Below are 56,832 nucleotides of genomic sequence, written 5' to 3'. Positions count from 1 at the left end.
GAGGTGCCGTTGACGATCAGATCCACCGGGGCGTCGATCCAGTCGAAACCGGCAGCGACCAGTGGGCCAAGATCGGCGAATTCGCGTACCAGCTGCTCGGCCTTGGCCACCGTGCGGTTGGCGATTACCAGCACCGCCGGGCGCTGCGTCAGAAAGGGCTCGAGCACACCGCGCACCGCGCCACCCGCACCGAGGATAAGAATGCGTTTGCCGGCCAGGGCGAAGCCGGCGTTGTCCTGCAGATCACGAGTCAGCCCGGCGCCGTCGGTGTTGTCACCCAGCAGGCGACCGCCTTCGAGCTTCTTCAGGGTGTTCACCGCGCCGGCGCGGCGCGCGCGCTCGGTGAGTTCGTCGCAAAGGCGAAAAGCCTCTTCCTTGAACGGTACGGTGACGTTGCCGCCCAGACCTTCAGCGAAGAAAGCCCGAGCATTGGCGGTGAAATCGTCCAGCGGCGCCAGACGTGCCTGATAGTCAAGCACCTGGCCGGTCTGCTCGGCGAACAGACGATGAATCTGCGGCGATTTGCTATGACCGATGGGGTTGCCGAAGACGCAGTAGCGATCCATAGAATTCCTGGCGGTGGTAGCCGGATACGATCCGGGAACGGGCGAAGGGACTCCCGGATTTCATCCGGGCTACAGAACTCGTAGGGTGCGCCATGCGCACCGGATGGTGTTTGGTGCGCACGGCGCACCCTACCCAGATTATGCCTGCACGAGCCAGTCGCGATCGGTCAGGAAATACTCGGTCAGACGCGCTTCCTCGCTACCCGGCTCCGGCTTCCAGTCGTAACCCCAACGCACGTGCGGCGGCAGCGACATGAGGATCGACTCGGTGCGCCCGCCCGACTGCAGGCCGAACAGGGTGCCACGGTCGAACACCAGGTTGAACTCGACGTAGCGGCCGCGACGGAAGGCCTGGAACTCGCGCTCACGCTCGCCGAACGGCGTCAGCTTACGGCGCTGGACGATGGGCAGATAGGCCTGAATGTAGGCATCGCCGATGGCACGAATGAAGGCGAAGCAGGTGTCGAAACCCCACTCGTTGAGGTCATCGAAGAACAGTCCGCCAATACCGCGCGGCTCGCCGCGATGCTTGAGGTGGAAGTAGCGGTCGCACCAGGCCTTGAACTTCGGATAGACCTCGGCGCCGAAGGGCGCGCACGCATCGCGGGCGACCTGGTGCCAGTACACGCAATCTTCTTCGTTGGCGTAGTAAGGCGTCAGGTCGAAACCGCCGCCGAACCACCACACAGGTTCCTCGCCTTCCTTCTCCGCGCTGAAGAAGCGCACGTTGGCGTGCGAGGTAGGCACGTAGGGGTTCTCCGGGTGAATCACCAGCGACACACCCAGGGCCTGGAAGCCACGACCAGCCAGTTCCGGACGATGGGCGCTGGCCGAGGGCGGCAGGCTGTCGCCGAACACGTGGGAGAAATTCACCCCGCCTTTCTCGATCAGCGCGCCGTTCTCGATCACCCGCGTGCGACCGCCACCACCGGCCGGACGCTGCCAGGCGTCCTCGGCGAAGACGGCCTGGCCGTCTTCGGCTTGCAGGGCGGAGCAGATGCGATCTTGCAGGTCGAGCAGATAGGCCTTCACGGCCTCGGTACGGTCAGTCACGGCGGCACCTTGAACAGAGAGCGGGTCGAAATCGGCGGGCAGCATAGCATTCACCCAGGCACATCCGCAGTTGACGTCGGTCAATCAGGACGATTGGATAGCAGGCCGTTGAAAACGTAGACGAGGCAGGCAAGACAAGGCAAAACAGCCGAGAAGGTGGTGTTTACATGCTGTAAATGTGCATTTTGAGGTTGTTTTTAACGCAGTATTGCCAACGCACGACTGCATGGATGCAGGAGGTAGAGCGACGCAGGAAGCCAAAGCCGAGGTGGTTTTTCAACGGTCTGATAGAGCCTTTCGCCGCATGCAGCGGCTCCGACCAAATAAGGAATCCGAGATGGCCAAGCGTATTCAGTTCAGCCAGCACGGCGGCAGCGAAGTGCTGGAGTACCGTGACTACCAACCGGCAGCGCCGGGCCCACGCGAGGTACGGGTCGCCAACAAGGCCATCGGCCTGAACTTCATCGATACCTATTACCGCAATGGCCTCTACGTGCCTCCAGCCCTGCCGTCGAGCCTGGGCACCGAAGCCGCCGGCGTGGTCGAGGCGGTCGGCAGCGAAGTCACCCGTTTCGCTGTCGGTGACCGTGTGGCATACGCCACCGGCCCGCTTGGCTCCTACGGTGAGCTGCATGTGTTGCCGGCAGACAACCTGGTACACCTGCCGGACAGCATCAGTTTCGAGGAAGCTGCCGCTGTCATCCTCAAGGGCCTGACCGTGCAGTACCTGCTGCGCCAGACCTATGAGCTCAAGGGCGGTGAAACCATTCTTTTCCATGCGGCGGCCGGTGGCGTTGGCTCATTCGCCTGCCAGTGGGCCAAGGCACTGGGCGTGAAATTGATCGGTACCGTCAGCTCGGCGAAAAAGGCTGCCCTTGCCAAGGAGCTGGGTGCCTGGGCGACCATCGACTACAGCCATGAGAACGTCGTCCAGCGCGTGCTGGAGCTGACTGACGGTGCCAAGTGCCCGGTGGTCTATGACGGCGTCGGCAAGGACACCTGGGAAACCTCGCTGGACTGCGTGGCGCCGCGCGGCCTGCTGGTCAGCTTCGGCAATGCCTCTGGCGCGGTCACCGGGGTCAACCTGGGCATCCTTGCGCAGAAGGGCTCGCTGTACGTCACCCGGCCGACCCTGGCCAGTTACGCCAACACGCCGCAAAACCTGCAGGCCATGGCTGACGAGCTGTTCGCGATGATTGCCAGCGGCAAGCTGCAGGTGGAGATCAGCAACCGCTATGCGCTGAAGGATGCTGCCGCCGCCCAGGATGCGATGAGCGCACGCAAGACCACCGGCTCGACCATCCTCTTGCCGTAACTGTAGGGTGCGCCATGCGCACCGCCCCTGCCACGAGCGCAGTCTTGACGGTGCGCGCAGCGCAAGCACGGGGGCTATTCCCGGATTGCATACGGGCTACGAGGCTGCCCTAGAAATCGGTCAGACCTTCGCAGCTAAAGCCCCTCCCACAGGCGTACGGACTGTAGGAGGGGCTTGAGCCGCGAGCTTTTTCGACGCGAGCGTAATTCAGTCAGGAAGGACGGATCACATCGCCCGTGCGTAGGTCGCGGATCAGGCTGGGATTCTTGCGCCCCCCCAGGGCACCGACCAGTACTTTGTCCAGCTCACCCGGAAAGTACTGCTCCACGCGCAGACGTGAACGTGCCGAAGGGCGGCCGGCCGGGTTGGCCGAGGTGGAGATCAACGGCCCGGTGTAGCGGCACAGTGCACGTACCAGCGGATGATCACTGACACGCAGGGCAACGGTCTCGTGCTGACCGGTCACCCACTCGGGCAAACGATTCTGATGCGGCACCAGCCAGGTATTCGGCCCAGGCCAACTACCGGCGAGACGCTCCTGCCAGACCTCTGGCAGGTCATCGAGAAGAAAGTCGAACTGCTCGATGTTGTCGGCGACCAGAATCAGTCCCTTGTGCATCGGTCGTTCCTTGAGCGCCAGCAGACGATCCACCGCGGCTTCGTTCCACGGGTCACAACCCAGCCCCCAGACTGCCTCGGTCGGATAAGCGATCACGCCCCCCTCACGCACCACCCGCGCCGTTTGCTGTATCTGCCAATTGCTGGCCATCGACTGTCTCCCGCTGAACGAATGGGCGGCAGTCTATCCAAGTCGGCCATGCGACTGTAGCCCGGACGCGATGCGCGATGACCGGTATGAACGGCCGGGCTTTCTCCGGCTAGGGGTTTCGCGCCAGCCAGCGCCCAGCCTCGTTGCATACCAAACCATCCAGCTCCAGTTCGGTCAGTGCCGCCAGCACATCTGCCAGCGCCCAGCCACTACTCTGCACCAGGGCTTCGGTGCTGTGCGGTGCGGCATGTAGCAGCGCCAGAAGCGGATGCTCGACCCTGGTGGCTCGAACCGGAGCAAGGCTGATGCGCGGAGCCTGCCAGCCTTGTAGCGCTTCGAGAATATGGTCGATGCTCTCCACTAGCGTGGCGCCATCGCGAATCAGTTGATGGCAACCGCGTGCTCCCGGGTGGTGGATCGAACCGGGAATGGCATACACCTCGCGCCCTTGCTCGGCGGCCAGTCGTGCGGTGATCAGAGACCCGCTGGAAGGGCTGGCCTCGACCACCAGCACGCCGACCGAGAGACCGCTGATGATTCGATTACGCCGGGGAAAGTTGCTCGCCTGAGGCGGACAATCCAGCGGCAACTCGGAAACCAGAGCACTGCCCCGTTCGACGATCTGCGCCGCCAGCCGGGTATGTCGCCGGGGGTACAAGTATTGCAACCCCGTACCGAGAACCGCCACTGTCCTGCCGCCCCCGTCCAGGGCGCCTTGGTGCGCGGCGCCGTCGATTCCCAAGGCCAGGCCACTGGTGATCGCAAAACCACCGGCTGCCAGGCTGCGGGCAAAGGCGCGAGCATTATCCAGGCCAGGCTGCGAGGCACGCCGACTGCCGACCATCGCCAACTGCGGCAACTCCAGCACACCCGGATCACCCGCCACAAACAACAGCGGCGGTGCATCCGCCAGTTCGGCGAGCAGCGCCGGGTAGTGCGGGTCATCCCACATCAGCAGGTGTTGATCAGGTGCTTCCAGCCACAGCAGTGCAGCTGCCGCTCGTTCGCGAATTTCCGCACTGCGCCTGGGCTCGGCGCACGCAGCTGGCAACCCGAGAGCCCGCCAGGCACTGGCCGGCGCACTCAACGCGGCCGAGGCGCTGTCGAAAGCGCTGAGCAGTTTGCGAAAACGCCGCGGCCCCAGCTCCGGCAGCAAATGCAGGCGTAGACGGGCTTCGAGTTCGGCGGGAGACAGCGAGGCAGGAATAGGCATGATGATTCGTCCCTGATCGATGGTGTCGCCATCCTGGCGACCAGAAAGCATGAGCCCCGCGATTGCGGGGCTCATCGGGTGTTACGGATTGCGAACCTTGTCCATCACCGCCAGTTGGCGTGTAGCGCCAAGTACCAGGCCATAGCTGAGCTTGTCGTAAGTGCGGAACACCATCAGCAGACCAGAACGCTCATCCGGAATTTTTACGCTTTCACCCGTGACGCGATCACGTACGGTCTCGCCCGTTTTGTACACCGCCAGCACGTTGCCAATTTCCAGACCATCGCGCGCGCCCTTGTTCAGGGTGACCACGTCGAACTGACCGATCTGAGTCACACCACGCGGCACATCGAGAATCAGACCATTGATCTCACGGGTCGGCTCACTGGGCATGAAGGAGGAGTTGATCGCGCGCTCCTCGGTGGGGAACAAGCGGTCACCCAGGCGCACTTCCTGGGTCGAACGGCTCAACACCAGCGTACCGATATCACCTTCTTCTGCGACGATTTCACCGGTACCGATGTCATCAGCATTGATACCGAGGAATTCCTTGGTATCCGGATCCGTGTAGGTCTTGCCCTGACGGAAGATGCCGTAGATCGGATGATCTTCCTCGAATTGACCGCGAGCGTAAACACGATCCCCTGCACCGCTGACCACGCGCTCAGCGTTACCGGCGACCACGTAAGGCTTACCACTGAACTCTTCCGGAGTGTCGACGATGCGGTTGCTCAGCAGGAAACTGTTGATAGCCTCCAGAGGAATGGTCGGGATCGCCTCAGCCATCGGTGTGCTGCGCACCTGGGGTGACAGCTTGATGGTGCCGCGTGACTCGCCACGGTTGAGCATCAGGCGCGGCTGACCATCGATGTAGACAAGATTGAGGGTGTCACCGGGATAGATCAGGTGCGGATTGGAAACCTGCGGGTTGGCATGCCAGATTTCCGGCCACTTCCACGGTTGGCGCAGGAATTTTCCGGAGATGTCCCAGAGCGTATCGCCCTTGACCACGGTGTAACGGTCCGGATGACCGTCCTTGAGCTGCACTTCGGCCAGGGCCATTCCGGTCTGGGCCAATCCGCCGGCTGCAACGAGCAGCAGGGCGAGTAGTGATTTCCTCATGCGGTGAATCCCTTTATTATGTGCCTTCACGTGAAGCGCCCTAGCGCCGCGTTCAAACCCGCTGAATCCGCGGCGTGAAGCCGTTTTTCAATGCTGTTCATCATCTTAGCAGCGGATTTTGACTTTATTCCACAAGTGCATCACAAACGCATATGGCGATCCTGAATATCCTCGAATTTCCTGATCCACGCCTGCGTACCATCGCCAAACCGGTGGACGTCGTGGACGACTCCATCCGTCAACTGGTCGACGACATGTTCGAGACCATGTATGACGCACCCGGTATCGGCCTGGCCGCGACACAGGTCAACGTGCACAAGCGCGTAGTGGTCATGGATCTGTCCGAGGACAAGTCCGAGCCGCGGGTGTTCATCAACCCCGAGTTCGAGTCGTTGACCGACGAGATGGATCAGTACCAGGAAGGCTGCCTGTCGGTTCCCGGCTTCTACGAGAATGTCGACCGCCCGCAGAAGGTCAGGATCAAGGCACTGGATCGCGATGGCCAGCCCTATGAGCTGATCGCCGAAGGCCTGCTCGCCGTGTGCATCCAGCACGAATGCGACCACCTCAACGGCAAGCTGTTCGTCGACTACCTGTCCAGTCTCAAGCGCGATCGCATCAAGAAGAAGCTGGAAAAACAGCATCGCCAGCGCGCCTGATCCTCGTTCATCCAAAGGCTTGCGTAGCAGGTCGCATGGAAATGTCACGAGCGAAGGTTAGGCAAGGCGAAAACAGGCGAGGGCGCGGAGTTTACGAGCTGTAAATGAGCAGTCCGAGCCTGTTTTCAACGCAGCATAACCGAGCGCAGTAGTTTCCATGTGACCTGCCAGGCAAGCCTTTTTCTTTGGTGACTACCCCATGCGTATCGTCTTTGCCGGCACCCCGGAATTCGCCGCCGAGCACCTCAAGGCCCTGCTGGCCAGCCCGCACCAGATCATCGCCGTCTACACCCAGCCGGATCGCCCGGCCGGCCGTGGCCAGAAGCTGATGCCCAGCCCGGTCAAGCAACTCGCCGTCGAGCACGGTATCCCGGTTTACCAGCCGGCCAGCCTGCGCAATGAAGAGGCACAGGCCGAGCTGGCAGCCCTCAAGCCGGATCTGATGGTGGTGGTTGCCTACGGCCTGATCCTGCCGCAGGTGGTGCTCGACACCCCGCGCCTGGGCTGCATCAACAGTCATGCCTCCTTGCTGCCTCGTTGGCGTGGCGCCGCGCCGATCCAACGCGCGGTACAAGCCGGTGACGCCGAGAGCGGTGTCACCGTGATGCAGATGGAGGCCGGCCTCGACACCGGGCCGATGCTGCTCAAGGTCAGCACCCCGATCAGCGCCAGCGACACCGGCGGCAGCCTGCACGACCGCCTCGCCCAGCTCGGCCCGCAGGCGGTACTACAGGCCATCGACGGCCTGGCCGCCGGCACGCTGAAGGGCGAAGTGCAGGACGATGCCCTGGCCAACTACGCACACAAGCTGAACAAGGACGAGGCGCGCCTCGACTTCAGCCGGCCGGCCGTGGAACTGGAGCGCCTGGTGCGCGCCTTCCACCCCTGGCCGATCTGCCACACCACGCTGGGCAGTGATGCACTCAAGGTGCATGCGGCCGAGATTGGCGAGGGTGAGGGCGCCCCTGGCAGTATTCTCGCCGCCGACAAGAACGGCCTGACCGTGGCCTGCGGCGAGGGTGCACTGCGCCTGACTCGCCTGCAGTTGCCCGGCGGCAAGCCGCTGGCCTTCAGTGACCTGTACAACAGCCGCCGCGAGCAGTTCGCGCCCGGCCTGGTACTGGGTCAATGAATCCCCGCCTGGCCGCCGCACGCGCCCTGACCGCCGTACTCTCCGGCAAGGCCTCGCTGGGCAGCAGCCTGCCACCGCAGTTGGACAAGGTCGAACACCACGATCGCGCCCTGGCGCAGGATCTGGCCTTCGGCGCCGCGCGCTGGCAGCCGCGCCTGCAACTGCTGGCCGAGAAACTGCTGGAAAAGCCGTTCAAGACCGCCGACAAGGACGTGGAAGCGCTGCTGCTGATCGGCCTCTACCAGTTGCTGCACAGCCGCATCCCGGAGCATGCCGCCATAGGCGAAACGGTCGGCTGCGCCGGTGCGCTGAAGAAGCCCTGGGCCAAGGGCCTGCTCAACGCCGTGCTGCGCCGCGCTCAGCGCGAGCATGAAGCGATTTTCGCCGAACTCGATCGCGATCCGGTGCTGCACACCGCGCACCCGCGCTGGCTGCAAAAACAGCTCAAGACCTTCTGGCCCGAGCACTGGCAAGCCATCTGCGCTGCCAACAACGCGCATCCGCCGCTGATCCTGCGGGTCAATCGCCGTCACGGCAGCCGTGACGCGTACCTCACCGAACTGCGCGACGCCGGTATCGATGCCGAACCCTGCGCCTTCAGCCGTGACGGCGTACGCCTGCTGCAGCCCTGTGACGTGACCACGCTACCCGGCTTCAAGGAAGGCCGCGTCAGTGTGCAGGACGAGGCCGCGCAACTGGCCGCCGACCTGCTCGAACTGGCGCCGGGCCAACGCGTGCTGGACGCCTGCGCCGCTCCGGGCGGCAAGACCTGCCATTTGGTGGAGGTCGAGCCGGGCCTGAGCGAAGTGATCGCCGTCGATCTGGAGGCCAAGCGCCTGGCACGTGTGCGCGAGAACCTCGACCGCCTGCGCCTGGAGGCCACGCTGATCGCCGCCGATGGCCGCGATACCGGCGCCTGGTGGGACGGCCAGCCGTTCCAGCGCATCCTGCTCGACGCGCCCTGTTCGGCCACCGGCGTGATCCGCCGTCATCCGGACATCAAGCTGACCCGCCAACCCGAGGACATTCCCGCCCTGGCCCAGTTGCAGGGCGAGCTGCTCGATGCCCTGTGGCCGACCCTGACCCCCGGCGGCATCCTACTCTACGCCACCTGCTCGGTGCTGCCGACGGAAAACAGCGAGACCATCGCCGCGTTCCTCGCTCGCACCCCTGACGCGCAGGAAGTCGCCATCGCCGGCGAGTTCGGCCTGCAATCGGCACACGGTCGCCAACTGCTGCCACAGCTGGACGGCCACGACGGCTTCTACTATGCCAAGCTGCTTAAATCCGCTGCGCCAGAACGCAGCTAACGGAGCAACCAGTGAAGATCATCATTCTCGGTGCAGGCCAGGTAGGTGGAACCCTGGCAGAACACCTGGCCAGCGAAGCCAACGACATCACCGTGGTCGACACCGACGGTGATCGCCTGCGCGACCTCGGCGACCGCCTCGACATCCGCACCGTGCAGGGCAAGGGCTCGTTCCCCACCGTGCTGCGTCAGGCCGGTGCCGACGATGCCGATATGCTGGTGGCGGTGACCAACAGCGACGAAGTCAACATGATCGCCTGCCAGGTGGCCTACACCCTGTTCCATACGCCGACGCGCATCGCCCGTGTGCGCGAAGCAGCCTACCTGACCCGCGAAGCGCTGTTCGACAATGAAGCGATCCCGGTCGACGTGCTGATCAGCCCAGAGCAGGTGGTGACCAACTACATCAAGCGCCTGATCGAATACCCTGGCGCCCTGCAGGTGATCGACTTCGCCGAGGGCAAGGCGCAACTGGTCGCGGTCAAGGCCTACTACGGCGGCCCGCTGGTGGGTCAGCAGCTGCGCCAGATTCGCGCGCACATGCCCAACATCGACACCCGCGTCGCCGCCATCTTCCGCCGCAACCGGCCGATCCTGCCGCAGGGCGATACCGTCATCGAAGCCGATGACGAAGTGTTCTTCATCGCCGCCAAGGCGCACATCCGCGCAGTCATGAGCGAGATGCGCCGCCTCGAGGATGACTACAAGAAAGTGGTCATCGCCGGCGGCGGGCATATTGGCGAACGCCTGGCCGAGGCCATCGAGAGTCGCTACCAGGTAAAGATCATCGAGATGAACCCGGCACGCTGCCGCTACCTCTCGGAAAACCTGGAAAGCACCATCGTCCTGCAGGGCAGTGCCTCCGACCGCGACCTGCTGATGGAAGAGAACATCAACGATGCCGACATCTTCCTGGCCCTGACCAACGACGACGAAGCCAACATCATGTCCTCGCTGCTGGCCAAGCGCATGGGCGCGCGCAAGGTGATGACCATCATCAACAACCCGGCCTACGTCGACCTGGTGCAGGGCGGCGAGATCGACATCGCCATCAGCCCGCAGCTGGCCACCATCGGCACCCTGCTGACCCACGTGCGCCGCGGCGATATCGAGAGCGTGCACAGCCTGCGCCGCGGCGCGGCCGAAGCGCTGGAGGTGATTGCCCACGGCGACGCCAAGTCGAGCAAGGTGATCGGCCGCATGATCAAGGACATCGCCCTGCCACCGAGCACCACCATCGGCGCCATCATCCGCGACGAGGAGGTGTTGATCGCCCATGACAGCACCGTAATCGAGTCCGGCGACCACGTGATCCTGTTCCTGGTCGACAAGAAATACATTCGCGATGTCGAGCGTCTGTTCCAGGCCGGTCTGACCTTCTTCTGAGTCCCTCATTGCATCCGGCTACCAGCGCGTAGCCCGGATGAAATCCGGGGATGCCCACATGACGATGCAGGAGCCAAGATGAGTACCGATGCACTGGAAAAGATGCTGGCCAAGGGCATGGACAACGCCCTGCTGCGCTTCGGCCTGGGCAAGGCGCATCTGGATGGCGGCAATGCCACGCAGGCGGCCGAGCACCTGCAACGCTGCGTGGAGTTCGACCCGAGCTATTCCGCCGCCTGGAAGCTGCTGGGCAAGGCGCTGCAGGCCGCAGGCGACCACGACGGTGCTCGCCAGGCCTGGCAGCAGGGCATCGCCGCGGCACAGGCCAAGGGCGACAAGCAGGCCGAGAAGGAAATGACGGTGTTTCTACGCAAGCTGGACAAGCCACGCTGATCGACTCGGTGCGCACCCTACAGCACCGTTGCGAACCGTAGGGTGCGCCGTGCGCACCGAAACAAAACCATCACCTCCTGTTCTCAGGGACTCAAGCTGTCGCGGCTGATGTCCCTTTCACACTTTCTTCTGCAACTCTGCGAATGGCTGGCCGAAGCACCGAGCCAGCCGCGGTGCGCACAGCACACCCTACGCCATTCAGCTGGCCTTAAAGCACTTCGCTGGCCACCGCATCCACTGCTGCCTTGGCGATCCCCACCACCTCGTCCGCCTCGGCCTTGGTCAGCACCAGCGGCGGGGCGAAACCGAGGATGTCGCCGTGCGGCATGGCGCGGGCGATCATGCCGCGTTCCAGGCAGGCGGCGGAGACGCGCGGGCCAACCTTGAGTGCAGCATCGAAGGGCGTACGCGCCTCCTTGTCGGCCATGAACTCAAGCGCGGCGAGCATGCCGACACCACGCACTTCGCCCACCAGTGGATGGCCTTCGAAGGTCTGACGCAGCTGCTGGTTGAGGTAGGCGCCAACATCAGCGGCGTTGGCGGCGATGTTTTCCTTCTCCAGGATATTCAGGTTGGCCAGCGCAGCGGCGGCGCAGATCGGGTGACCAGAGTAGGTCCAGCCATGGCCCATAGCGCCGTCGCGGCTGGAAGCCTCGTCGATCACGTTCCACACCTTCTCACCGACGATCACTGCCGAAAGCGGCGCGTAAGCGCTGGTCAGGCCCTTGGCCGTGGTGATCAGATCCGGCTGCATGCCGAACATCTGGCTGCCCATCGGCGTACCCAGACGGCCGAAGGCGCACACCACCTCGTCGGCGATCAGCAGGATGTCGTACTTGGCCAGCACGGCCTGGATCGCCTCCCAGTAACCGTTCGGCGGCACGATGATGCCGCCGGTGCCCATCACCGGCTCACCGATAAAGGCGGCCACGGTATCCGGCCCTTCGGCCAGGATCAGACGCTCCAGATCCTCGGCGCAGTGGCGCACGTAAGCCGCTTCGTCCATGCCAGCCGGCGCCTTGTAGAAGTGCGGGCAGGCGGCGTGTTTGATGTCTGCGTGGGGCAGATCGAAATGCTGGTGAAAGCCGGCCAGGCCGGTGAGGCTGCCGGTCATGATCCCCGAGCCGTGATAGCCGCGCTGGCGGGAGATGATCTTCTTCTTCGCCGGGCGGCCGAGCACGTTGTTGTAGTAGCGCACCAGCTTGATCTGGGTCTCGTTGGCGTCCGAGCCGGACATGCCGTAGTAGACCTTCTTCATGCCCTGTGGCGCCCAGTCGATGATGCGCGCCGACAGTTCGATGATGGCCTCGGTCGAGTGGCCGACGTAGGTGTGGTAGTAGGCCAGCTCCTTGGCCTGCTTGTAGATGGCCTCGGCCACCTCGGTGCGGCCGTAGCCGATGTTCACGCAGTACAAGCCGGCGAAGGCGTCGATCAGCTCTCGGCCTTCATGATCCTGGATGCGAATGCCCGAGGCGCCGGTGATGATGCGCCCCTTGAGCGCGCCGCTGGCATGATCATGGGCATGGGTGGACGGGTGCATGAAGTGGGCACGATCCTGGGCGAACAGCTCGTCGTAATAGCTCATGGGTAATCCTCCGAAGGGGCTCAGTAACGCTGGCCCTGGTGATGAATGCAGAAGTACTTGGTTTCGACGAAGGGCTCGAAGCCTTCCGTGCCGCCCTCACGGCCAAGGCCGGAGGCTTTCATGCCACCGAAGGGGATCGGGTGGCCGGTGAATTTGGTGCCATTGACCGCGACCATGGCGTGATCGAGGCGGCGGATCAGCGGGTGGACGACATCCACGCGATTGGAACAAATGTAGGCGGCCAGGCCGTATTCGGTGTCGTTGGCCATGGCCACGGCTTCGTCCAGGGTGTCGAAGGCGCGTACGCCGGCGATGGGCGCGAAGTTCTCCTCGCGGTAGATGCGCATGCTGTCAGTGACATCGGCCAGCAGCGTCGGCTGCCAGAACCAACCGCCAAGGGCATGCGGCTCGCCGCCAACCAGCAGGCGCGCACCTTGTTCGAGGGCATCGGCGACCCGTGCAGCAGTCGCGTCCAGCGCAGCCTGGTGCATCAGCGGGCCGATCTGGTTGCGCTCGTCATGACCGGGGCCAACACGCAGGCCACGTACGGCCTCGGCGAAACGCTGTAGGAATTCTTCGTAGACGGGGCGCTCCACCAGAATGCGATTGGCAGCGCAGCAGTCCTGGCCGGAGGTCTGGAACTTGGCATCCAGCGCCACCTGCACGGCGTGATCGAGATCAGCATCGGCGCAGACGATCAGCGGCGCGTTGCCGCCCAACTCCAGCGCCACCTTCTTCACATCCTCGGCAGCCGCTTGCAGTACCAGCTTGCCGACGCGGGTCGAGCCAGTGAAGCTCACCGAGCGCACGCGGGTATCCTTCACCAGGGTTTCCATGGCCATCTGCGGCTCGCCCAACACCACGTTGAACACGCCAGCCGGCAGGCCGGCTTCCTCGGCCAGCTGGGCCAGGGCGAAGGCGCTGTAGGGCGTCTCGTGCGCTGGCTTGACCACCACGGTGCAGCCGGCAGCCAGGGCGGCGGCGGCCTTGCGGGTGATCATCGCCGAAGGGAAGTTCCAGGGCGTGAGCAGGGCGCAAACGCCAACCGGCTCCTTCAGCGTACCGAGTTGGGCACCGGGGATATGGCTGGGAATGGTCTGGCCGTACAGTCTGCGCGCCTCTTCGGCGAACCAGGGGATGAAGCTGGCGGCGTAGCGAATCTCGCCACGGGCTTCGGCCAGCGGCTTGCCCTGTTCCTGGCTGAGGATGCGCGCCAGGTCTTCCTGATGCTGCAGGATCAGCTCGGCCCAACGGCGCAACAGCGCCGCACGGGTTTCCAGGCTCTGCTCGCGCCAGCTGGCGAAGGCACGCTGAGCGGCGTCCACCGCGGCGATGATCTGCTTCTCACCGAGCATCGGCACGTGGCCAATCACACTCTGGTCGGCAGGGTTCTGCACGGCGATGCTGGCGCCGTCGTCGCTATGCAGCCAGTGACCGTCGACATAGCACAGCGATTTGAACAGCAGGGGATGGTCGAGGAGCATGGCGATGTCTCCGGGCCGATGGGCATGGGAGACATGCTAGGGAAGGGCGGCTTGGCGTTTTTTCCAAGCGGCCCCCGCGTCACCTCAGTTTTTTCTGAAGGTGGCGGGGCAATAGGAGAATTCTCGTGTGCCATAGCCCGGATGAAATCCGGGACAGGGCACAGAACATTCCCGGATTGCATCCGGGCTACGGATGTTCTCAGGCCGATACGGTGCGCTGCGGCAAGCGCCGCACGATGGCGCTGAGCAGCATGCCGTACAGCGGTACGAACAGCGCCAGGCTGACCGCCAGCTTGATCACGTAGTCGACCACGGCGATCTCCACCCAGTTGGCGGCCATGAACGGGTCACTGCTCTGCCAGAAGGCGATGGAGAAGAACGCCAGGGTGTCCATGGCCTGACCGAATACGCTGGAAGCGGCCGGGGCGATCCACCAGTGCTTGAGCTGGCGCAGGCGATCGAACACCTGGATGTCGAGCAGTTGCCCGAGCACGTAGGCGAGGAAGCTGGCCAGGGCGATACGGAACACGAATAGGTTGAACTCGCCGAGCGCCGCCAGGCCGCCGAAGGCGCCTTCATGGAACAACACCGAGACCACGTAAGAGGCCACCAACGCCGGCACCATCACCCGTGCAATGACCACGCGCGCGGCATGCTTGCCGATCAGGCGCACGGTGAGGTCGGTAGCCAGGAAGATGAACGGGAAGCTGAAGGCGCCCCAGGTGGTGTGCCAGCCAAAGATAGTCATCGGCAACTGCACGAGGTAGTTGCTGGCGATGATGATGAGGATGTGAAACGCGATCAGCGCAGCCAACACGGCGCGACTGACCGATGCAGGAAGCAGGGTCATGGCATGTCCTTTTTCGTAGAGTGGGGTGAGGGAACCCACTGCCGCAGCCGACATGGCCGCGAGCGGCGCGCATTCTAGCGCGTTGTTGACCCGCAGGATAGGTTTTGCCGCAGACGACCAGCCCGCTCGGATAGAAGGTCGCGCCGTGCAGGAATGACGGTTGCCTGATCAGGCCTCCGGCACCACCCGCTTGGCCAACTGGAAGTGCCGCTGCCAGTACGCATTGTTGAGGCGGTCGATGCGCACCTTGGTGCCGCGGCGAGGCGCATGGACGAAGCGACCCTCACCAATGTAGATGGCCACGTGATCCACCGAGCGGCTGCGGATGCGGAAGAACAGCAGATCGCCCGGCTGCAGATCGCTGCGCTTCACCGAAGGTGCATCCACGCGTGACAGCGCGCGCGAGGTGCGTGGCAGGTCGAGGTCATCCTGGGTCTTGAAGGCGTATTGCACCAGGCCGCTGCAATCGAAACCCTGCCGAGGGCTGGTACCACCCCAGCGGTATGGCGTGCCCAAGGCCCCCAGGGCGCGGTCGATCACTTCACGGGCCGGCTCAGGCTCGGCTATCGGCGAGGCGGCTGGAACGGTATGGATGCGAAAAGTGGCGGAGGCTTGGGTACAAATTCCCAGTAAAAGAGCGCCTCCCAGACAAAATGACATGAAGAATTTATTCAAACCCAGTAACCCTGGTGATTGGCCTTTGTGCGGAAGCCTTTCCGAATCAAGGCATTGCATCGAAAACGAGCCTCCTACCCGTCCCGGAGACGGACTACCTGGAAAAGTCTTTGGTTCATTTTCAAGCGAGACGAGTCGACGAACGGTTTGCCGCTGAAGCCTTCGTATTACCGACCCATCGCGTCCAATTACGATCCGACTGTTGAGCCATACACCCTCGGCCGCTAAGGTCACCGAGCGACTCATAACCGGAAAGGATTCACCCATGACGCTCAAAGCCTTCCTGCTCGGCGCCTCGCTGCTGGCGCTCGCCCATGGCGCCCAGGCGCAAACCGAAAGCGCCAGTTGCAGCACGGTGACCCTGGCCGACCCGGGCTGGAGCGATATCGCGGTCACCAACGGCATCGCCAGCCTGCTGCTCGATAGCCTGGGCTACAAGGCGCAGACACGAACCCTGGCCGTACCGATCATCTTCGCTGGGCTACAGAAAGGGCAGGTCGATGTGTTTCTCGGCAACTGGATGCCGGCCGGCCAGCACGATTACGAGCGCTACGTGGCCAGCGGGCAGATCGACAAGGTGGTGGAAAACCTCGGCGGCACCGAATACACCCTGGCCGTGCCGACCTACGCCCATGAAGCCGGGGTGAAGGATTTCAACGACCTCGCCAAATTCGCCGACAAGTTCGGCAAGAAGATCTACGGCATCGGCTCCGGCTCGCCGGCCAACGACTACATCCGCCAGATGATCACCGACAACGAGTTCGGCCTGGGCGACTGGCAGTTGGTGGAATCCAGCGAGCAGGCGATGCTGGTACAGGTCGGCCGCGCGGTGAAGCGCGATGAATTCGTAGTGTTCCTCGGCTGGACGCCGCACCCGATGAACGTGCAGTTCGACATGCGGTACCTCAAGGGCGGCGAGAAATTCTTCGGCAGCACCGGCTCGGTGAATACCCTGGCGCGCAAGGGCTATGTGGCCGAATGCCCGAACGTGGGCAAGCTGCTGACCAACCTGAAATTCACCCAGGAGATGGAGAACACCATCATGGACGACGTGCTTAATCGCAAGGTGGCCAACGCCACGGCGATCAAGAACTGGATCAAGGCCAACCCCGAGGTGCTCGATGGCTGGCTGGAGGGTGTGGAAACCCGTGATGGCGGTGATGGGCTGGCGGCGGTGAAAGGCAAGCTCTGATACCGCATTCCGGTGTCGGTCGAACCACTTCCCGTAGGGTGGGTTAGCGACGCTAAACGCGAATCGATGATGCCCACTATCGTGGCGCGTCGCGTAACCCACCAGACAATGAAACGTGTTGCGCCGATGGTGGGTTACGCCACAACCAACAAGGCGAAACGTTCGGTCACCCCAGTAGGCGGCTAACCCACCCTTGTATCTCGACCATAGCCTCCTGCGAGGTTATGGTTCCCGACTGATCATCGGGGGAGGAGCTGCAGGCCGTACCCACCCTTAAGCCTTGAGCTTGCCTCGTAGATTGCGCTGCGCTTCTCCGCACTCATCCGCCAAGTCCGAACGGTATCCAGAGCTTCGAGCTCGCATCAGCAAGGTTGGACAGGATGACGTGATGATCGGTGCAAATCTGTGGAGGAGGACATTATGGCAGCGGTAGTGGGCGTTGATATCGCCAAGCGCACCTTCGATCTGGCGATCTTGCAACCTAACGGCAAGCACCGAACCAAAAGCAAACTGAGCAACGACAAGGCAGGCTTTGCGGTCTTCGCCGACTGGCTGCAGCGACATGCCGAGCCTGGCGCATGGATCGTGATGGAGGCCACGGGCATCTATCACGAGGCGCTTGCTGAGCATTTCCATGAACTGGGTTATCGGATCGCGGTGCTCAACCCGTCGCAGATCGCCCGTTATGCCCAGAGCCAACTGCAACGCAGTAAAACGGACAAACTGGACGCCAAGCTGATCGCCACCTATGGCCAGCTACACGTCGAGCACTTGCGTGGCTGGTACCCGGAGCCGGTGTCCGTGCGTCAGCTGCGTGCCTTGACCCGGCGCCTGGAGGATCTGCAGTCGCTGCGGCAGATGGAGCTCAATCGACTCGACGTCAGCTCGAGCACTGTTCAAAGCTCGATTCAGGCGGTTCTGCAAAGGCTCGATGAACAGATCGCCTGGACGCTAGAACAGATCAAGCGACATATCGACGATGACCCGGATTTGCGTGGTAAACGCGACTTGCTCGTGAGCATCAATGGTATCGCCGAGAAGACCGCGGCTCTGATAATGGCTGAACTCGGTGATATCGAACGCTTTACCGATGCACGTGCCGTCACGGCATTTGCCGGTTTAGATCCACGGTTACAAGAGTCTGGTGTCGCCCGAGGCCATAGCGGCATCTCTCGCACGGGCTCGGCCAGACTACGGACTGCGTTGTACCTGCCTGCCGTGGTGGCGCTCACTTATAACCCAGCGATCAAAGCGCAGGCTGAGCGCCTGAGAGCCAGGGGCAAGAGGGGTAAACAAACCGTCTGCGCAGCGATGCGCAAGCTGCTGTGCATCGCTTATGGCGTACTGAAATCGCGCAAACCTTTCGATCTTGCTTTGGCAATTGCACGGTAAGGCGCAAGACGGTATCTACAGATGTCCGACGCCTCAGGGTTGGCGAACGTCAGTCGTCCAGTTCGGCGGGCGCACCCGAGGCGTCCCCCTTTATGGTCTTGGTGACGATATAGGTGAAGTAGCGCTCAATGCCCAGGTCTTCCAGCAGCAGCTGGTCGATGAAGCGCTGGTAGTGATCAATATCGCGGGCGCGGATCATGGCGATGTAGTCGACGCCGCCACCGGTGGCGTAGCAGAAGCCCACCTCCGGCGCCTCGGCCAGGCGTTGCTCGAAGCGGCGCATGTCCTGCGCGGTGTGGCGGGCCAGGGTGATTTCCACCAGTACCTGCTGGCTCCTGAACAGCGCTGCCCAATCGATCTGCGCGCGGTAGCCCTTGATCAGCCCGGCACTTTCCAGCTTGCGCACCCGCTCCCAGGCCGGCGTCACCGAGAGGTTGATCGCCTCGGCCAGGGCCGACTTGGTGATCCGCCCATCCTCGGAGAGGATGCGCAGGATCTTCAGGTCATAGCGGTCGAGCTTGTGCATCGGGGGCCTCGGTTGATTGGTTAGGGCGCTGGCAGGCGACAGCTTCGCGGCTGAAGCGGAATGCCGCCCAGCCGCTCCTACAACGATGCAGCCGGATGGCGATCCGCTTCTAGTCCACCACCTCGGCAATGACCGCGAGGGTATCCCCACTTTTTACCAGCCCCGGGAAATGCCGGGCTGCGAGCAAGCCACTGCGTTTGGCGCGATATTCGGCAGCCGGCGCGCCAGTGCGGCGGGCGCTGTGTACGCGGGCGATCACTTCGCCCTTCTCGACCAGCTCGCCAAGGTCGCGGCACATTTCCAGCAGGCCATCGTCCTCACTGGCGACGAAGCAGTCGCCGTCGGGCATATCGAGCATCACCGACTCGCCCGCTTCGATTTCGCCCTGCAGCAGGCCGAAATGGATCAGCAGGTTGCGCACGCCGCGCTCGGCGATGGCCAGGCTTTTCGCCGTGCTGCTACCGCCGCCGCCCAGTTCGGTGGTGACGAATACCTTGCCCTGTTCCTCGGCGGCGGTGTCGTACATGCCCACTGCATCCAGCTCCAGCATGCGCATGCAGTAGGGCGCGGCGAAAGCGCGCATGCCGGCAGCGCAGGCAGCGTCCTGGGCCGCATCCGGCAACATGTGGCAGGCGGCGAACGGCAGAAAATCCAGGGTCTTGCCACCGGAGTGGACGTCGAGCACCACGTCGGCCATGGGCAGCAGGGTGCGCTGGAAGTAGTCGGCGATCTTTTGCGTCACCGTGCCGTCCGGCTTGCCAGGGAAGCTGCGGTTGAGGTTGCCCTTGTCGATGGGCGAGGTGCGGCTGCCGGCCTGCACGGCGGGGGTGTTCATGAACGGCACGATGATCACCCGACCAGTGACGTCCTGGGCGCGCAGGCGCTGGGCCAGTTTGCTCAGCGCCAACGGGCCTTCGTATTCGTCGCCATGGTTGCCGCCGGTGAGCAGCGCGGTGGGGCCGCTGCCGTTCTTCACCACGGTCACCGGGATCATCACCGCCCCCCAAGCCGAATCGTCACGGGAATAGGGCAGCTTGAGAAATCCGTGCTGTATGCCGTCACGGTCGAAATCGACCGTGGGGCTGATGGGGTTGTCGCGCAGAACGTCGGTCATGGCATCAGTCCTTCACGAACAGCTTGCGCGGCACGTCGCAGAGCGTTTCCACGCCGCTGTCGGTGATCAGGATCGATTCGGTGATCTCCAGCCCCCAGTCGTCCAGCCACAGGCCCGGCATGAAGTGGAAGGTCATCCCCGGCTGCAACACGCTTTCGTCGCTCGGGCGCAGACTCATGGTGCGCTCGCCCCAGTCCGGCGGATAACTGATACCGATGGGGTAGCCGCAGCGGCTGTCCTTGTGGATACCGAACTTCTCCAGCACCTTGAAGAAGGCGCGGGCGATATCGCCGGTGGTGTTGCCCGGCTTGGCTGCTTCCAGGCCGGCGGCGATGCCTTCGACCACGGCCTTCTCGCCATCGAGGAAATGCTGCGGCGGCTTGCCCAGGTAGATGGTGCGCGACAGCGGGCAGTGATAGCGCTTGTAGCAGCCGGCGATCTCGAAGAAGGTGCCGGCGCCGCTGATCATCGGCGAGTCGTCCCAGGTCAGGTGCGGCGCGCTGGCATCGGCGCCGGTGGGCAGCAGCGGGACGATGGCCGGATAGTCGCCGCCATGGCCGTCTGCACCGAGGATGCCGGTGCGGTAGATCTCGGCGACCAGCTCGTTCTTGCGCAGCCCCGGCTCGATCTTGTCGAAGATCGCCGCATGCATCTGCTCGACGATCTTCGCCGCGATGCGCATGTAGCCGATCTCGGTGGGCGACTTGATCGCCCGCTGCCAGTTGACCAGCGCAGTCGAATCGACGAAGCACGCGTTGGGCAGATTGCGCTGCAGCGAGCCGTAGGCGGCGGCGCTGAAGTAGTAGTTATCCAGCTCGACGCCGATGCTGAGTTTGTCCCAACCACGGGCGGCGATGACCTCTTTGGACAGGTAGTCCATCGGGTGGCGCTCGGTGGACTGCACGTAATGGTCGGGGTAACCGACGATATTGCTCTGCTGCATGAACACCGTGCGCTTGGCGCCGTTGGCGTCCTGGCCGCGGCCGTACCAGACCGGCTCGCCATCGAGCGCCAGCAGCACGCACTGGTGCACGTAGAACGACCAGCCGTCATAGCCGGTGAGCCAGGCCATGTTGGACGGGTCGGTGACGATCAGCAGCTCGATGCCCCTGGCCTGCATGGCGCTGCGCGTCTTGGCCAGGCGCTGGGCATATTCCTCCCGGCTGAAGGGGAGGTTGACGACGATTTCGGACATTGCGTTGCCCTCGTGATGGAACGGTTATTCAGGCGCGGCGTGCCGCGCCCGCAGGGTTTCAGGAGTCGAAACTGAGGCCTTTGCCGGCCGCGACAGCGCGCTGGTAGGCAAGACTGGCGATGGCGGTGTCCTGGGCGCCGGTGCCGGTCAGGTCGCACAGGGTGATCTGGTCATTGGCAATGCGCCCCGGGCGCTGGCCGGCGATCACCTGGCCGAGCTCGGCGAAGTCATCCTCGGCATGCACCAGGCCGGCGGCGATGGCGTGATTGAGCTCACCGAGCACGCGAGTCTGGCTCAGGCGATCCGCCACGTAGGCATCGACTCGCGCCAGCACGGCCGGAGCGATTTCGTTCTTGTGCTCGGCATCCGAGCCCATGGCAGTGATATGCAGGCCGGAGCGTAGGTGCTGCGGCTGTATCAGCGGCTCGCGACTCGGCGTGGTAGTGATGGCGATATCGGCACCATCGAGCGCCGCGTCGACGCTGTCCACCGCGCGCGCATCGTCCAGCTCGGCGGCCATGGCCTGGGCCTTGGCGGGATCACGCGCCCAGATACGCACCTCGCTTACATCACGCACCAGGCGCAGGGCCTGCAACTGCAGGCGCGCCTGCTCGCCGGCACCGAGGATGGCGACCACCTTGGCGTCTTCGCGGGCCAGCCATTTGGCGGCGATGGCGCCAGCGGCAGCAGTACGCACCGCGGTGAGGTAGCCGTTATCCAGCAGTAGCGCATCGGCCAGGCCGGTCTGCGCCGAGAACAGCATCATCAGGCCATTGAGGCTGGGCAGGCCGAGCTTGGGATTGTCGAAGAAGCCGGGGCTGACCTTGATCGCGAAGTGCGCCACCCCGGGCAGGTAGGCAGTCTTCACGTCCACCTCGCCGTTGTGCTCGGGCACGTCCAGACGCAGGATCGGCGGCATCGCCACGGCAGCGGTGGCGAGCAGACGGAAGGCGTTCTCCACTACGGCAAGGCTGTCAGTGTCGAGGCCGACGCAGTCGCGCAGATCGGCCTGGTTGAGAATCAGGGTCTTGGCCATGGGGACTCCTCAGGCGTCGGCGCCATTGAGCACGCGCAGGTGCTGGTCGATGTCGATGTTGCCGCCGCTGATCACCACCACCACCGGGCCGCGTGGTTCGATCAGGCCATCGAGCAGGGCGGCGATGCCCACCGCCGCGGCGCCCTCGACCACCAGCCGTTCTTCGCGGTAGGCGTGGCGGATGCCACGGGCGATGGAAGCTTCGTCGAGCAGGTGAACCTGGTCGCACAGCTCGCGAGTGATGGCATAGGTGAAGCGGTTGTCCAGGCCGATGCCGCCTCCGAGCGAGTCGGCCAGGGTCGGCAGTTCCTCCACCTCGACCGGCTCACCAGCCTCAAGGCTGGCGTGCATCGCCGCGCCCAGTTGCATGCTGATGCCGTGGGTACGAATGGCCGGGCTGGCCGCCTTGATCGCCAGCGCCACGCCGGCGAACAGGCCGCCGCCAGACAGCGGCACCAGCACTTCGCAGACGTCCGGGCACTGCTCGAGAATCTCCAGGCCCAGGCTGCCCTGGCCGGCGATCACGTGTGGGTGGTCGAAGGGCGGGATAAATGCGGCGCCCTGCTCGCGGGCGATACGCAGGGCTTCGAGCTGGGCGTCGTCCTGGCTGCGGCCACTGATCACCACCTCGGCGCCCAACTCGCGAATGGCGCGCACCTTGTTCTGCGGCACCAGCTCGGAAAGGCAGACGATGGCCTTTACCCCTTGCTGTGAAGCAGCGAAGGCCAGAGCACGGCCATGGTTGCCAGTGGAGGCAGTGACCACGCCAAGGCGCTTCTGCTCGGCATCCAACTGCGCCACCGCGTTGCTCGCACCGCGCAGCTTGAAGCTGCCAGTGGCCTGCTGCGATTCCAGCTTCAGCCACACCGGAACACCGGCCAGGCGGCTCAGGCTGGGCGAATGTTCCAGCGGCGTCTGACGCACCAGGCCGGCGATACGCTGGCGAGCCTGAAGCAGGTCATCGAAGGGGATGGAAGACATGGCGCACGTTCCGTGAAGGTGTGCGGCCGAGTGTATGAGCGGGAAATTGAGTGGCTGAATGTACTAGGACGATTTTTTATCTGGGCGTTTGTGCCATGTGGAAATCGGTGCGCACGGCGCACCCTACAGACACGTCGACCGTAGGGGGCGACGCACGCACCCGCTTGTAGCCTGGATGAAATCCGGGAAGCATCGGAGCAAACCACTCCCGGATTTCATCCGGGCTACAAGAGCCCCTCTCCCCAACCCTCTCCCACAAGCGGGAGAGGGGGCTAAATCCTTATACCGTCGGAGATGTTGTAGGAGCGGCTTCAGCCGCGAAGCTTCTTACCGTGCTAGAAATCATGCACCTTCGGGTACTGCTCGAAGACGTCACGCACGATCTGCACGCCCTGGCGCATCTTCGCTTCGCTGCATTCGGCGCCGACGCACAGGCGCACCGCTCGCGGTCGTGGCATGCCCGGCGGAACGAAAGGATCAGGCAACGTCAGCGCCACGTTGCGCCGGCGCAGCTCGCGCAGCAGGCCATCGGTTTCCCAGCCTTCGGGCACGCGCAACCAGCTGTTGAGCGAATAGGGATGGTTGCCGATCAGGTGCTCGCCCAGTTCCAGCTCCACCAGGGCTTGCCGGTTGGCCAGCAATTGCCGCTGCAGCTGCACCAGATCCTCGGCCTCACCTGAATCGATCCAGCGCGTGGCGATTTCACCGAGCAGCGACGGCGCCATCCAACTGTTGACCCGCAGGATGCTCTCGGTACGCAGAGCCAGGCGTTTGGGCATCACCAGGTAGCCGATGCGCAGGCCGGTGAGCACCGACTTGGTCATGCTGGTGCAGTAGAACGACAGCTCCGGCGCGTAGTGACTCAGTGGCCGCGTGCTTTGCTGGCCAGCCAGCAACGGGCCGTAGACGTCGTCCTCGATGATGTACACGCCATAGCGGCGAGCGATCTCGGCGATCTCACGGCGGCGCTCGTCGGGCATCAGCGCGCTGGTGGGGTTGTTGAGGTTGGGCGTGCAGACCAGCGCGGTGATCCGTTCGTTACCGCACATGTCCTCGAAGTGCTCGGGGTTCAGGCCGTAGCGATCCATCTCCAGGCCCTTGAGGGTGAAACCGAGCACCTGCGAACTGCCGATGGCGCCGTGGTCGGTCAGGCCTTCGCAGAGCACCACGTCATCCGGCCCGGCCAGGGTGGCCAGGGCGAGGAAGATGGCGTGCGCGGCGCCGCTGGTCAGCAGCACGTCCTCGATGCCCACATCCATGCCCAGGCGCGCCAGCCAGCGCACCGCAGCCTCGCGCTGATGCTGCATGCCGGCAATCGGGCGGAAGGCGTGAATCCACGGCTGATCCGGCTCTTGCGCCAGCTCCAGGCAGGTCTGCCGCCACAGGCGGTCGTGGGCGTCAGTGTGCAGGATGCGCGCGTTGGAGAAATCCATCAGCGCCTGCTCGCTGCGATCGAGCATGCTGGTGGCCACACGTTCGCTGGTGCGTCGCGAAACGAAACTGCCGCGGCCCACCTCGCAACGCACGCGGCCCTGACGCTCCAGTTCCTTGTAGGCATTGGTCACGGTCTGCACGCTGATGCCCAGGGCATCTGAAACCTGACGTTGCGGTGGCAACCGTTGGCCGTCGATCAGGGTACCCTGTTCGATGTCGGCGGCGACCGCCTGAACCAGCAGCTTGTATTTCGACTCGCCCGGGCGAGCGTTGGCCAGGGCCTTCTTCCAGTTGTGCATCGATGGCTCCTCCGGCAACTGCGTCCAAGCATCCCGCGTGAGGCCTTGCGATTCAATTGTCCTAGTGCAATGCCGCAGCCAAAAAAGCCTTTGTATGCTCGGGCCAAGGGTGGAAAACAGACTCTTAGAAGAACCACCACCCGGCGCAGGCCTCCTGTGCACCAACGCTCTTGATTTACCTGCCTCCTAACACAGCACGCCGCCATTGGCGGACTACAAGAAACAGGAGAACACCAAGATGAGTAGCGTTATCCCCTCCCGCTTCGGCCGCCTTGCGCTGGCCTGCGTCCTGCTCACCGGCTTCGCTGCCGGCGCCCAGGCCTCGACCCTGGACAAGGTCAAGGACAGCAGCAGCGTGCGCATCGGCTACGCCAACGAAACCCCCTTCGCCTACACCGCCCTCGATGGCAGCGTCACCGGCGAGTCGCCAGAGATCGTCAAGAAGATCTTCGAGCGCATGGGTGTCGAGAAGATCAACCCGGTGCTCACCGAATGGGGCTCCTTGATCCCCGGCCTGCGTGCCAGCCGCTTCGACCTGATCGCCGCCGGCATGTACATCACCCCCGAGCGCTGCAAGCAGGTGCTGTTCACCGACCCGCACTACCAGTTGCCCGATACGCTGCTGACCAAGGCCGGTAACCCGAAGAACCTGCACAGCTACGAAGACATCGCCAAGAGCGGCGCCAAGCTGGCGATCATGTCCGGCACGGTGAACCTGGGCTATGCCCGTAACGCCGGCATCAGCGACGACCAGATCCTCCAGGTGCCGGATACCACCGCGCAGCTGCAGGCCGTACGTGCCGGTCGCGCCGATGCCGCCGTCGGCACCCAGCTGACCATGAAGGGCCTGGCCGACAAGGGCGGCGACAGCGTCGAAGCCATCAGCGAGTTCAAGGACGATCCGGCCCACACCGGCTACGGTGCCCTGGCCTTCCGCCCGGAAGACAAGGATCTGCGTGATGCGGTCAATGCCCAATTGAAGGAATGGATCGGCAGCGAGGAGCACCTGGCTACGGTGAAACCCTTCGGTTTCGACCAGTCCAACATCACCGACAAGACCGCCGCCGAACTCTGCGGCCAGTAATGAACGGATCACGCTGCGCACTCCGGTGCGTGGCGCGCTTGCGTACATCGAGCGGTAGACATTCATGACCGATCTTCTTCCCCTGCTGCTGCAAGGCGCCTGGGTCACCGTGCAAGTCACCTTCTGGGGCTCGCTGCTGGCCATCGTCTCGGCAGTGATCGCCGCCCTGGGCCGGCTGTCGCCGATCGCCCCGCTGCGCTGGCTGGCCATCACCTACATCGAAATCTTTCGCGGCACCTCGCTGCTGGTGCAGCTGTTCTGGCTGTACTTCGTGCTGCCGATGCCACCGTTCAACGTCGAGATGAGCGCCTTCACCGTGGCCATCGTCGGCCTCGGCCTGCATATCGGCGCCTATGGCGCGGAGGTCATGCGCGGCGCCATCCGCTCGGTGGCCAAGGGTCAGTACGAGGCCTGCACGGCGCTGAACATGCGGCCCTCGAAGCGCTTCCTGCGCATCATCCTGCCGCAGGCGCTGCTGGCAGCGATCCCGCCAGGCACCAATCTGCTGATCGAGCTGCTGAAGAACACCTCGCTGGTCTCGCTGATCACTCTGTCTGACCTGGCCTTCCGCGCCCGTCAGCTGGATCAGGCGACCTTCATGACGCTGGAGATCTTCGCCCTGACTCTGCTGCTGTATTTCGTCATGGCCCAGGTGATCAACCTCGGCATGCGCCTGCTGGAAAAACGCCTGAGCCGTGGCCGGATGCGCGGAGGCCTGCAATGAATTTCTTCGACTGGGATTTCGCCCTGAGCATCCTCCCGGATCTGCTCAAGGCCTCGCTCAATACCCTGCTGATCACTTTCGCCGGCTTCGCCATCGCCATCGTCGTCGGCCTGCTATTAGCCATCGCCCGGCGCAGCAAGCACCTGTGGCTGTCCTGGCCGGTGGCCGGGCTGATCGAGTTCATCCGCAGCACGCCGCTGCTGATCCAGGTGTACTTCCTGTTCTACGTGTTCCCCAACTACGGGCTGAACCTCACTGCGCTGCAGGCAGGCATCCTCGGCATCGCCCTGCACTACGCCTGCTACACCGCCGAGGTGTATCGCGCCGGCCTCGACGCGGTGCCGCGTGGCCAGTGGGAAGCGGTGACGGCATTGAACATGTCGCCACTGTCAGCCTACCGGCAGATCATCCTGCCGCAGGCACTGCGGCCAATCCTGCCGGCGCTGGGTAACTACCTGGTGGCCATGCTCAAGGACACCCCGGTGCTGTCGGCCATCACCGTGGTGGAAATCATGCAGCAGGCCAAGAACATCGGCTCGGAAAGCTTCCGCTACCTCGAGCCCATCACCATGGTCGGTCTCTTCTTCCTCCTGCTCAGCCTGGCCCTGGCCTGGTGCGTAAGGCGTGTGGAAGATCGGCTGGAGGTCACTGCCCGATGACTGCTCTCCTCAATTCCACAGACGCTGCCGGGAGTTCCTCCATGCCCCAGCCCATCGTTCGCTTCACCGACGTGACCAAGCGTTACGGCAATCTCACCGTGCTCAACAAGCTCAACCTGGAAGTCGCCCCCGGCGAGAAGGTGGCGATCATCGGTCCCAGCGGCTCGGGCAAATCGACCCTGCTGCGCGCGTTGATGACCCTGGAGAGCATCGACGAAGGGGTGATCTCGGTCGACGACGAACCTCTGACACACATGCCCGGCCGCGATGGTCGTCTGGTGCCCGCCAGCGCCAGCCACCAGCGCAAGGTGCGCGGCAAGATCGGCATGGTGTTCCAGAGCTTCAACCTGTTCCCACACATGTGTGCACTGCAGAACGTGATCGAAGCACCGATGCAGGTGCTCGGCATGGGCAGGAAGGAAGCCACCGAACGCGCCGAGGATCTGCTGGCGATGGTCGGCCTGGGCGAGAAACTGCGTCACTTCCCTTCGCAGTTATCCGGCGGTCAGCAGCAACGCGTGGCCATCGCCCGTGCACTGGCGATGCGGCCCAAGGTGATGCTGTTCGACGAGGTGACCTCGGCACTCGACCCGGAACTGTGCGGCGAGGTGCTCAACGTGATTCGCCGCCTGGGCAGCGAGCACAACCTGACCATGCTGATGGTCACCCATCAGATGGGCTTCGCCCGCGAGTTCGCCGACCGCGTGTGCTTCTTCCACCAGGGCTGCATCCATGAGCAGGGCACGCCGGATCAGTTGTTCGGCAACCCGCAGCAGGAACGGACGAAGGCGTTTCTCAGCGCGGTGAACGAGGCCAATTGAGGATGGGCTCCCTGCTGTGTGCAATCTTGTAGGAGCGGCTTTAGCCGCGATTTTTCGCGGATGAATCCGCTCCTACAGAATCAGGGCAATCCATTGGTATGCGTCAGTGAGACTAACGCGGCTGCCGTGCCTTGATCGCCGCCAACATCTTCTCCGCCAGCGCGGCGTAATCACCATCGAAGTGGTGACCGCCCTTGATCATCAGGTGCTCCCCCGGGGCGCCGGCTTCGGTGCAGCCGCTCTCGGCCGTCTCCTCGCTGCCGTAGATGCAATACACCTTGGCTGCCGGCACCTTGCGCAATTCGGGGCCGGTGGCCGCTTCTGCACCATCCTTGCCGAGCCAGCCGCTGACAGCGATCTCGAAACTGCCGCTGCGGGCGAAGGCCAGCAGCAGCATGGTATCGACCTGCTGCTGATCACTGGCCGGAAGGCGGTTGTAGATCGCCGGCAGCACGTCGGCGCCAAAGGAGTAGCCAGCGAGCACGAAGCGCTTGATATGCCACTTGTCGCGATACTGCTGCATCAGCCGTGACAGGTCGGCGGCGCTCTGTTCAGGGCTCTTGTGCTGCCAGTAGTAGCGCAGGGTGTCGATGCCCACCACCGGATAACCGGCAGCGGCCATGTGCTCGGCGGAAGCACGGTCGAGGTCACGCCAGCCGCCATCGCCGGAATAGAACAGGGTCAGGGTATCGGCCGGTTGCGCCGAGGGATGCTCGATCACCGGCATCGCCGCGCCCTGGCCGGCAAGCAGGTGTTGCAGTTCATCGGCCAGCAGGATCGGCAGCGGCGTACCCAACGCGCCGATGCGCGGCTCACCGTTGTTCTGCTCGCGCAGGAAACGTGCGTTGTCGTCACCCGGGTTGTCGTTCCACAGGGCGATCCAATGGCCGTGCTCGGCCTTGCTCGGCAAGGGCTCAGCGCAATCGGGCTTGGCCAGATCGAATCCGACAGACAGTGCCTGGGCCTGGTCGTCGCTTTGCGCCGCCAGCCAGCGCCAGGCCGAGGCCGCCGCCGGGCCGATACCGGCGACCAGGGTCGGTGTGCCGCCCAGTTGCTCGCTGGCCTGGCTGAGCAACTGCTGCTGCGCCTTGCAGTCACCCGCCACGAAAGGCAGTTGCAGCAGGCGCAGATCGCCGCCCTCGGCAAAACGGCGTAGCGTGGTTTCATCCAGCGCCTGCTCGGCTGGCGCGAGCAGCAGTACACGCTGACGCGCTTCGCCCTGGCTCAGCAGTTGCGCCGATGTGCCCTGTATCTGCACCGTCTGCAGATGCGGTAGCGCACGCATTGACCACCACCAACCCACAGCGCCTGCAGCCAGAGCCGTAACCAGCAACAACCCACCCAGCGTCCTTGTCGTCCTGCTCATCTCAACGCCTCACCAGTCCACCCAGGCCGCCCGCGATCAGCGCGGCGGTGTCGGCCAATGCCACCCAGGGATCGAGCCCGGCCGGCACGGCCAGGTAACGCGGCTCCCACTGCGGCAGGAATTTATCCTTGAAGCGGCGCAGGCCCTGGAAGTTGTAGAAACTCTCGCCACGGTCGAACACCAGCGCCCCCAGGCGCAATGGCAGCGGCGCCCCCTTGCGCGTCTGCAGACCGGCCAGCGGCACCATGCCGAGGCTGAAGCGCGCATAGCCCTCACTCTGGAATTGCTGGATAAGCCCCAGCATGAGGAACTCCATGGTCGACTTCGGCGCATTCGGCAGTACACGCATCAGGTCGAGGCTGGCCACCGCGCGCGTTTCGCATTCCAGCAGGTTGGCGAAGGCCACCGCACGCCCCTCGAAGCGCACCACCACGACTCGAAAATGTGCCAGGTATTCAGGGCTGAAACGGCCGAGGGAAAAGCCTTTCTCGCGTACGTTCTTGCCCTGCAGCCAGGCGTCGGAGATCGCATGCAGCTCCTCCATCGGCACCTGGCCGGGGGCATGGAATTCCAGGCTCAGGCCATCGCGTTGGCCGCGATTCCAGGTGTAGCGCAGCGCCTTCATCTCCTTGCCATTGCTGGCCAAGTCGAAGGTCTTCAGATCCACCAGTGCCTCTTCACCGAGCTTCAGCGCGGTCAGGCCGATATCGATGTAACCGGGCAGATTCTCCGCGCGCACCTGATAGAACACCGGTCGCGCATGGTGGCGGTCACAGAGGTCGCGGAACTGCCAGATCAGCTCGGCACGGGCGGCCGGCGGGCCAATGGGGTCGAACAGCGCCACCAGGCTGCGTCCGCGGCGGGCGTACATGAGGAAGGCATCGCCGTCGGGATGGAACAGCAGGGCTTTGTCGCCACTCAGCGCCAGGCCACCTTCGGGTTGTCGTGAGGCCTGGACGATGGCGCGAGCGCGCAGCAGTGCATCCTCGTCCGGCAGGCTGATGCTCGGTGGCGTGGCGCGCAACAGCCAGGTCAGGCCGACAGCCAGCAGCACCAGCGCACTGCCCAGTGCCGCACGCAGACCGCGCGGGGCATTGGCATCCAGCTCGAACTGCCACCACAGCTGATGGCTGTAGGCGACATCCTGATAGGCGAACAGCAACAGCCACACCGAGGTCGCGATGACCCCGGCCGTGGCCGCCAGCACCAGGCCTGAGGCCGGCACATCCATCAGCCGGCTACGCCGGTAGAACTCGCGGCGAAACAGCGCCAGCAAGCCGGCGATGGCGGCCAGGGCCAAAGCCTCGGGCCAGTCGAAGCCCTTGAGCAGCGACAGCACCACGCCCAGGCAGAGCAGCACCAGAGTCAGCGCCCAGGCTGCCGACAGGCGCCGACGCAGCCCTTGCGCCAGCAACAGGCAGAGCGTGCCGACCAGGCTGGCCGCCAGGTGCGAGGCGGCGATCAATTGCGGCGGCATGAGAAAGCCCAGCGCTTCCAGATGCTCGTCCACGGTCGGCGTCACCCCGGAGAACAGCAGCAGCGTGCCGGCGCAGAACACCAGCAGAGCCAGCACAGGCACCGCCATGCCACTGGCCACCCGCGCCACCTGGCGCGGGAACCACAGGCGACGCGCCTCGGCAGCCAGCAGCAGGAGCCCGGCAGCCACCAGCGGCAGGATCACGTAGAGCAGGCGATAGAGCAGCATCGCTGCGACCAATCCAGCCGGATCGATGCGCGAAGAGAAGGCCGCCAGCAGCACCGCCTCGAATACCCCGACGCCACCCGGCACATGGCTGAGCACGCCGGCTGCCAGCGCCAGCATGTAGATCAGCACGAAGGAGGAAAAAGGCGGGGCCTCGGGCAGCAGCAGGTACAGCACGCTGGCGGCAATCAGCACATCCAGGCTGCTGATCAACAGTTGCGTCAAACTCATGCGCAAGCCCGGCAGACGCAGGCTGAAACGGCCCAGGTCGACCTGCCAACAGCCCGGCGCGGGCCGCTCGGCCAGGCGCTTGCGACTCACCAGCAGGACTACCGCCAGGGCCACGGCCAGCACGGTAACCGCCAACACCGCCAGCACCGGCTCGGAAAGACGCAGCGCGGCCGAGGCATCCTCAAGGTCGAACAGGGCCGCCAGCGCCGCGAGAATCGGCAGGCTGACGCCCAGCGACAGGCTGGCGAACAGGCTCATGCGCGCCACATCGCCCGCACCAAGCCCATTGCGCCCGTACAGGCGGTAGCGCACCGAGCCACCGGACAACGCCGACAGACCCACCGCATTGCCGATGGCGAAGGCACAAAAGCCGCCCAACGCCAGGGTCGGCGGCGGCAAGTCAACGTTGGCATAACGACTGGCCGACCATTCGTAGGCCAGCATCACCAGAAAACCCAACACCGTAGCCAGCAGAGCACCGAGCAGCGCCTGCGGCGGCACCGCAGCCAGCGACTCGCGGACCTGATCCGGATTGATCTCACGCACCAGGTGCCAGCAGGCCACCAGCGCCAGGCCGAATAGCAACAGCGACAGGCTGAGGCCGATCAGGTGCCGATTGCGCTGCAACCAGCCGGGTTGAGGGGAAGGGGAAAGGTCTGGCGCATCTGCGCCTTCAGCGGGAAGTTCGGGTACCGCTCGACTCATGTCGAAAACGCCTCTGATGGACGCCACCTCGGAGTGAGGCCTTGATCAGAGTGTAGATGTAACAAAATGTTCCATTGATCCGAAACTTTCCGTGTACATCCCGCTCCGACACGATCACCTTGCAGTCACCCCCGTCGACGTACCGCGGGTATTGAACGAACGTTTAGGCTTCGCCGAGGAACCGCAGACCCGCCCCTTCGGCGTCGACCCGCATCACTTCCATCTTCAGAACCGGAGCGGGAAACGGTAGATCCTGCACCTGGCCGATCACTTCGGCACCGACCGACAGGACGGCCATGTCAGGATGCTTCACGTAGACACCACTATCGGACAGGTCACGCGTCTGCGCCAGTAACTCACCGAAGCTGGGGTGGCTGATCTTGATCCGGCACTTCATCGGGGTACGCACCTGCTGACGCTGGTTCGGCATGAGGGCTCCAGAAATGGGCGAACGAGTTCACCTTTAATAGCGCATTCCCGTGACAAGGCCCAGCGAGCGGCAGAAAAAAGGCGCCATCGAGGCGCCTTGCAAACGGTAGGGCGCGCCACGCGCACCAGAGCTCACCACAGACGGCTCAGTACCACTTGGCCTCGCCGTCCGGACGCTTCTTGAAGCGCTTCATGCTCCACATGTACTGGCTCGGGTAGTTGCGCACGTAGCGCGACACCACTTCGCTCATCGCCGCCACGCCTTCTTCGACGTTCTCGCTATACATGCCTTCGGGTGCCGCCTCGAGAATCACCTTGTAGCCGCTGCCATCCGGCAGGCGCAGCGCATGCAGGAACACGCCGACCGCCTTGCCGCCGGTGAGCATGCCGGGCACAAACTTGCTGGTCAGCGCGGTGGTGCCAAGAAAGGGCACGAAAACCCCCGACGAGCGGCTCGGCTCCGGGTCGGCTGGAATCCCCACGGCGCCGCCACGGCGTACTTCCTTGATGACGCTGAGGATGCCTTCCTTGGTCGACGGCGCGACGCGGTTGCCCATTTGCACGCGCTGCTGCTGCAGCAGCTCGTCGACGGCCTTGAGCTTCGGCGGACGGTAGAAAATGATCGGTTTGCACTGGTTGCAGTAGAAGTGGTTGAGCACTTCCCAGTTGCCCAGATGGCTGGTGATGCCGACCACGCCCTTGCCGGAGGCCAGTGCCTGTTGCAGCACCTCGAGGCCTTCCACTTCGCGCACCAGCTTGAGCGACTTCTGCGCTGGCCAGATCCAGGCGCAGGCGCTTTCGGTGAGGGTCTTGCCGATGTCCTTGAGGCTTTGCCCGACCAGCTTGTCCAGCTCGGCCTCGTTCAGCTCGGGGAAGCACTTGCTCAGGTTGATGCGCACCACATCGCGCGAGCCGTTCGGCAGCTTCCACATCAGCCAGCCGATGGCATTGCCAACGGCCTGCACCGCACGCCAGGGCAGCAGTGCGAACAGGCGCAGGAAACCGACCACCAGAGCGCCCTTGAGTTTTTCCACGACAGACTCCACCGCTTAGAAAAGCGCCAATTGTAGCGGCGCGTGACGGTACAGTCAGTAAAGGGCCGTGCGAAGCCGTTGCTGCATGTCTCGCTCGTAGGCTTCGATATCGAATTCCTCGTAGATGCAGCGGAAGATATCGCCAGCACTCGGCAGGCTGGCGCGCTCCACCTGGCGTGAGGCATCCCACAGCCCGGAGCGCACCGCCGCCTTGGAGCACTGGAAGTAGCAGCTGTCGATATGGATACGCAGCACACTGCGCGGCAATTTGCCCTGGGCGCGGCCCAGTTCCAGCAGCTCGGGGTCGAGGGAGATCTCGGCGCGACCATTGACCCGCAGGCTCTCGCCAACACCCGGGATCAGGAACAACAACGCCACACGCGGGTTCTCGACGATGTTGCGCAAGCTGTCGATACGGTTGTTGCCAGGGCGATCCGGCAGCAGCAGGGTCTGATCGTCGAGTATCTGCACGAAGCCCGGTGCATCGCCACGCGGCGAGCAGTCCAGACCATCAGGGCCGACGCTGGCCAACACCACGAAGGGCGATGCCTCGATCAATGCGCGATAGGGTTCGATCAGCCGCGGCAATTCCTTGCGCCGCGAGCGTTCGTGGCTTTCGCCGTAGAGTGCCAACAGTTCGTCCAGCGTGGTGATCGTGCTCATGAGCCCTTCAGTTGCGCATAACGGTCGCAGTCGGTGGTGTGATCCATAACCATACCCGTGGCCTGCATGAAGGCATAGCAGATGGTCGGCCCGACGAAGGTGAAACCGAGCTTCTTCAGCGCCTTGCTCATCGCCTCGGCTTCGGGCGTCACCGCCGGCATCAGGCTGCGGTCGCTGAAGTGATTGATCTTCGGCGCGCCGCCAACGAACGACCAGAGCAGCGTCACCGGGTCTTCCAGCTTCAGCCAGGCCTGGGCGTTCTGCCGCACGGCCTTGAGTTTGAGGCGGTTGCGGATGATGCCGGGATCCTGCATCAGCGCCTCGATCTCCTCATCGCTGAGTCGCGCCAGGCGCTCGGGATCGAAACCGTGCAACACCTGGCGATAGCGCTCGCGCTTCTTCAGCACGGTGATCCATGACAGGCCGGCCTGCGCCCCTTCGAGCAACAGCATCTCGAACAGATGACGTGCATCGCGCTGCGGCACGCCCCATTCCTCATCGTGGTAGGCCTGATACAGCGGATCGTCGGTGCACCAGAAGCAGCGGGGCATGGCAGTTCAACCTGGCAGAGAAGACCGGGTGACTATACACCGAATAACTGTATAAAAAACCAGTTACCCAGTCACCCGGAACAGCCCTTTTACAACTCAGGGCTGTAGCGCACGCTGAATACCAAGTTGCGCGGTTCGCCAAAGCTGTTGGCACCCCAGGAGTTGCTGATGTTCTGGTAGTAGCGCTTGTCGAAGACGTTGCTCAAGTTGGCCTGTAGCTGCAGTTCCTCGCTCCAACGATAGCCGACCATCAGGTCGGTCAGGCTGTAGCCGCCCTGTTTCACACCAAGGGACGTATAGGCGCTGCTCTGGGTACGGAAGCCGCCACCCACCGTCCAGTTCTCCAGCTCACCCGGTAGCCGGTAGGTGGTCGACAGCTTGAGCAGGTTGTAGGGCGTATCGCTATCGAAACGATCACCTTTTTCCGCCGTGTTGGTGGCCTTGGTGTATTCGGCCGCAGCATAGGTGTAGCCAGCGACTGCCTGCCAACCCGGTGCCAGCTCGCCGCTCATCTCCAGCTCGATACCACGGGTACGGATTTCCCCGCTAGCTTCGGAGCAGGAAGGAACGCCAGGGTTGCACGCACCTGCCGGGAGGGATTTGGCGAGGTTTTCCTGATCCAGCTGGAACAGCGCGACGCTGGCATTGAGGGCGCCATCGAAGTATTCGCCCTTGATACCGACCTCGTAGTTGGTGCCGGTAACCGGATCAAGCAGGCTGCCCCCGGCATCCTGGGCAGCCTGGGGACGGAAGATGCGCGTACCACTGACATACACCGAGTAGGTGTCATTGAGGTCGTAGATCAGGCCGGCGTAGGGTGTGTACTCACGCGTCGCCTTGTAGTCGTCGCCGAAGCTGTAGATGCCGGATTGGGTCGTCTGGTAGTAGTCGTACCAGTCCAGACGCGCACCGAGGATCAGGCGCAGATCGTCAAGCAGGTTCAGGCGCGTGGTGGTATAGACGCTCGACTGCTCCTCACGACCCACCCGCGACCAGTTGTTGTCGATGGCCGGCTTCGGATACGCCTTGGGGTCGAAGCTGATCGGGTCGATGATCACATCGGTATCGATACCAGGGCCGCCAGGGCCGTCATCGGTATCGTCGCGGCGAAAGCTGGCACCCACCACCAACTCATGAGTAGCGCCGAACAAGGTGAACGGCCCCGTGGCATAGCCGTCGACACTCTTCTGCGTGTGCTGGTAGGAGTAGCGGCCGATATTGAGGTGGTAGTCGTTGCCATCGACATAGATGCTGCCGCCGAGCATTTCCAGGTTGCCCCGCAACCAGGTGCTGTTCAGACGAGCCGTCCAGTCATTGTCGAAACGCTGCTCGATTTCCGCGAATACGCTACGGGTTTCCTTGTTCCAGTAGGTCCAGTCCGGTGCCGTGCGCGCCGAACGGGAGAACGGAAAGAAGGAGCCATCGACCCGGGCCGGCAGACCGTTCCAGTCAGCGCCAGGGTTGTCCTCGCGGTTGAAGTAGCCGCCCAGGGTCAGGGTGGTGCTGCTGCCCAGATCGTATTCGGTGATGCCATAGAGCAGTTGGCGCTTGTTCTCGTAGGCGTCGACGAAGGTGTCGCGATCCTGATAGGCGCCAACGAAGCGGCCACGCACCCGGCCGGACTCGTCCAGCTTGCCGCTGATATCCAGCTCGCTGCGGTAGTCATCCCAGCGTCCGGCGCTGGCGCTGATGGCCAGGCGTGGATCGACCGTAGGCCGCTTGCGCACCAGATTCAGCGTCCCCGAAGGATTGCCGGCGCCGACCATCAGCCCGGAAGCGCCACGCAGCACTTCCACGCGATCGAACATGGCCAGGGTCGAGGTGCCCAGGGTGTCGCTGTCGTAGGCCACCGGCAGACCGTCGATCATGATGTTGTCGATGGCCGCGCCGCGAGCGTAAAACTCCGGGCGCTCACCGCCGGTCTTGCGCAGGGTCAGGCCCGGTGTGTAGTTGGCGATATCCTCGAGCTTCTGCATGTTCTGGTCGTTCATGCGCTGGCGTGTCACCACGGTCACCGACTGCGGAGTCTGGCGCAGCGAGGCCGGCAGTTTGGTACCCACGCTCATGGCACCGGTGGTGTAGGAACCACTGCCCTCAGTGATCGCACCAAGCTGCTGACGGCCACTGACCGTGGTCGCACTCAGTTCCAGCGCGTCCTCCACGCTGCGTTCCACCAGCAGATAACTGCCATCGGCCTGAACCTCGCTGGCCAAGCCGGTGCCAGCCAGAAGTCGTGCGAAACCCTCAACGACGGGATAACTGCCCTGCACTCCCTGGCTACGCTTGCCGGCGGTCAGCCCGGCGTTGGTCGCGATGGGAATCCCGGCCTGGCGCCCGAACTGCCCCAGTGCCTGATCCAGCGGCCCGGCAGCAATATCGAAGGCGATGCTGCGCTGCACACCAGCCGTTTCGCTGGCAAGCAGGGTGGGCGTGTAGATCAGCGGCGCGAAGCCGGCGAGCAGGGCGAAGCCTAGGCGATACGCTGTGGCACTGCGGGTGGCGCGCGCCAGTGCATGAAGGGAGTAGGGCATTTGGCAGACAGTCCGTTCCAGGTTTTAGCCCGCACGATTGGCGGGATTCTTCCCTAGGCCACGCGAGATGGAAAAACCTGCCAAGTAAATGAAAATATTTTTCGTTCGCATCAGTAGGATGCGCCGTGCACACCGAACAAGCACTGCAGTATTCACGGTGCGCACGGCGCGCCCTACGAGAGCATGCTGGCTATGCCGGCACCACCGTCACCCAATATGGCGTGCGGCTCTGCACACGCACCGGCAGACTTTTCTCCAGCATGGCGAGGATGCGCTCGCCATCATCCAGCGGGAACGAGCCGCTCAGGCGTAGATCCGCCACCGCCGGATCGCAACGTAGAATGCCCGGACGATAACGCCCCAGCTCGGCGAGGAAATCCGCCAGGCGCATGCGCTCGGCGATGATGAAGCCATCGGTCCAGGCATTGTTGGCGGCACTGGCCTGCACCGGCTGAGCAACGCCACCCGTATCGATCCGCACACTCCAGCCCTGCTCGACGATGCGCTCGCCTGCCCCGGAACGCGCCGTCGCGGCAACCCGTCCCTGGCTGACGCTAAGCAGCGTTTCGCCATCGCCCTGGCGCACGCTGAAACGGGTGCCCAGCGGGCGCAGGCGCGCCTGCTCGGTCAACACCATAAATGGTCGATCCTGCGCATCACGGGCGGTGAGGATGTCCACCTCGCCATGGCGCAACAGCAACAGGCGACTCTGCGCGTCGAAGCGCACATCCACAGCGCTGCGGGTGTTGAGCCAGATCTGAGAGCCATCGGGCAAACGCTTCTGCACCCGCTCGCCAGTGGCGGTGTGCAGGTCGGCAAGCTGTCCTTGCAGCCAGTAGCTATCACTCATCTGCCAGGCAGCAGTACCGAGCAGGCCCAGGCCAGCCAGGGTCTTCAGTACACGCCGACGATCGACGCTGTGTGGCTGGGCGTTTTCCAGCGCAGCGCGCGCCGCTGGATTGGCAAGCTGGGCCGCTCGCTGCTGAAAGCCGAGCGGGATACCGACCAGACGCTGCCAGGCGCGCTCGTGTTCGCTGTCAGCCTGGCGCCAGCGTTGCAGTTGCTGCTGTTCGTCGGCGCGCATGCAGCCCGATTGCGCCAGGGTGAACCAGGCGATTGCCTGGTCGCGTACGACAGTGGAAATAGGAGCGTCAGCCATCATCACAACGCCTCGAAGCGCGCGGCATAGCAGGCAGTGAAGGCCTTGCGCATGGCCTTCTGCACCTGATCCACGCTCAGCCCCAACTGACCGGCGATCTGTGGATAAGTCAGACCGTCGAGCTGCGAGAGGAAGAATATCTGGCGGATACGCGGCGACAGGCCGTGCAGCAGCGTGTCGATTTCCACCAGGGCCTCGATCAACAGCAGGCGCTCCTCGGGCGAGGGCTCGACCGCCTCCGGCATCGTCGCCAGGGCTTCGATGTAGGCGCGCTCCAGCGCCTGGCGGCGCCAGCGGTTGACCAACAGACTGTTGGCGATGGTGGCGAGAAAGGCCATGGGCTGACGCAAGTCGTGCAGGGTTCGCCGCGACTTGAGAATGCGCATGAAGGTGTCCTGCGCCAGGTCATCGGCATCGGACGCCTCGCCCAGACGTTTGCGCAGCCAACCTTTCAGCCAGCCGTGATGATCCAGATAGAGACGTTCGACGTCCTGCTCGAAGGTGCGCTGGCTGCTCATGGGGTCTTTGACATGGCTACATATGATAATCGTTCTCAAAATAACCAATTCCATCATGACAGCGCAATGCCACCCTGCAAACGCCTGCCGTTGCTGGGTTTGACAGGGTTCGATCAGGTATACTGCGCGGCTTTACGCCAAAGCCTCGACAACGGTGAAACTCGTGAGCCAGACCAAGCCTGCCGTGCGCACCTTCCAGGATCTGATCCTGGCCCTGCAGAACTATTGGGCCGAACAGGGCTGTGTGGTGCTGCAACCCTACGACATGGAAGTGGGCGCCGGCACCTTCCACACCGCCACCTTCCTGCGCGCCGTCGGCCCGGAAACCTGGAATGCTGCCTACGTGCAGCCATCGCGCCGTCCAACCGACGGCCGCTACGGTGAAAACCCCAACCGCCTGCAGCATTACTACCAGTTCCAGGTGGTTCTGAAACCCAACCCGGAGAACTTCCAGGAGCTGTACCTGGGCTCGCTGAAGGCCATCGGCCTCGATCCGGAAGTGCATGACATCCGCTTCGTCGAAGACAACTGGGAATCGCCGACTCTCGGCGCCTGGGGTCTGGGCTGGGAAATCTGGCTCAACGGCATGGAAGTCACCCAGTTCACCTACTTCCAGCAGGTCGGTGGCATAGAGTGCTATCCGGTGACTGGCGAGATCACCTATGGCCTGGAGCGCCTGGCCATGTACCTGCAGGGCGTCGACTCGGTCTACGACCTGATCTGGACCGACGGCCCGTTCGGCACCGTGACCTATGGCGACGTGTTCCACCAGAACGAAGTGGAGCAGTCCACCTACAACTTCGAGCACGCCAACGTCGAGAAGCTGTTCGAGCTGTTCGATTTCTACGAGAGCGAAGCCAATCGTCTGATCGAGCTGGAGCTGCCGCTGCCGACCTACGAGATGGTGCTCAAGGCCTCGCACACCTTCAACCTGCTCGACGCCCGCCGCGCCATCTCGGTGACCGCACGTCAGCAGTACATCCTGCGCGTGCGCACCCTGGCCCGTGCGGTGGCGCAGAGCTACCTGCAGGCACGCGCCAAGCTCGGCTTCCCCATGGCCACCCCCGAACTGCGTGATGAAGTACTGGCCAAGCTGGAGACGCAAGCATGAGTGCACAAGATTTCCTGGTCGAACTGGGCACCGAAGAGCTGCCACCCAAAGCCCTGAAAACTCTCGGTGATGCCTTCCTCGCCGGTATCGAGAAAGGCCTCAAGGCCGCTGGCCTGGGCTACGCCGGCACCCGCGTGTACGCCGCACCACGGCGCCTGGCGGTGCTGGTCGAGCAGCTCGAAGAGCAGCAAGCCGACCGCAGCATGAACCTCGATGGCCCGCCCATCCAGGCCGCCTTCGACGCCGACGGCAATCCGACCCAGGCCGCTCTGGGCTTCGCCCGCAAGTGCGGCGTGGACATCGCCGAGATCGACCGCAGCGGCGCGAAACTGCGCTTCGCCCAGCACATCCCCGGCCAGCCGGCGGTGAACCTGCTGCCGACCATCGTGCAGGACTCGCTGAACGACCTGCCGATCCCGAAACGCATGCGTTGGGCCGCCCGTCGTGACGAGTTCGTGCGCCCGACCCAGTGGCTGGTGATGCTGTTCGGCGACGCCGTGGTCGACTGCGAGATCCTCGCGCAGAAAGCTGGTCGCGTGTCCCGTGGCCACCGCTTCCACGCCAACCGTGACGTGCGCATCAGCAGCCCGGCCAACTACGCCGAAGACCTGCGCAGCGCCTACGTGCTGGCCGACTTCGCCGAGCGCCGTGAGATCATCAGCCGCCGCGTCGACGAACTGGCTGCGGCCGAGCAGGGCAGCGCCATCGTGCCACCGGCTCTGCTGGACGAAGTGACTGCTCTGGTCGAATGGCCAGTGCCGCTGGTCTGCTCCTTCGAGGAGCGCTTCCTGGAAGTGCCGCAGGAAGCGCTGATCAGCACCATGCAGGACAACCAGAAGTACTTCTGCCTGCTGGATGCGAACGGCAAACTGCTGCCGCGCTTCATCACCGTGGCCAACGTCGAGTCCAAGGATCCGGCGCAGATCGTCTCGGGTAACGAGAAAGTGGTGCGTCCGCGCCTGACCGACGCCGAGTTCTTCTTCAAGCAGGACAAGAAGCAGAAGCTCGAAGGCTTCAACCAGCGCCTGGCCAACGTGGTGTTCCAGGCCCAGCTGGGTTCGGTATTTGAAAAAGCCCAACGGGTATCAGCACTCGCCGGCTTCATCGCCCGTGAAGTCGGTGGCGACGCCCAGCGCGCCGCCCGTGCCGGCCTGCTGTCCAAATGCGACCTGGCCACCGAAATGGTTGGCGAATTCCCCGAGATGCAGGGCATCGCCGGCTACTACTACGCGCTCAACGACGGTGAGCCGCAGGACGTCGCCCTGGCGCTGAACGAGCAATACATGCCGCGCGGTGCCGGCGCGGAACTGCCGAGCACCTTGACCGGTGCTGCGGTGGCGGTAGCTGACAAGCTAGATACCCTGGTCGGCATCTTCGGCATCGGCATGCTGCCGACCGGTTCGAAAGACCCTTACGCCTTGCGCCGTGCCGCCCTCGGTGTGCTACGCATCCTGATCGAGAAGGGCCTGGATCTGGATCTGGCCGCCGCGGTCGACTTCGCCGTCGCCCAGTACGCCGGCAAGATCAAGACCGAAGGCCTGGCTGCCCAGGTGCTGGAGTTCATCTTCGACCGCCTGCGTGCGCGCTACGAAGACGAAGGCATCGAAGTGGCCGTGTACCAGGCGGTACGTGCGGTCACTCCGACCTCGCCGCTGGACTTCGACCAGCGCGTGCAGGCCGTTCAGGCCTTCCGCAAGCTGCCGCAGGCCGCTGCCCTGGCCGCCGCCAACAAGCGCGTGTCGAACCTGCTGAGCAAGGCCGAAGGTGGCGTCGCCGCCCAGGTCGAAGCGCACTACTTCGACAACCCCAGCGAGTTCGCCCTGCACGCCGCCATCCAGCAGGCCGACCAGGCTGTACAGCCGCTGGCAGCCGCCCGTCAGTACAACGAAGCGCTGGCCAAGCTGGCCAGCCTGCGCGAGCCGGTGGATGCCTTCTTCGAGGCGGTGCTGGTCAACGCCGAGGATGCGCGCGTGCGCGTCAACCGCTATGCCTTGCTGGCCCGCCTGCGCGCGCTGTTCCTCGGTGTGGCGGACATCTCGGTACTGGGCTGACGCCAGACGCAGGCCGCGAAGGTTTTCGCGGCCTGCGTTCGTTTCCACCTCTGCTTCTGGCGTGGCTGCATGAAACTGCTGATCCTCGACCGCGACGGTGTCATCAACGAAGACTCCGACGCCTATATCAAGACGCTCGACGAGTGGCACCCCATTGCGTCGTCGATCGCCGCCATCGCGCGCCTGTCGAAATCGGGCTGGACAGTGGCCGTGGCCACCAACCAGTCCGGCATTGCCCGCGGTTACTACGACCTGGCAACCCTGGGGTCGATGCACGCGCGTCTGCGCGAGCTGGTGGCGGAGCAGGGTGGCGAGGTCGGCCTGATCGTTTACTGCCCGCACGGACCGGACGACGGCTGTGACTGCCGTAAGCCGAAACCGGGTATGTTGCAGCAGATCGCTGCGCACTACGCCACGGAACTGGCAGGAATCTGGTTCGTTGGTGATAGCAGCGGTGACCTGCAAGCCGCGCTGGCCGTCGATTGTCAGCCTGTGCTGGTAAAAACCGGCAAGGGCGAACGAACCCTGGCCAAGCCACTGCCGCCAGGAACCCTGGTATTCGATGATCTGGCGGCGGTCGCCGATCAACTGCTCTCATAAGGTGTGAAGCTTCATGGCGATCCTGCAGGCATTCAGAGTCACGCTTTTCTACCTGCTGCTGTCGTCCAGCTCGTTCTTCTGGTGCCTGATCAGCCTGCTGGTCGCACCTTTGCTGCCGTTCCGCCAACGCTACCGCTTCGTGGTTCAGGCCTGGTGTAGCTGCGCCGTATGGCTGGCCAAGGTGATCGTCGGTATCCGCTATGACGTGCGTGGCGTGGAGAATATCCCCGAGCGCCCGTGCGTGATCCTCGCCAACCACCAGAGCACCTGGGAAACCTTCTTCCTCTCCGCCTATTTCGAACCGCTCAGCCAGGTGGTCAAACGCGAGCTGTTGCGCGTGCCGTTCTTCGGCTGGGGCATGGCGCTGCTCAAGCCCATCGCCATCGACCGCAGCAACCCCAAGGCCGCGCTCAAGCAATTGGCCAAGCAGGGCGACGAACGCCTCAAGCAGGGCGCCTGGGTACTGGTGTTCCCCGAAGGCACGCGAATTCCGCCCGGCCAGATCGGCAAGTTCTCCCGCGGCGGCACTGCCCTCGCGGTGAACGCCGGTCTGCCGGTACTGCCCATCGCGCATAACGCCGGCGAATTCTGGCCCAAGGCAGGCTGGGGCAAGCGCTCGGGCACCATTCAGGTGATCATCGGCAAGCCCATGTACGCCGAGGGCGAAGGCCCACGTGCCATCGCCGAACTCAACGAGCGAGCCTTCCAGTGGGCCTGCCGGCAGCAGGCCGAGCTGCGCGGTGAAGAGCCGCAGTTGAGCCGTCTGGGCGAAACGGCCTGATCTGTGGATAAGCTGTGCACGAAATACAATCAAATCGCCATCATTGCTTGTATCTAGCTGATTTTCCTGGCGAATCGCCAGCGCTAGGAAAATCCTGCGCCGGGGTATAAGTTGTCGCCTCAGTAGAGCGGGTGCTACCCGCCATCAGCGCTCTGGCGGGTTGCACCCGCCCTATGCATGACCGTCGAAAAATCCGCTTCTACCTCGATGGGTTCACAGTCTCGTTCGCGACAATGGCCGAAGATCGGATCAGTAAAGGGAATTTGCAGCCATGCCATCGATCTACCAGCTCAAACCGGCCTTCCAGAACCTGCTGCGCCCCGGCGTCGAACGCCTCTATTCCCGTGGCGTCACCGCCAATCAGGTCACTCTGAGCGCTGCCGTCGTCTCCGTGCTGCTCGGCGTCCTGCTCGCTGCTTTCAGCCACATTGCCTGGCTGTTCGCCCTGATCCCCCTGTGGATGCTGCTGCGCATGGCACTGAACGCCGTCGACGGCATGCTCGCGCGCGAGTTCGGTCAACAATCGAAGCTGGGCGCCTATCTCAACGAGCTCTGCGACGTGATCGCCGACAGCGCGCTGTACCTGCCCTTCGCTCTCGTGGCAGGCGTCTCGCCGCTGCTGGTGATTGTTGTTGTGCTGCTGGCGGTGATCAGCGAATACGCCGGCGTGCTTGGCCCCATGGTCGGCGCCTCTCGCCGCTATGACGGGCCGATGGGCAAGAGCGATCGCGCCTTCTGCTTCGGCGTGCTCGGTGCAGGCGTCGCCACCGGTCTGCTCACGGCCCTATGGATCAATTCCCTGCTGGCTGTGGTCTTAGCACTGCTGCTCTATACCCTCTATAACCGCGTTCGCCATGGGTTGGCCGAAACGGCCTGAGCCCTCTCAAGGAATAAGGAGATTCCATGCGCCCCGTCCAACTGCATACCTTTGCCACCCACGACGGCGTCGAACTGAGCTATCGCCACTGGCCGGCGACTGCGCCTGCCGATGGCCCGCGCCAAGCGGTGCTGTTGTTCCACCGCGGCCACGAACATGGCGGGCGCATGGCTCATCTGGTGGATGAGCTGGAGCTGCCGCACTGCGACTTCTTCGCCTGGGATGCCCGTGGCCACGGGCTGTCGCCCGGTGCACGCGGTGACAGCCCAAGCTTTGCCACCAGCGTGCGCGACGTGCAGACCTTCATCGAGCACATCGGCAGCCAGCACGACATCGCCGAGGAGGATCTGGCCGTCGTGGCGCAAAGCGTCGGCGCGGTGATCATTTCCACCTGGGCTCACGACTATGCGCCCAAGGTGCGCTGCCTGGTGCTCGCCTCGCCGGCGTTCAAGGTCAAGCTCTACGTGCCTTTCGCCCGCCCCGGTTTGAAGCTGCTGCACGCCTGGCGCGGCAACTTCTTCGTCAACAGCTACGTCAAGGCGCGTTTCCTCAGCCACGATCCCGAGCGTATCGCCTCCTTCGAGAACGACTCGCTGATCGCCCGGCCCATCTCGGTAACCATGTTGCTCGGCCTGTACGAGGCCGCTGACCGTATCGTCGCCGACGCCCAGGCGATCCAGGTGCCAACGCAACTGCTGATCTCCGGTGCCGACTTCGTCGTCCATCGCAAGCCGCAGGAAGACTTCTTCGAGCGCCTCGGTAGCCTGCGCAAGGAAAAGCACCTGCTACCGGGTTTCTTCCATGACACCCTCGGCGAACGCGACCGTGCCCATGCGCTGAGCCGCGCACGGCGCTTTATCCTGCGCAACTTCGAGGAGCCAGTAGCACGGCCGTCACTGCTCGATGCCGATCGTCTGGGCGCCACCTGCGCCGAGGCCGAGGAGTTGGCCGCGCCGCTGCCGAAAAATTCGCTGCGCGACCTCTACTGGCGCGCCACCCGTGCAGGCATGCGCCTGGGCAGCAGTTTGTCGGCCGGGGTGAAGCTGGGCTTCGACACCGGTTTCGACTCCGGCAGCACCCTCGATTACGTCTACCGCAACCAGCCCACCGGCAAGGGCGCACTGGGCCGGTTGATCGACCAGAACTACCTGGACTCCATCGGCTGGCGCGGCATTCGTCAACGCAAGCTGCACGCCGAAGAACTGCTGCGCCTGGCCATGAGCAAACTGCGCGAGACGGACAGAGCCGTGCGCATCGTCGATATCGCCGCCGGCCATGGCCGCTACATCCTCGAATCGCTGGAGGGCCAGCAGCAGCGGCCCGACTCGATCCTGCTGCGCGACTACAGCGACATCAACGTGCGCGACGGCAATGCACTGATCCAGCAGAAGGGCCTGGGCGACATCGCCCGCTTCGTCAAAGGCGACGCCTTCGACCGCGAGGATCTCGCCGCGCTGGAGCCGAAACCGACCCTGGCGGTGGTATCCGGCCTGTATGAACTGTTCGGTAGCAACCAGATGGTCGGCGACTCGCTGGCCGGTCTGGCAGCTGCAGTCGAGGAGGGCGGTTACCTGGTTTATACCGGCCAACCCTGGCACCCGCAGCTGGAACTGATCGCCCGCGCCCTTACCAGCCACCGCGATGGCCAGGCCTGGGTCATGCGCCGGCGTAGCCAGGCGGAGATGGATCAGTTGGTAGAAGCGGCCGGTTTCCGCAAGGTGGCGCAGCGCATCGACCAATGGGGCATCTTCAGCGTGTCTCTGGCACAACGGGTGAAGTGATGGACAGCGCCCGCGAACCAGGCTTGTGGAAGCGCGGCGTACTCTGGCTGCTGTTGCTCGGCCCGCTGTTCTTCGCCAGCTATGGCTTCGCCAACTGGTTTACCGGACAGCGCGATGACGTCGGCAGCCTGGTCTTCGCCTGGGAGCCGCAAGTACCGCTCTGGCCCTGGACTATCGTGCCGTATTGGTCGATCGACTTGCTCTATGGTCTGTCCTTCCTGTTACCGGCCTGTCGCCGCGAGATGGATCGCCACGCCCTGCGCCTGCTTGCCGCACAGGTGATCTGCGTCTCCTGCTTCCTGCTCTGGCCACTGCGCTTCACCTTCGAACGGCCGGCGCTGGACGGCACTTTCGGCATGATGTTCGACGTGCTGATGGGCTTCGACAAACCCTTCAACCAGGCGCCCTCACTGCATATCACGCTGCTGGTGATCATCTGGGCGATGTTCGCCAATCAAACCCGTGGCCTGTTCTGGCGCGGCCTGCTGCATCTGTGGATGGCATTGATCGGTATTTCCGTGCTGACGACCTGGCAGCATCACTTCATCGACGTACCCACCGGCTTGCTGGCCGGCTTCTTCTGTCTCTGGCTGCTGCCTCTGCAAGGCGAGACGCCGCTGCAGCAGATCCGCCTGGCCAGCGATCCGCGACGTTGGCGCCTGGCGCTGCGCTACAGCCTCGGCGCGCTGCTGTGCACAGCACTGGCCGTCAATCTGGGTGGCGCCTGGCTGTGGTTGTTCTGGCCGGCCATTGCCCTGGCGATGGTCGCGCTCAACTACCTGCTGTTCGGTGCTGGCGGCTTCCAGAAGCAGGCCAACGGGCGCCTCAGTCCGGCCGCCATGGTCTTGCTCGCGCCCTACCTGCTCGGCGCCTGGGTCAATTCGCGGCTGTGGACATACCGCCAGCCACAGCCTAGCCAGGTCGTGGAAGGCATATACCTTGGCCGCCTGCCCGCTACGGGGGATCTCGATCACTACGTGGCCCTGGTCGACCTCTGTGCCGAACTGCCGTTGCAGCGCACGCCACAGCACTATTGCAGCCTGCCATCCCTTGATCTGGTAGCGCCCGACAAACTCACCTGCCAACGCGCTGCAGAAGCCATCGAGCGCCTGCGTCATCACGGCCCACTACTGGTGTGCTGTGCACTCGGTTACTCGCGTAGCGCCACTGCCGTGGCGGCCTGGCTGCTGTATAGCGGTCGCTGCCAGAGCGTGGAAGCAGCCGTGGATTTGATTCGCCAGAGGCGCCCTCAGGTCGTGCTCGGTCCACAGCATCTGGCCGCCCTGCAAAGCATGCTCGATGCCCAACCGAGGCTGGAGGTCGCTCATGCAGGCTGATCTGCTGCTGGTTGCGTCGCTGTTGCGACGTGGCCGCAACCTTGATCATTTCTCCAGTGCGCTTAGCCTGGTCGCAGTGGTCTTCGGCCTATCGCCATTGCTCGGCGCACCAGGCAGCCTGGCCTTGGCGCTGCTCTGCGCGCTGCTGCTGATCGCGGGCCTGGCCGAAAAATACTGGGCGCTACGCGTGGCGCTGGACGCAGAGCTATTCCAGCACCTGGCCGCAGCCGAAGAACAACTGGAGACACAGACCCAGGCTCTGGATCAGGCGCTGCAACGTCTGGGCCTGCAGGCTGGGGAGCAGGGTGGTCGTCCCTGGATCTCGCGCGGCCAGGGCGCACTGGGCCTGCTGCGCAAGCAAGTGCTCTGCCTTCTACTGCAGGCCGTGATCGTGCTGCTCGGGATTTTCATAGTTCTCGCTTAAAGGAGTCACCATGCTCGCCGCATTGACCGCTTTCGCCATCACCTCAGCGGCTCGACTGCTGACCGGTGCCCGCGCCTTGTGGCTCGGTAGCACCGCACAGGCCACTCAGCGCCTGTACTACGCCAACCACAGCAGCCATGGCGATTTCGTCCTGCTCTGGGCCTCGCTACCGCCCGAGTTGCGTAAGCGCACCCGGCCAGTGGCAGGCGTCGACTACTGGCAGAAGCCTGGCGTGCGCAGCTTTTTGATCAACCGGGTGTTCAACGGCGTGCTGATAGACCGCGAGCGCAAGGAGGAAGGCACCAATCCGCTACAACCAATGCTCGATGCGCTGGAAAACGGCGACTCGCTGATCATCTTCCCCGAGGGTACGCGTAACCTCGGCGACGAGCCGTTGCTGCCCTTCAAGAGCGGTCTTTACCACCTCGCCCAGGCGCGCCCGGATGTCGAACTGGTGCCGGTATGGATAGCCAACCTCAACCGGGTCATGCCAAAGGGCAGGGCGCTACCGCTGCCACTGCTGTGCACGCTGAGCTTCGGCGCCGCACTGGAGCCCATCGAGGGGGAGGGCAAGGACGCCTTCCTGGAACGCGCGCGTAACGCCCTGCTGGCACTGGCACCCGAGGAGGCCTGAGATGGATCGCAATACTCTGCTGTTATTCGCCGGTATCGGTGCCCTGCTGCTGCTGGCCAGTCTGGTCGGTTTCATCCTCAAGCGGCGCAGTGGCGATCAGCCCAACCCGGTGATCGACAACCTCAACGCGCGAATCAACGCCTGGTGGGTGATGGTGCTGGTGATCGGCATCGCTTTCCTGTTCGGCAACAACGGCGTGATCCTGCTGTTCTACTTCGTGTCGTTCTACGCCCTGCGCGAATTCATGACCCTGACGCCAACCCGACGCAGCGATTACCCGGCGTTGGTAGCGGCCTTCTACTTCGCCCTGCCGATGCAGTACCTGCTGATCGCCCTGGGCTGGTACGGCCTGTTCGCCATCTTCATCCCGGTCTACCTGTTCCTGCTGCTGCCGATCCTCGCCTCGCTGGGCGGTGACACCACCCGCTATCTGGAGCGTGCGGCCAAGGTGCAGTGGGGGCTGATGATCGCCGTGTACTGCATCTCCTCGGTACCGGCGCTGCTGACCCTGGACATCCCCGGCTACGAGGGGCGCAACCTGCTGCTGATCGCCTGGCTGATCATCGTCGTACAGCTCTCCGACGTACTGCAGTACGTGTGCGGCAAACTGTTCGGCAAGCACAAGATCGCGCCGAATCTATCGCCCTCGAAGACCGTGGAAGGTTTTGTCGGTGGCGTCGCCCTAGCCACACTGATCGGCGCCCTGCTGTGCTGGATCACCCCGTTCGCCTTCTGGCAGGCGGCTCTGTTCGCCCTGCTGGTGTGCATACTCGGCTTCGCTGGTGGCCTGGTCATGTCGGCGATCAAGCGCGACCGTGGGGTGAAGGACTGGGGCCATATGATCGAAGGCCACGGCGGCATGTTGGATCGGTTGGACTCGGTATGCTTCGCCGCGCCGGTGTTCTTCCATATGGTGCGCTACTGGTGGGCCTGATGTAGTTCGTCAGACCCGGATTACACTAGAGTAAGAGAACCCTCAGAACAAAAAGACCGACATGATCGCCCATACCCAGACGCTGTTCGGAGCCGTCGCACTGGTCGCCGTGATCATGGGCAGTTGCTTGATACTGGTCGGTCAATTGCGCCACCGCGACGGCATGCTCACCACCGGCCTGGGCATGCTCTCGCACTCGCTGGCCTATATCGGCTTCACCCTGTTCGGCCAGGTCTCGATGTGGATCACCTACGTCCTCGCCAACGTGCTGCTGTCCACGGCGCTGTCGTTCTATACGGTAAGCCTGCCGCTGATTCATGCCCGTCGTCCACCATGGCGGCTGGCATTTGCCTTCCCGCTGTTGCTCGGCGTGCTTCTCAGCCTGTTGATCGACACCCAGGAACCACGCCAGTTGGTGGCCTGTGTGCTGCTGTTCACCCAATGCCTGGTGATCCTCCATCTGAGCCGTCTACATGCCGTGGCGGGAGGGCGTGCCCACCGTGTACTGATGATCGGCGCTGGCATCAGCCTGTTTGGGTTGGGTATTCGCGTGGTGGTGATTCTCAGCGGTGCACCGACAGAGATGCATTACGATGTCAGCAACCTGAAACAGACCGTTTCCGTAGCCATCGGCGCCGCCACCATCATCATGTTGTCTTTCGGCCTTGTGCTGCTGTCGCGCGAACGTATCGAGTCGGAGCTACGCCAGACCGCCCTGCGCGACACCCTGACCGGCATACCCAATCGCCTGGCAATACTCGAGCAGCTCGCCGATGAACTCGAACGCGCTCGTCGTCAACGCATACCTCTTTCCATCGCCATGCTCGACCTGGATCACTTCAAACAGATCAACGACAGCTACGGCCACCTGATCGGCGACGCCGTGCTCATGCATTGCGCGGATCACCTGCAGCAGCGTCTACGTCGCAATGACAGCATCGGCCGTTATGGAGGAGAGGAGTTTCTGTTGATTCTGCCTGGCACTGACGCCAGCGGTGCCCTGGAGCTGGTCGATCAGCTCCGACAGTCGCTCACCCAACACCCGGCTCAGGGAGAAGGCCACGTCATCGCCTTGAGCTTCAGCGCGGGCGTGCACGGCCTGACGCCCGCTGAGCACGACGATGTCACCAGTATGCTGCTCAAGGCCGACAAGGCCCTTTATGCGGCCAAACATGCAGGCCGTAATACGCAGATGCTGGCTGCCACGAGCTAAAACGCGCCCATGAAAAAACGGGCCACAAGGCCCGTTTTTTCGACTTGCAGAACGTGATCAGAAGTCCAGGTTCGACACCGCCAGGGCGTTGGACTCGATGAAGTCGCGACGCGGCTCCACGGCATCGCCCATCAGGGTGTTGAAGATCTGATCCGCTGCGATGGCGTCCTCGATGGTCACCTTGAGCATGCGACGCACTTCCGGATCCATGGTGGTTTCCCACAGCTGATCCGGGTTCATCTCGCCGAGACCTTTGTATCGCTGGATGCTGTGACGCTTGGTGCTCTCGGTCATCAGCCAGTCCAGCGCTTCCTTGAAGCTGCTAACCGGCTTCTTGCGCTCGCCACGCTGTACGTAGGCACCTTCTTCCAGCAGGTTGTTCAACTGATTGCCAAGAGTAGTGACGGTCTTGTAATCGTTGCTGGCGAAGAAATCACGGTTGAACGTGGTGTAGCTGGAGAGACCGTGGGACTTGATCTCAACCTCAGGCAACCACAGGTGACGCTCGCGGTCTTCACGCAGGTTGGCAGTGTAGGTCTGGCCAGATTTCTCGACCGCCTTCAGGCGTGCACTGAAACCGACCAGCCAGTTATCCATGAAGGCCTGATCAGCGAGTTGCTCCACCGAAACGCTCGGCAGATAGACGAAATGCTCGGTGATGTCCTTGGGATAGACACGCGACAGTCGATCCAGGGTCTTCATGACGCCACGGTATTCGCCCACGAGCTTTTCCAGCGCTTCGCCGGACAGGCCAGGGGCATTCTCGTTAACGTGCAGGCTGGCGTCCTCCAGGGCCGACTGGGTCATGTATTCATCCATGGCCTCGTCATCCTTGATGTACTGCTCCTGCTTGCCTTTCTTGACCTTGTACAGCGGCGGCTGGGCGATGTAGATGTAGCCGCGCTCGACCAGCTCCGGCAACTGACGGAAGAAGAAGGTCAGCAACAGGGTACGGATGTGCGAACCGTCGACGTCAGCATCGGTCATGATGATGATGTTGTGGTAACGCAGCTTGTCGATGTTGTACTCCTCACGGCCGATACCGCAACCGAGCGCAGTGATCAGCGTGCCGACTTCCTGAGAGGAAATCATGCGATCAAAACGCGCGCGTTCGACGTTGAGGATCTTGCCCTTGAGCGGCAGGATCGCCTGGGTCTTGCGGTTACGGCCCTGCTTGGCAGAACCGCCCGCGGAGTCACCCTCCACTATGTAGAGTTCGGACAACGCCGGGTCTTTTTCCTGGCAGTCAGCCAGCTTGCCTGGCAGGCCGGCGATGTCCAGCGCACCTTTGCGGCGGGTCATTTCACGGGCCTTGCGCGCGGCTTCACGGGCACGGGCAGCGTCGATCATCTTGCCGACCACAGCCTTGGCTTCGTTCGGGTTTTCCAGCAGGAAGTCGGCGAAGTACTTGCCCATTTCCTGCTCGACCGCAGTCTTCACCTCGCTCGATACCAGTTTGTCCTTGGTCTGCGAGCTGAATTTCGGATCCGGAACCTTGACCGAAATGATCGCGGTCAGGCCTTCACGGGCATCATCGCCGGTGGTGGCGACCTTGAATTTCTTCGCCAGTCCTTCCTGCTCGATGTAGTTGTTCAGGTGACGGGTGAGGGCAGAGCGGAAGCCTGCCAGGTGCGTACCACCGTCACGCTGCGGAATGTTGTTGGTGAAGCAGAGGATGTTCTCGTTGAAGCTGTCGTTCCACTGCAGAGCGACTTCCACACCGACGCCATCTTCTTCGCGCTGGATGTTGAAGTGGAATACCTGGTTCACCACGGTCTTGTTGGTGTTGAGAAACTCGACGAAAGCCTTCAGGCCGCCTTCGTACTTGAAGAGTTCTTCCTTGCCGGTACGTTCGTCACGCAGCAGGATACCCACACCAGAGTTGAGGAAGGACAGTTCGCGCAGGCGCTTGGCCAGGATGTCCCAGCTGAAGTGGATGTTGGCGAAAGTCTCTTCGGACGGTTTGAAGTGGATCTGCGTACCGGTGCCGTCGGTATCGCCGACAGCGGCCAAAGGCGCTTGCGGAACACCGTGCACGTAGGTCTGTTCCCAGATCTTGCCGCTACGGCGGATGGTCAGTACCAGCTCCTTGGAGAGGGCGTTCACCACCGAGACACCCACGCCGTGCAGGCCGCCGGATACCTTGTAGCTGTTATCGTCGAACTTACCGCCGGCGTGCAGCACGGTCATGATGACCTCGGCAGCCGATACGCCTTCTTCTTTATGCATGTCGACCGGAATGCCACGGCCGTTGTCACGCACGCTGATCGACTCATCCGGGTGGATGGTGATGGTGATTTCGCTGCAGTAGCCTGCCAGTGCTTCGTCGATCGAGTTGTCGACCACCTCGAACACCATGTGGTGCAGACCGCTACCATCATCGGTATCGCCGATGTACATACCGGGACGTTTGCGTACGGCATCCAGGCCTTTCAGTACCTTGATACTGGAAGAGTCGTACGTTTGGTTCTCGCTCATGCCTTCACTCCCGATGGTCTTGGGTCTGGGTGATACGGCCATGTTCCACGTGGAACATGGCAACCGGCGTATCCGTCTGCCAGCCTTCCCTCAACAATTCATGATCTACACAGGTGATAAACACCTGGCAGTACAAATCTTCCAGCAACCGGCACAGTGCCTGACGATGCTGCTCATCCAGTTCCGACGGTAGGTCGTCCACCAGATAAATACATTGGCCTCGCTTGGCTTCGTTGACCAAGTGGCCCTGGGCGATGCGCAATGCACACACCACGAGTTTCTGCTGCCCCCGCGACAGGATCTCTGCCGCGTTGTGCCCCGCAAGGCGTAACCGTAGATCGGCGCGCTGTGGCCCAGCTTGTGTATGCCCGAGTTGCTGATCACGGAGAAGGGAAGAAGCGAGCACTTCGCTCAACTCACGATCCTTGTCCCAACCGCGGTAATAACTCAGGGTCAGTCCATCCAGCTGCAAAAGCTCGCCGAGCGTACGCTCGAACACCGGTTTGAGTGCCTGTATATAGGCCCTGCGGTAGGTGTCGATTTCCTCGCTCGCACTGCACAACTCACGATCCCACGCGGCTTGCGAAGCACCGTCAAGTGTACCATGGCGCAGCCACGAGTTCCGCTGCCGCAGGGCTTTCTGCAAGCGCTGCCAGGCACCTAGAAAGCGATGTTCCACGTGGAACACGCCCCAATCGAGAAACTGCCGGCGAATCTTCGGCGCACCTTCCAGCAAACGAAAACTGTCCGGATTGATCAGTTGCAGTGGCAACAGATCAGCCAGCTGGGCGGCGCTACGTGCGTTCTGTCCATCGATACGAATTTGCAACTCGCCCTGACGATCGCGGGAAATTCCCAAATTGCTCGAACCACCTTCAGCCAACTGCACCTGGCCAAAAATGGTACAGGCAGGCTGCTCGTAATGAATGACAGGCTGCAAGCGGGTACTGCGGAAGGAGCGGGCCAAGCCCAGAAGATGGACGGCCTCGAGCAAGCTGGTCTTGCCGCTGCCATTGGCGCCGTAGAGGATGTTGATGCGGGAGGAGGGGGAGAGGGTCACCGGGTGCAAATTGCGCACCGCGGTGACCGTTACGCGGGTCAGCGACATCTAGCAGGTTCGATCACAGGCGCATCGGCATGACGACGTATGCGGAATCGTCGTTGTCGGATTCCTGCAGCAGAGCACTGCTGTTCGAGTCGGAAAGAATCAGACGCACCTGCTCGGTACCCATCACGCCCAGCACGTCGAGCAGATAACTGACGTTGAAACCGATCTCCAGACCGCCACCGTTATAGTCGACGACGATTTCTTCCTCGGCCTCTTCCTGCTCCGGGTTGTTGGCCTGAATCTTCAGCAGACCGGCAGCCAGGGTCAGACGAATACCACGGTACTTCTCGTTGGAAAGAATCGCGGTGCGGCTGAAGGCTTCACGCAGGCCCTGACGATCAGCCAGTACCAGCTTGTCGCCGCCACGTGGCAACACGCGCTCGTAGTCCGGGAACTTGCCGTCGACCAGTTTGGAGGTGAAGGTGAACTCACCGGTGTTGGCACGGATATGGTGTTGGCCCAGCACGATGGCGACTTCGGCATCCTGCTCGGTGAGCAGACGAGCCAGTTCGAGAATACCCTTGCGCGGCACGATCACCTGATGCTTGCCATCCTGCTGGATGGTCGCGTCCATCGAGCACATCGCCAGACGATGGCCGTCGGTAGCCACGGCGCGCAACAGGCCGGTTTGGACTTCCAACAGCATGCCGTTGAGGTAATAGCGAACATCCTGCTGCGCCATGGCAAAGCTGGTGCGCTCGATCAGACGACGCAATTTGGCTTGCGGCAGATTGAACGTCAGCGAGCCCGGACCTTCCTCGACAGTCGGGAAGTCATTGGCAGGCAGCGTCGACAAGGTAAAACGGCTACGACCAGCTTTGACCAGCAGCTTCTGGTCATCGACACGAATGTCGATCAGCGCGTCAGATGGCAGGCTCTTGCAGATGTCCATCAGCTTACGCGCCGGCACGGTGATCTCGCCCGGTTCGGCGGCATCTTCCAGAGTGACACGGCCAACCAGTTCGACTTCCAGGTCAGTACCGGTAAGCGACAGCTGCTGGCCTTCGACGACCAGCAGGACGTTGGACAATACCGGCAGCGTCTGGCGTCGTTCCACGACACCGGCGACCAGTTGCAGGGGTTTCAACAGGGCTTCGCGTTGAATGGTGAAATGCATGGTCTAGTCCCTTGCCTCGTGGAGCTGCATTGAATGAATCAGGTAGTGAGTGTACGCAGCAGGTTCTTGTAATCCTCGCGGATGTCCGCGTCGGATCCCCTAAGTTCAGCAATCTTACGACATGCGTGCAACACCGTGGTGTGATCACGACCGCCGAAGGCCACACCGATTTCCGGCAGGCTGTGATTGGTCAGTTCCTTCGACAACGCCATGGCCACCTGACGGGGGCGCGCGATGGAGCGCGAACGCCGCTTGGAAAGCAGATCGGTGATCTTGATCTTGTAGTACTCGGCGGTGGTGCGCTGAATATTATCGATGCTGACCAGCTTGTCCTGCAGGGCCAGCAGATCCTTGAGCGACTCGCGAATCAGCTCGATGGTGATGTCGCGGCCCATGAAGTGCGAGTGAGCGATCACGCGTTTCAGCGCACCTTCCAGCTCACGCACGTTGGAGCGAATGCGCTGAGCGATGAAGAACGCGGCATCGTGCGGCAGATCGACCTTGGCCTGATCGGCCTTCTTCATCAGGATCGCTACACGGGTTTCCAACTCGGGCGGCTCGACCGCCACGGTCAGGCCCCAACCGAAGCGCGACTTCAAACGCTCTTCCAGGCCTTCGATTTCCTTCGGGTAACGGTCGCTGGTGAGAATCACCTGCTGACCACCCTCGAGCAACGCGTTGAAGGTATGGAAGAACTCCTCCTGGGAGCGCTCCTTCTTGGCGAAGAATTGAATATCGTCGATCAGCAGCGCATCCACCGAGCGGTAGAAACGCTTGAATTCGTTGATGGCATTGAGCTGCAGCGCCTTGACCATGTCAGCGACGAAACGCTCGGAATGCAGGTAGACCACCTTGGCATTCGGGTTCTTCGCCAACAGATGGTTGCCCACCGCGTGCATCAGGTGGGTCTTACCCAAGCCGACGCCACCATACAGGAACAACGGGTTGTAACCGTGCTTGGGGTTGTCCGCCACCTGCCAGGCCGCCGCGCGGGCCAACTGGTTCGACTTGCCCTCGACGAAGTTGTCGAAAGTAAAGGTACGGTTGAGGTAGCTGGTGTGCTTGAGGCCACCTTCAACCTGCACGGTGCGCTCAGTACGAGGCGCAACCGCAGGCGTCGGCGGTTGCGGCGCAGAACCGGCCATGGAATCGAAGCTGGCACGTGACGGCTCTTCCTGCACAGGAGGAGGCACGGGCTTGGTGGCTGCGAGACTTTGTTGTGGCTGTTGCTGAGCAGCTCGCGCTGCAGCCGACAGCGGCGCCGTCGGCGCGACACGTGCAGCAGCGGTGCGCTTACTTCCTATTAATAAGGAAAGCGCCGGCACCAGACCTCCCGCTCTCTCGGCAAGCAGCTCGAGCAGACGGCTGAGGTATTTCTCATTGACCCAGTCGAGAACGAAACGATTGGGTGCGTAGACACGCAGCTCGTCGCCTTCGGCTTCGACCTGCAGAGGACGGATCCAGGTGTTGAATTGCTGAGCGGGCAATTCGTCGCGCAAGAGCTCGACGCATTGCTGCCATAGTTCCAC

At 63.2% G+C, this 56,832-nt stretch carries 51 protein-coding genes (1 of these 51 only partly in view); 23 read left to right on the top strand and 28 right to left on the bottom strand.

Annotation, left to right across the window (positions count from 1 at the left end):
- Both aroE and hemF read right to left on the bottom strand, forming a co-directional pair.
- Nucleotides 1-566: the 5' portion of a shikimate dehydrogenase gene (aroE, locus tag HS968_RS00255; protein WP_182369577.1), read on the bottom strand. The gene continues 256 nt to the left of window position 1, outside the view; the window shows 566 of its 822 coding nt (coding positions 1-566); it begins with the start codon at nucleotides 564-566; its stop codon lies beyond the left edge, outside the window.
- A 138-nt stretch (nucleotides 567-704) separates the two neighbouring features.
- Entirely contained in the window at nucleotides 705-1,619 is a 915-nt protein-coding gene (hemF, locus tag HS968_RS00250; RefSeq protein WP_182369575.1) for an oxygen-dependent coproporphyrinogen oxidase, read from the bottom strand.
- 337 nt (nucleotides 1,620-1,956) lie between these two features.
- Here hemF and HS968_RS00245 point away from each other — a divergent pair, with 337 nt between their 5' ends.
- Nucleotides 1,957-2,934, top strand: a complete 978-nt coding sequence (locus tag HS968_RS00245; RefSeq protein ID WP_182369573.1) for an NADPH:quinone reductase — start codon at nucleotides 1,957-1,959, stop codon at nucleotides 2,932-2,934.
- A 211-nt stretch (nucleotides 2,935-3,145) separates the two neighbouring features.
- On the opposite strand, the gene HS968_RS00240 is transcribed toward HS968_RS00245, so the two are convergent.
- From HS968_RS00240 to HS968_RS00230, 3 genes are all read right to left on the bottom strand, one after another.
- The gene (locus HS968_RS00240; RefSeq protein WP_182369571.1) at nucleotides 3,146-3,703 is read right to left on the bottom strand and encodes an L-threonylcarbamoyladenylate synthase; all 558 of its coding nucleotides are present in this window, start codon (nucleotides 3,701-3,703) and stop codon (nucleotides 3,146-3,148) included.
- Between the two features lie 109 nt (nucleotides 3,704-3,812).
- Nucleotides 3,813-4,916, bottom strand: coding sequence for a DNA-processing protein DprA (gene dprA, locus HS968_RS00235; protein ID WP_182369569.1), 1,104 nt, complete (start codon nucleotides 4,914-4,916; stop codon nucleotides 3,813-3,815).
- An 81-nt stretch (nucleotides 4,917-4,997) separates the two neighbouring features.
- Nucleotides 4,998-6,038: a LysM peptidoglycan-binding domain-containing protein gene (locus HS968_RS00230; protein ID WP_182369568.1), complete on the bottom strand. Its 1,041-nt coding sequence runs from the start codon at nucleotides 6,036-6,038 to the stop codon at nucleotides 4,998-5,000.
- Nucleotides 6,039-6,190: 152 nt separating this feature from the next.
- Between HS968_RS00230 and def the strand changes: the two genes are divergently transcribed.
- The 5 genes from def to HS968_RS00205 all read left to right on the top strand — a co-directional run bounded on the left by def (nucleotide 6,191) and on the right by HS968_RS00205 (nucleotide 10,917).
- Entirely contained in the window at nucleotides 6,191-6,697 is a 507-nt protein-coding gene (gene def, locus HS968_RS00225) for a peptide deformylase (RefSeq protein ID WP_106737911.1), read from the top strand.
- A 199-nt stretch (nucleotides 6,698-6,896) separates the two neighbouring features.
- Nucleotides 6,897-7,829, top strand: coding sequence for a methionyl-tRNA formyltransferase (gene fmt, locus HS968_RS00220; RefSeq protein ID WP_182369566.1), 933 nt, complete (start codon nucleotides 6,897-6,899; stop codon nucleotides 7,827-7,829).
- Complete coding sequence (rsmB, locus tag HS968_RS00215) at nucleotides 7,826-9,139, top strand: 16S rRNA (cytosine(967)-C(5))-methyltransferase RsmB (RefSeq protein WP_182369565.1); 1,314 nt, start codon at nucleotides 7,826-7,828, stop codon at nucleotides 9,137-9,139. Before fmt ends, rsmB begins: the two co-directional genes overlap by 4 nt.
- Nucleotides 9,140-9,150: 11 nt before the next feature.
- Entirely contained in the window at nucleotides 9,151-10,524 is a 1,374-nt protein-coding gene (gene trkA, locus HS968_RS00210; RefSeq protein WP_119692562.1) for a Trk system potassium transporter TrkA, read from the top strand.
- Nucleotides 10,525-10,602: 78 nt separating this feature from the next.
- Nucleotides 10,603-10,917: a tetratricopeptide repeat protein gene (locus HS968_RS00205; RefSeq protein WP_119692563.1), complete on the top strand. Its 315-nt coding sequence runs from the start codon at nucleotides 10,603-10,605 to the stop codon at nucleotides 10,915-10,917.
- Between the two features lie 208 nt (nucleotides 10,918-11,125).
- Here the strand turns inward: HS968_RS00205 and HS968_RS00200 are convergent, their stop codons facing one another.
- The 4 genes from HS968_RS00200 to HS968_RS00185 form a co-directional block, all read right to left on the bottom strand.
- Entirely contained in the window at nucleotides 11,126-12,502 is a 1,377-nt protein-coding gene (locus HS968_RS00200; RefSeq protein ID WP_182369564.1) for an aspartate aminotransferase family protein, read from the bottom strand.
- Nucleotides 12,503-12,522: 20 nt separating this feature from the next.
- Nucleotides 12,523-13,986, bottom strand: a complete 1,464-nt coding sequence (locus tag HS968_RS00195; RefSeq protein WP_182369563.1) for an NAD-dependent succinate-semialdehyde dehydrogenase — start codon at nucleotides 13,984-13,986, stop codon at nucleotides 12,523-12,525.
- A 199-nt stretch (nucleotides 13,987-14,185) separates the two neighbouring features.
- Entirely contained in the window at nucleotides 14,186-14,836 is a 651-nt protein-coding gene (locus HS968_RS00190) for a 7-cyano-7-deazaguanine/7-aminomethyl-7-deazaguanine transporter (RefSeq protein WP_179623273.1), read from the bottom strand.
- A gap of 168 nt (nucleotides 14,837-15,004) precedes the next feature.
- The gene (locus tag HS968_RS00185) at nucleotides 15,005-15,571 is read right to left on the bottom strand and encodes a C40 family peptidase (protein ID WP_119692567.1); all 567 of its coding nucleotides are present in this window, start codon (nucleotides 15,569-15,571) and stop codon (nucleotides 15,005-15,007) included.
- Nucleotides 15,572-15,776: 205 nt separating this feature from the next.
- Between HS968_RS00185 and choX the strand changes: the two genes are divergently transcribed.
- Together choX and HS968_RS00175 are read left to right on the top strand one after the other, a co-directional pair.
- Nucleotides 15,777-16,703 (top strand): choline ABC transporter substrate-binding protein, encoded by a 927-nt coding sequence (choX, locus tag HS968_RS00180; protein ID WP_182369562.1) that lies wholly within the window; start codon nucleotides 15,777-15,779, stop codon nucleotides 16,701-16,703.
- Between the two features lie 420 nt (nucleotides 16,704-17,123).
- Nucleotides 17,124-18,095 carry an IS110 family RNA-guided transposase gene (locus HS968_RS00175; protein WP_182368261.1) on the top strand — a complete coding sequence of 324 codons (972 nt, stop codon included), beginning with the start codon at nucleotides 17,124-17,126 and terminating at the stop codon, nucleotides 18,093-18,095.
- A gap of 49 nt (nucleotides 18,096-18,144) precedes the next feature.
- Here the strand turns inward: HS968_RS00175 and HS968_RS00170 are convergent, their stop codons facing one another.
- The 6 genes from HS968_RS00170 to ehuR all read right to left on the bottom strand — a co-directional run bounded on the left by HS968_RS00170 (nucleotide 18,145) and on the right by ehuR (nucleotide 24,680).
- Nucleotides 18,145-18,621 (bottom strand): Lrp/AsnC family transcriptional regulator, encoded by a 477-nt coding sequence (locus tag HS968_RS00170; RefSeq protein ID WP_179623270.1) that lies wholly within the window; start codon nucleotides 18,619-18,621, stop codon nucleotides 18,145-18,147.
- Nucleotides 18,622-18,730: 109 nt separating this feature from the next.
- On the bottom strand, nucleotides 18,731-19,735 hold the full coding sequence (doeB, locus tag HS968_RS00165) for a N(2)-acetyl-L-2,4-diaminobutanoate deacetylase DoeB (RefSeq protein ID WP_182369561.1): 1,005 nt from the start codon (nucleotides 19,733-19,735) through the stop codon (nucleotides 18,731-18,733).
- 4 nt (nucleotides 19,736-19,739) lie between these two features.
- Nucleotides 19,740-20,930 carry an ectoine hydrolase DoeA gene (gene doeA, locus HS968_RS00160; RefSeq protein ID WP_119692571.1) on the bottom strand — a complete coding sequence of 397 codons (1,191 nt, stop codon included), beginning with the start codon at nucleotides 20,928-20,930 and terminating at the stop codon, nucleotides 19,740-19,742.
- A 58-nt stretch (nucleotides 20,931-20,988) separates the two neighbouring features.
- Nucleotides 20,989-21,966 (bottom strand): ectoine utilization protein EutC, encoded by a 978-nt coding sequence (eutC, locus tag HS968_RS00155; RefSeq protein WP_182369560.1) that lies wholly within the window; start codon nucleotides 21,964-21,966, stop codon nucleotides 20,989-20,991.
- A gap of 9 nt (nucleotides 21,967-21,975) precedes the next feature.
- Nucleotides 21,976-22,947, bottom strand: a complete 972-nt coding sequence (gene eutB, locus HS968_RS00150; RefSeq protein ID WP_182369558.1) for a hydroxyectoine utilization dehydratase EutB — start codon at nucleotides 22,945-22,947, stop codon at nucleotides 21,976-21,978.
- A gap of 335 nt (nucleotides 22,948-23,282) precedes the next feature.
- Entirely contained in the window at nucleotides 23,283-24,680 is a 1,398-nt protein-coding gene (gene ehuR, locus HS968_RS00145; protein WP_182369556.1) for a MocR-like ectoine utilization transcription factor EhuR, read from the bottom strand.
- A 238-nt stretch (nucleotides 24,681-24,918) separates the two neighbouring features.
- Between ehuR and ehuB the strand changes: the two genes are divergently transcribed.
- From ehuB to ehuA, 4 genes are all read left to right on the top strand, one after another.
- The gene (gene ehuB / locus HS968_RS00140) at nucleotides 24,919-25,764 is read left to right on the top strand and encodes an ectoine/hydroxyectoine ABC transporter substrate-binding protein EhuB (RefSeq protein ID WP_179623264.1); all 846 of its coding nucleotides are present in this window, start codon (nucleotides 24,919-24,921) and stop codon (nucleotides 25,762-25,764) included.
- Nucleotides 25,765-25,828: 64 nt separating this feature from the next.
- On the top strand, nucleotides 25,829-26,488 hold the full coding sequence (gene ehuC, locus HS968_RS00135; RefSeq protein WP_119692576.1) for an ectoine/hydroxyectoine ABC transporter permease subunit EhuC: 660 nt from the start codon (nucleotides 25,829-25,831) through the stop codon (nucleotides 26,486-26,488).
- Complete coding sequence (ehuD, locus tag HS968_RS00130) at nucleotides 26,485-27,147, top strand: ectoine/hydroxyectoine ABC transporter permease subunit EhuD (RefSeq protein WP_072425130.1); 663 nt, start codon at nucleotides 26,485-26,487, stop codon at nucleotides 27,145-27,147. The genes ehuC and ehuD overlap by 4 nt, the downstream gene beginning before the upstream one ends.
- Nucleotides 27,148-27,188: 41 nt before the next feature.
- The gene (gene ehuA, locus HS968_RS00125) at nucleotides 27,189-27,968 is read left to right on the top strand and encodes an ectoine/hydroxyectoine ABC transporter ATP-binding protein EhuA (protein WP_182369554.1); all 780 of its coding nucleotides are present in this window, start codon (nucleotides 27,189-27,191) and stop codon (nucleotides 27,966-27,968) included.
- Nucleotides 27,969-28,080: 112 nt separating this feature from the next.
- On the opposite strand, the gene HS968_RS00120 is transcribed toward ehuA, so the two are convergent.
- From HS968_RS00120 to HS968_RS00080, 9 genes are all read right to left on the bottom strand, one after another.
- Nucleotides 28,081-29,334 carry a virulence factor family protein gene (locus tag HS968_RS00120; protein ID WP_407681639.1) on the bottom strand — a complete coding sequence of 418 codons (1,254 nt, stop codon included), beginning with the start codon at nucleotides 29,332-29,334 and terminating at the stop codon, nucleotides 28,081-28,083.
- Nucleotide 29,335: 1 nt separating this feature from the next.
- Nucleotides 29,336-31,972 (bottom strand): bifunctional lysylphosphatidylglycerol flippase/synthetase MprF, encoded by a 2,637-nt coding sequence (gene mprF, locus HS968_RS00115; protein WP_182369552.1) that lies wholly within the window; start codon nucleotides 31,970-31,972, stop codon nucleotides 29,336-29,338.
- 163 nt (nucleotides 31,973-32,135) lie between these two features.
- A complete protein-coding gene (locus HS968_RS00110; RefSeq protein WP_119692580.1) occupies nucleotides 32,136-32,402 on the bottom strand; it encodes a PilZ domain-containing protein in 267 nt (88 codons plus the stop codon).
- Between the two features lie 145 nt (nucleotides 32,403-32,547).
- On the bottom strand, nucleotides 32,548-33,435 hold the full coding sequence (locus HS968_RS00105) for a lysophospholipid acyltransferase (protein ID WP_119692581.1): 888 nt from the start codon (nucleotides 33,433-33,435) through the stop codon (nucleotides 32,548-32,550).
- 54 nt (nucleotides 33,436-33,489) lie between these two features.
- Nucleotides 33,490-34,098 (bottom strand): pyridoxamine 5'-phosphate oxidase family protein, encoded by a 609-nt coding sequence (locus HS968_RS00100; protein WP_182369551.1) that lies wholly within the window; start codon nucleotides 34,096-34,098, stop codon nucleotides 33,490-33,492.
- Nucleotides 34,095-34,649 (bottom strand): DNA-3-methyladenine glycosylase I, encoded by a 555-nt coding sequence (locus tag HS968_RS00095; RefSeq protein WP_182369550.1) that lies wholly within the window; start codon nucleotides 34,647-34,649, stop codon nucleotides 34,095-34,097. The genes HS968_RS00100 and HS968_RS00095 overlap by 4 nt, the downstream gene beginning before the upstream one ends.
- An 89-nt stretch (nucleotides 34,650-34,738) precedes the next feature.
- Entirely contained in the window at nucleotides 34,739-37,180 is a 2,442-nt protein-coding gene (locus HS968_RS00090) for a TonB-dependent siderophore receptor (protein WP_238338896.1), read from the bottom strand.
- A 190-nt stretch (nucleotides 37,181-37,370) separates the two neighbouring features.
- Nucleotides 37,371-38,339 carry a FecR domain-containing protein gene (locus HS968_RS00085; protein ID WP_238338895.1) on the bottom strand — a complete coding sequence of 323 codons (969 nt, stop codon included), beginning with the start codon at nucleotides 38,337-38,339 and terminating at the stop codon, nucleotides 37,371-37,373.
- 2 nt (nucleotides 38,340-38,341) lie between these two features.
- Nucleotides 38,342-38,857 carry a sigma-70 family RNA polymerase sigma factor gene (locus tag HS968_RS00080; RefSeq protein ID WP_182369547.1) on the bottom strand — a complete coding sequence of 172 codons (516 nt, stop codon included), beginning with the start codon at nucleotides 38,855-38,857 and terminating at the stop codon, nucleotides 38,342-38,344.
- Between the two features lie 163 nt (nucleotides 38,858-39,020).
- Here HS968_RS00080 and glyQ point away from each other — a divergent pair, with 163 nt between their 5' ends.
- The 11 genes from glyQ (at nucleotide 39,021) to HS968_RS00025 (ending at nucleotide 50,600) form a co-directional block, all read left to right on the top strand.
- A complete protein-coding gene (gene glyQ, locus HS968_RS00075; RefSeq protein WP_119692586.1) occupies nucleotides 39,021-39,968 on the top strand; it encodes a glycine--tRNA ligase subunit alpha in 948 nt (315 codons plus the stop codon).
- Nucleotides 39,965-42,019 carry a glycine--tRNA ligase subunit beta gene (gene glyS, locus HS968_RS00070; RefSeq protein ID WP_182369546.1) on the top strand — a complete coding sequence of 685 codons (2,055 nt, stop codon included), beginning with the start codon at nucleotides 39,965-39,967 and terminating at the stop codon, nucleotides 42,017-42,019. Before glyQ ends, glyS begins: the two co-directional genes overlap by 4 nt.
- Nucleotides 42,020-42,088: 69 nt before the next feature.
- Nucleotides 42,089-42,619 carry a D-glycero-beta-D-manno-heptose 1,7-bisphosphate 7-phosphatase gene (gmhB, locus tag HS968_RS00065; RefSeq protein WP_182369544.1) on the top strand — a complete coding sequence of 177 codons (531 nt, stop codon included), beginning with the start codon at nucleotides 42,089-42,091 and terminating at the stop codon, nucleotides 42,617-42,619.
- Between the two features lie 13 nt (nucleotides 42,620-42,632).
- On the top strand, nucleotides 42,633-43,400 hold the full coding sequence (locus HS968_RS00060; protein WP_182369542.1) for a lysophospholipid acyltransferase family protein: 768 nt from the start codon (nucleotides 42,633-42,635) through the stop codon (nucleotides 43,398-43,400).
- A gap of 271 nt (nucleotides 43,401-43,671) precedes the next feature.
- The gene (locus HS968_RS00055) at nucleotides 43,672-44,277 is read left to right on the top strand and encodes a CDP-alcohol phosphatidyltransferase family protein (protein ID WP_182369540.1); all 606 of its coding nucleotides are present in this window, start codon (nucleotides 43,672-43,674) and stop codon (nucleotides 44,275-44,277) included.
- A 26-nt stretch (nucleotides 44,278-44,303) separates the two neighbouring features.
- Nucleotides 44,304-46,058 (top strand): bifunctional alpha/beta hydrolase/class I SAM-dependent methyltransferase, encoded by a 1,755-nt coding sequence (locus tag HS968_RS00050; RefSeq protein WP_182369538.1) that lies wholly within the window; start codon nucleotides 44,304-44,306, stop codon nucleotides 46,056-46,058.
- On the top strand, nucleotides 46,058-47,395 hold the full coding sequence (locus HS968_RS00045) for a phosphatase PAP2/dual specificity phosphatase family protein (protein ID WP_182369536.1): 1,338 nt from the start codon (nucleotides 46,058-46,060) through the stop codon (nucleotides 47,393-47,395). The genes HS968_RS00050 and HS968_RS00045 overlap by 1 nt, the downstream gene beginning before the upstream one ends.
- Nucleotides 47,385-47,819: a hypothetical protein gene (locus tag HS968_RS00040; RefSeq protein WP_182369534.1), complete on the top strand. Its 435-nt coding sequence runs from the start codon at nucleotides 47,385-47,387 to the stop codon at nucleotides 47,817-47,819. Before HS968_RS00045 ends, HS968_RS00040 begins: the two co-directional genes overlap by 11 nt.
- A 10-nt stretch (nucleotides 47,820-47,829) precedes the next feature.
- Complete coding sequence (locus tag HS968_RS00035; protein ID WP_182369532.1) at nucleotides 47,830-48,453, top strand: lysophospholipid acyltransferase family protein; 624 nt, start codon at nucleotides 47,830-47,832, stop codon at nucleotides 48,451-48,453.
- A 1-nt stretch (nucleotide 48,454) separates the two neighbouring features.
- Nucleotides 48,455-49,387 carry a phosphatidate cytidylyltransferase gene (locus HS968_RS00030; protein WP_119692594.1) on the top strand — a complete coding sequence of 311 codons (933 nt, stop codon included), beginning with the start codon at nucleotides 48,455-48,457 and terminating at the stop codon, nucleotides 49,385-49,387.
- Nucleotides 49,388-49,448: 61 nt separating this feature from the next.
- Nucleotides 49,449-50,600: a GGDEF domain-containing protein gene (locus HS968_RS00025; RefSeq protein ID WP_182369530.1), complete on the top strand. Its 1,152-nt coding sequence runs from the start codon at nucleotides 49,449-49,451 to the stop codon at nucleotides 50,598-50,600.
- 57 nt (nucleotides 50,601-50,657) lie between these two features.
- Here HS968_RS00025 and gyrB read toward each other — a convergent pair whose 3' ends face one another.
- The 4 genes from gyrB to dnaA are packed head-to-tail and all read right to left on the bottom strand — an operon-like array spanning nucleotide 50,658 to nucleotide 56,832.
- Nucleotides 50,658-53,078, bottom strand: coding sequence for a DNA topoisomerase (ATP-hydrolyzing) subunit B (gene gyrB, locus HS968_RS00020; RefSeq protein ID WP_182369528.1), 2,421 nt, complete (start codon nucleotides 53,076-53,078; stop codon nucleotides 50,658-50,660).
- Between the two features lie 4 nt (nucleotides 53,079-53,082).
- Nucleotides 53,083-54,186 carry a DNA replication/repair protein RecF gene (gene recF / locus HS968_RS00015; protein ID WP_182369526.1) on the bottom strand — a complete coding sequence of 368 codons (1,104 nt, stop codon included), beginning with the start codon at nucleotides 54,184-54,186 and terminating at the stop codon, nucleotides 53,083-53,085.
- 13 nt (nucleotides 54,187-54,199) lie between these two features.
- Nucleotides 54,200-55,303, bottom strand: a complete 1,104-nt coding sequence (gene dnaN, locus HS968_RS00010; protein ID WP_106737946.1) for a DNA polymerase III subunit beta — start codon at nucleotides 55,301-55,303, stop codon at nucleotides 54,200-54,202.
- Nucleotides 55,304-55,341: 38 nt separating this feature from the next.
- Entirely contained in the window at nucleotides 55,342-56,832 is a 1,491-nt protein-coding gene (gene dnaA / locus HS968_RS00005; protein ID WP_182369524.1) for a chromosomal replication initiator protein DnaA, read from the bottom strand.

Origin of the sequence: Pseudomonas berkeleyensis (assembly GCF_014109765.1) — a bacterium.
GTDB lineage: Bacteria > Pseudomonadota > Gammaproteobacteria > Pseudomonadales > Pseudomonadaceae > Aquipseudomonas > Aquipseudomonas berkeleyensis.
The sequence above is the reverse complement of the archived record's forward strand: the minus strand, read 5'-3'. Positions and strand labels throughout refer to the sequence as shown.

Bases quoted from the DNA above. Each gene is read 5' to 3' on its own strand.
- doeA (WP_119692571.1), bottom strand. From the start codon at position 20,930: ATGTCCGAAATCGTCGTCAACCTCCCCTTCAGCCGGGAGGAATATGCC.
- ehuD (WP_072425130.1), top strand. From the start codon at position 26,485: ATGAATTTCTTCGACTGGGATTTCGCCCTGAGCATCCTCCCGGATCTG.
- HS968_RS00060 (WP_182369542.1), top strand. From the start codon at position 42,633: ATGGCGATCCTGCAGGCATTCAGAGTCACGCTTTTCTACCTGCTGCTG.
- HS968_RS00100 (WP_182369551.1), bottom strand. From the start codon at position 34,098: ATGAGCACGATCACCACGCTGGACGAACTGTTGGCACTCTACGGCGAA.
- HS968_RS00240 (WP_182369571.1), bottom strand. From the start codon at position 3,703: ATGGCCAGCAATTGGCAGATACAGCAAACGGCGCGGGTGGTGCGTGAG.
- dnaN (WP_106737946.1), bottom strand. From the start codon at position 55,303: ATGCATTTCACCATTCAACGCGAAGCCCTGTTGAAACCCCTGCAACTG.
- doeB (WP_182369561.1), bottom strand. From the start codon at position 19,735: ATGACCGACGTTCTGCGCGACAACCCCATCAGCCCCACGGTCGATTTC.
- HS968_RS00230 (WP_182369568.1), bottom strand. From the start codon at position 6,038: ATGAGGAAATCACTACTCGCCCTGCTGCTCGTTGCAGCCGGCGGATTG.
- HS968_RS00080 (WP_182369547.1), bottom strand. From the start codon at position 38,857: ATGAGCAGCCAGCGCACCTTCGAGCAGGACGTCGAACGTCTCTATCTG.
- HS968_RS00245 (WP_182369573.1), top strand. From the start codon at position 1,957: ATGGCCAAGCGTATTCAGTTCAGCCAGCACGGCGGCAGCGAAGTGCTG.
- HS968_RS00085 (WP_238338895.1), bottom strand. From the start codon at position 38,339: ATGGCTGACGCTCCTATTTCCACTGTCGTACGCGACCAGGCAATCGCC.
- HS968_RS00110 (WP_119692580.1), bottom strand. From the start codon at position 32,402: ATGCCGAACCAGCGTCAGCAGGTGCGTACCCCGATGAAGTGCCGGATC.
- HS968_RS00190 (WP_179623273.1), bottom strand. From the start codon at position 14,836: ATGACCCTGCTTCCTGCATCGGTCAGTCGCGCCGTGTTGGCTGCGCTG.
- recF (WP_182369526.1), bottom strand. From the start codon at position 54,186: ATGTCGCTGACCCGCGTAACGGTCACCGCGGTGCGCAATTTGCACCCG.
- HS968_RS00095 (WP_182369550.1), bottom strand. From the start codon at position 34,649: ATGCCCCGCTGCTTCTGGTGCACCGACGATCCGCTGTATCAGGCCTAC.
- HS968_RS00195 (WP_182369563.1), bottom strand. From the start codon at position 13,986: ATGCTCCTCGACCATCCCCTGCTGTTCAAATCGCTGTGCTATGTCGAC.
- glyS (WP_182369546.1), top strand. From the start codon at position 39,965: ATGAGTGCACAAGATTTCCTGGTCGAACTGGGCACCGAAGAGCTGCCA.
- HS968_RS00045 (WP_182369536.1), top strand. From the start codon at position 46,058: ATGGACAGCGCCCGCGAACCAGGCTTGTGGAAGCGCGGCGTACTCTGG.
- ehuR (WP_182369556.1), bottom strand. From the start codon at position 24,680: ATGCACAACTGGAAGAAGGCCCTGGCCAACGCTCGCCCGGGCGAGTCG.
- HS968_RS00050 (WP_182369538.1), top strand. From the start codon at position 44,304: ATGCGCCCCGTCCAACTGCATACCTTTGCCACCCACGACGGCGTCGAA.
- fmt (WP_182369566.1), top strand. From the start codon at position 6,897: ATGCGTATCGTCTTTGCCGGCACCCCGGAATTCGCCGCCGAGCACCTC.
- eutB (WP_182369558.1), bottom strand. From the start codon at position 22,947: ATGTCTTCCATCCCCTTCGATGACCTGCTTCAGGCTCGCCAGCGTATC.
- HS968_RS00055 (WP_182369540.1), top strand. From the start codon at position 43,672: ATGCCATCGATCTACCAGCTCAAACCGGCCTTCCAGAACCTGCTGCGC.
- HS968_RS00025 (WP_182369530.1), top strand. From the start codon at position 49,449: ATGATCGCCCATACCCAGACGCTGTTCGGAGCCGTCGCACTGGTCGCC.
- HS968_RS00035 (WP_182369532.1), top strand. From the start codon at position 47,830: ATGCTCGCCGCATTGACCGCTTTCGCCATCACCTCAGCGGCTCGACTG.
- choX (WP_182369562.1), top strand. From the start codon at position 15,777: ATGACGCTCAAAGCCTTCCTGCTCGGCGCCTCGCTGCTGGCGCTCGCC.
- def (WP_106737911.1), top strand. From the start codon at position 6,191: ATGGCGATCCTGAATATCCTCGAATTTCCTGATCCACGCCTGCGTACC.
- HS968_RS00170 (WP_179623270.1), bottom strand. From the start codon at position 18,621: ATGCACAAGCTCGACCGCTATGACCTGAAGATCCTGCGCATCCTCTCC.
- eutC (WP_182369560.1), bottom strand. From the start codon at position 21,966: ATGGCCAAGACCCTGATTCTCAACCAGGCCGATCTGCGCGACTGCGTC.
- HS968_RS00090 (WP_238338896.1), bottom strand. From the start codon at position 37,180: ATGCCCTACTCCCTTCATGCACTGGCGCGCGCCACCCGCAGTGCCACA.
- HS968_RS00175 (WP_182368261.1), top strand. From the start codon at position 17,124: ATGGCAGCGGTAGTGGGCGTTGATATCGCCAAGCGCACCTTCGATCTG.
- dprA (WP_182369569.1), bottom strand. From the start codon at position 4,916: ATGCCTATTCCTGCCTCGCTGTCTCCCGCCGAACTCGAAGCCCGTCTA.
- gmhB (WP_182369544.1), top strand. From the start codon at position 42,089: ATGAAACTGCTGATCCTCGACCGCGACGGTGTCATCAACGAAGACTCC.
- HS968_RS00185 (WP_119692567.1), bottom strand. From the start codon at position 15,571: ATGCAATGCCTTGATTCGGAAAGGCTTCCGCACAAAGGCCAATCACCA.
- HS968_RS00040 (WP_182369534.1), top strand. From the start codon at position 47,385: ATGCAGGCTGATCTGCTGCTGGTTGCGTCGCTGTTGCGACGTGGCCGC.
- rsmB (WP_182369565.1), top strand. From the start codon at position 7,826: ATGAATCCCCGCCTGGCCGCCGCACGCGCCCTGACCGCCGTACTCTCC.
- ehuB (WP_179623264.1), top strand. From the start codon at position 24,919: ATGAGTAGCGTTATCCCCTCCCGCTTCGGCCGCCTTGCGCTGGCCTGC.
- HS968_RS00120 (WP_407681639.1), bottom strand. From the start codon at position 29,334: ATGAGCAGGACGACAAGGACGCTGGGTGGGTTGTTGCTGGTTACGGCT.
- HS968_RS00030 (WP_119692594.1), top strand. From the start codon at position 48,455: ATGGATCGCAATACTCTGCTGTTATTCGCCGGTATCGGTGCCCTGCTG.
- mprF (WP_182369552.1), bottom strand. From the start codon at position 31,972: ATGAGTCGAGCGGTACCCGAACTTCCCGCTGAAGGCGCAGATGCGCCA.
- ehuA (WP_182369554.1), top strand. From the start codon at position 27,189: ATGCCCCAGCCCATCGTTCGCTTCACCGACGTGACCAAGCGTTACGGC.
- gyrB (WP_182369528.1), bottom strand. From the start codon at position 53,078: ATGAGCGAGAACCAAACGTACGACTCTTCCAGTATCAAGGTACTGAAA.
- ehuC (WP_119692576.1), top strand. From the start codon at position 25,829: ATGACCGATCTTCTTCCCCTGCTGCTGCAAGGCGCCTGGGTCACCGTG.
- HS968_RS00200 (WP_182369564.1), bottom strand. From the start codon at position 12,502: ATGAGCTATTACGACGAGCTGTTCGCCCAGGATCGTGCCCACTTCATG.
- HS968_RS00205 (WP_119692563.1), top strand. From the start codon at position 10,603: ATGAGTACCGATGCACTGGAAAAGATGCTGGCCAAGGGCATGGACAAC.